The sequence below is a fragment of the Microbispora oryzae genome (genome assembly GCF_017896165.1).
GTDB classification, from domain to species: Bacteria; Actinomycetota; Actinomycetes; order Streptosporangiales; family Streptosporangiaceae; genus Microbispora; species Microbispora oryzae.
In genome coordinates this window covers 342381-399213 of sequence record NZ_JAFCNB010000003.1, presented here as the reverse complement: position 1 = coordinate 399213, position 56833 = coordinate 342381, and the positions used below count along the sequence as shown (strand labels likewise).

Genomic DNA, 56833 nt, shown 5'->3' with positions numbered 1-56833 from the left:
CGAAGGCCACCAGGTCTTCCACGCCCTTGTCCTCGGCGATCGCCATCGCCTCGCGGACGAATCCGCGCAACCTGGCCGCACCCTCGTCTGACAGCCGGTCGCCGTCGAGGTGCTCGGCGAGGCGCATCTCCTCCTTGTGGGAGAACGCCGGGAGGGGTCGTGCCCCCTGGTGCGCGTCCACCACGAGGAGGTGCACCGTGTTGGATCCCACGTCCAGGACTCCGAGTCGCATGTCCCAGACGCTACAGCCTGCGACGGATCGGCCGCCGGGGGCACCGGCCGCGACGATCATCACTTTTGCGCCTCACCGTCGCCGATCGGCGACGGTGAGCGATGTAATAATTACGCACCGTCATGCGCACTCCTCTTGCCCGGCTTTCCCCTGGTGCACACACTCGAAAACGGGATGTGTCATACCGGGGGGTGGTTGGGGTGCAGGACGAGTTCGGCACCTGCGAGACGTGGCCGTTCGAGTGCCTGCACTGCCTGCGGGCCTGGGAGCAGGACTATCTGGTCCAGCGGCGGCCGGACGGGCAGGGCCACGACGTCACCCTCTGGACCCGGGACGGCGTCGCCGTTCCGCCGCCCTGGTCGGGAGCGTTCTGCCCGGAGTGCGGCAGCGGCAGCGTGACCACCTTCCCCACCGGGCTCCTCGAACGCCACGGGCGGACGGCCCCGGCCGGCCCGGGAGCCTGCGGCGCCGGCGGCCGGGCCTGCCCGAGCCGGATCCCCCGCTGAGATCAGCGGCCGCGACACGGCGGCCGCCGGCTTCACAATCCGGGGCGGATCCCCAGACACGGGATATTGACGGCGCGCTCGACCGCGGGTAAGTTGACTTCAAACTAAAAGGAAACCTTACTAATAGTTTCGGCCGTATGGCCAGGCAGGAGGTTTCCGTGCCGCGTTCACCTCCCGATTCCGGTCTCCAGATCCTCGGCAACAGCACCAGGGGCGACCGGCCCGCGCCCTGTCGCCCACGCGTCCATCGCACCCCACCCCCACCAGCCCATTGGACGTGGAGCACACATGAAACGACGGATCCTGCCCGCCCTCCTGGCGGCCCTGGGGGCGCTGCTCACCCCCCTCGTCGCCTTACCCGCCGGCGCGTACGCCGCCGCGGCCGTCCCCATCCGCGTCGACGCGGGCGGCCCGGCGCTCACCGACGGATCGGGGAACTCCTGGTCGGCCGACAAGGCGTACGCGAGCGGCGGCTGGGGCTACGACACCCTCTACGGATCGGGCTCGACGGCGGGCTCGATCGCCGGCACCTCGGACGACTCCCTCTACCAGAGATACGACCTGTTCAGCGGCTGGTCCGGGTACCGGTTCGACGTCGCCGACGGCACCTATCAGGTGACACTGAAGATGGTCGAGGACTGGGCCAACGGTCCGGGTCAGCGCAGGTTCGACGTGCGCGCGGAAGGCACGACGGTGCTGTCCGCGTTCGACGTCTACGCCTCGTGCGGCCCGATGACCGCCTGCGACCGGACCTTCACCACGACCGTCTCCGACGGCCAGCTCAACGTCCAGTTCAACATGAACGGCGGCGCCAACTACGCCACCGTCTCCGCGATCTCGGTCACCGCGGGCTCGGGCGGAGGCGGAGCGGACACCACCCCGCCGAGCGCGCCCGGCGGTCTCCGCGTCACCGGCACGACGACGTCCAGCGCCGGCCTCGCCTGGGATCCCGCCACCGACAATGTGGGCGTCACCGGCTACCGGGTCTACCGCGGCGGCGTCCTCGTGGCCACGGTGACCGGCACGTCCTTCACCGACGGCGGGCTGGCCTCCGGCACCGCCTACACCTACACCGTCAGGGCCGTGGACGCCGCGGGCAACCTGTCGGCCGCCGGCGGCTCCGTCACCGGCACCACCTCGACCGGCGGAGGCGGCGGGGACGGCGGCGGAGGCGGCAGGCTGCTCGGCTACTTCACCGAGTGGGGCGTCTACGGGCGCCAGTACTTCGTGAAGAACGTCGAGACGAGCGGCTCGGCCGCCAAGCTCGGCTACATCAACTACGCCTTCGGCAACGTGACCAACGGCAGGTGCGCGATCGGGGACGCCTACGCCGACTACGACATGGCGTACACGGCGGCCAACAGCGTCGACGGGAAGGCCGACACCTGGGACGCCGGTGTGCTGCGCGGCAGCTTCGGCCAGCTGCGCAAACTCAAGGCCCTGCACCCCGGGCTGAAGATCCTCTGGTCGTTCGGCGGCTGGACCTGGTCCGGCGGGTTCACCCAGGCCGCGGCCGACCCGGCCGCGTTCGCCGACTCCTGCTACGCCCTCGTCGAGGACCCCCGCTGGGCCGACGTGTTCGACGGCATCGACATCGACTGGGAGTACCCGAACGCCTGCGGCCTGTCCTGCGACGGCAGCGGCGCCGCCGCGTTCCGGAACCTGATGTCGGCGCTGCGCGCCCGGTTCGGCGCCAACTACCTGATCACGGCCGCCATCACCGCCGACGGCACCGCGGGCGGCAAGATCGACGCCGCCGACTACGCCGGCGCCGCGCAGTACGTGAACTGGTACAACGTCATGACGTACGACTACTTCGGCGCGTGGGCGGCCACCGGGCCGACCGCCCCGCACTCGCCGCTGACGTCCTACTCCGGCATCCCGGCCGCCGGCTTCTACGCGGACGCGGCGATCCAGAGGCTCAAGGGCAAGGGCGTGCCCGCGGGCAAGCTGCTGCTCGGCATCGGCTTCTACGGCCGCGGCTGGACCGGCGTCACACAGAGCGCGCCGGGCGGCACCGCCACCGGGCCGGCGCCCGGGACGTACGAGGCGGGCATCGAGGACTACAAGGTGCTGAAGAACTCGTGCCCCGCGACCGGCACCGTCGCGGGCACCGCCTACGCCAGGTGCGGCGCCAACTGGTGGAGCTACGACACCCCGGGCACGATCGCGGGGAAGATGAGCTACGCGAAGAACCAGGGCCTCGGCGGCTCGTTCTTCTGGGAGCTCAGCGGCGACACCGGCAACGGCGAACTGGTCACGGCCATGCGGAACGGACTGGGCTGACCGGGGACCAGCTGATCAGACGTGACCTGGCCTGACGTGGTTTCGGGCCGGGGCCGGCGGCGCCGGTCCCGGCCCTTGTCCACAGGTTTCCGCGGGCGGGGCGAGCCGGGGCCGGAGGTCCGGCAGAATGAGAGCCTCCCGGAAGAAGGCGGATCAAGGATCGTGACGACGTCCATTCAACAGCGGATCGCGGAGGAGCTCGGCGTCCGCGAGAGCCAGGTGACCGCGGCCGTCGACCTGCTCGACGGTGGGGCCACGGTGCCGTTCATCGCCCGTTACCGCAAGGAGGCCACGGGCGCGCTGGACGACGCGCAACTGCGCGCGTTGGAGGAACGGCTGCGCTACCTGCGCGAGCTCGAGGAACGGCGGAGCGCCATCCTCGAGTCGATCCGGTCCCAGGGCAAGCTCGACGACGCCCTGGAAGCGCGGATCATGGCGGCCGACAGCAAGGCCCGCCTGGAGGACATCTACCTCCCCTTCAAGCCGAAGCGGCGGACCAAGGCGCAGATCGCGCGGGAGGCGGGGCTGGAGCCGCTGGCCGACGCGCTGCTCGCCGACCCGGGGCTCGACCCGGCGGCCACCGCGGGCGCGTACGTCCGGGAGGGCGTGGCCGACGCGGCGGCGGCCCTGGAGGGCGCGCGGGCCATCCTGGTCGAGCGGTTCGCCGAGGACGCCGACCTGATCGGCGACCTGCGCGAGCGGATGTGGTCGAAGGGCCGCCTGGTCGCCCAGGTCCGGGACGACAAGCAGGAGGCCGGCGCGAAGTTCTCCGACTACTTCGACTTCTCCGAGCCCTTCACCCGGCTGCCCTCGCACCGGATCCTCGCCATGTTCCGCGGCGAGAAGGAGGAGATCCTCACCCTCACGCTCGACCCGGAGGCCGAGGAGCCGAACGACTACGAGCTGCGGGTCGCGCGCCGTTTCGGCGTGTCCGACCAGGGCCGCCCGGCGGATCGCTGGCTCGCGGACACGGTCCGCTGGGCCTGGCGGACCCGGATCCTCGTCCACCTCGGCATCGACCTGCGCACGCGGCTGTGGCAGGCGGCCGAGGAGGAGGCCGTCCGCGTCTTCGCCGCCAACCTGCGCGACCTGCTGCTCGCCGCCCCGGCGGGAGCCCGGTCGACGATGGGCCTCGACCCCGGGCTGCGCACCGGCGTGAAGGTGGCGATCGTCGACGGCACCGGCAAGGTCGTCGCCACCGACACGATCTACCCGCACGAGCCCAGGAGACAGTGGGATCAGTCGCTGGCGACGCTCGCGCGCCTCGCCACGGAGCACGGGGTGGATCTCGTCGCCATCGGCAACGGCACGGCGTCCCGCGAGACCGACAAGCTCGCCGGAGAGCTGGTCAAGCGCCTCCCCCACCTGACCAAGGTGATGGTGTCCGAGGCCGGGGCGTCGGTCTACTCGGCCTCCGCGTACGCCTCGCAGGAGCTGCCCGGCCTCGACGTGTCGCTGCGCGGCGCCGTATCGATCGCGCGGCGGCTGCAGGACCCGCTCGCCGAGCTGGTGAAGATCGATCCGAAGTCGATCGGAGTCGGTCAGTACCAGCACGACCTGTCCGAGGTGAAGCTCTCCCGCTCGCTCGACGCCGTCGTGGAGGACTGCGTGAACGGCGTGGGCGTCGACGTCAACACCGCGTCGGCCCCGCTGCTCAACCGGGTCTCCGGCATCGGCACCGGCCTCGCGGAGAGCATCGTGGCCCATCGCGACGCGAACGGCCCGTTCCGCTCCCGCCGGGCACTGAAGGACGTTCCCCGGCTCGGCCCGAAGGCGTTCGAGCAGTGCGCGGGCTTCCTGCGCATCCCCGGTGGCGACGACCCGCTCGACGCCTCCAGCGTGCATCCGGAGGCCTATCCGGTGGTGCGCCGCATCCTGGAATCGACCGGGAGCGACCTGCGGAGCGTCATCGGGAACACCTCCGTGCTGCGGAAGCTGCGGCCGGCCGACTTCGTCGACGGCACCTTCGGCCTGCCGACCGTCACCGACATCCTGAAGGAGCTGGAGAAGCCGGGGCGCGATCCCCGGCCCGCCTTCAAGACGGCGGCGTTCAAGGAGGGCGTCGAGAAGATCTCCGACCTCGATCCCGGCATGATCCTCGAGGGCGTGGTGACGAACGTCGCGGCGTTCGGAGCGTTCGTCGACGTGGGCGTGCACCAGGACGGCCTGGTGCACGTCTCGGCCATGTCGAACTCGTTCGTCCGCGATCCTCGCGAGGTCGTCAAGCCCGGTGACATCGTGCGGGTGAAGGTGCTCGACGTCGACATCCCCCGCAAGCGGATCTCGCTCACCTTGCGGCTCGACGACGAGGTGACCCGCGGCGACGCGCGGCCCGCCGACGGCGGTGACGGCGCCGGCAGGGGCCGCCGCGGCGGCCAGGCACGGCAGGGCGGCCAGGCACGGCAGGGCGGCCAGGCACGGCAGGGCGATCAGCGAGACCAGCCTCGCCAGGGGCAGGGCGGCGCCGGCCGGGGCGGCCGAGGCGGGGACCGGGGTGGCGAGCGGGGTGGCGAGCGGGGCGGAGGCGGCCGGGGAGCGGCCGCCGCCGGCGGCGCCATGGCCGAGGCCCTGCGGCGGGCCGGTCTCACCGGCCAGGACCCCACCCGCTGATCAGGGGCCTGCGCCGGACGGCCGGCCCCACCGGCCCGGCCCGGCCCGGCGCAGGCCGGCCGCCGTCCGTCAGCAGGCTCAGGTCAGCCGGCGCGGGTCAGCAGGCTCAGGTCAGCCGGCGCGGGTCAGCAGGCTCAGGTCAGCTGCCGCCGGGCGGGCCGGGCTCACACTGCGCGGGTTCGGACGGGTCGTCGGCCAGCAGGTCCGTGAGGACCCGGGTGAGGGCGGAGACGCCCGCCAGGCAGTCGGCCTCCTCGGCGTGCTCGTGCGGTGAGTGGGAGACGCCGGTCGGGTTGCGGACGAACAGCATGGCCGTGGGAACGGCGGAGGCCAGGACGCCCGCGTCGTGGCCCGCACCCGTGGGCAGTGGTGGGGCCCCGCCGAGGATCCTGGCGAGCCGCACGCGGAGGGGGCGGTCGAAGGTCACCAGCGGGGTACCGGACTCGGCGGTGATCTCCGCCCCCGCCGCCTCGGCCACGGCCGCGATCCCGGCGACGAGATCCTCAAGGGTGTCCGCGTCCGGCGCCCGGCAGTCGAGCCAGGCGGTGACCAGCGACGCGATGGCGTTGGTCCCGTTGGGCGCGACCCGCAGCCGGCCGAAGGTGGCCAGGCCGCCCATCCTGGTCGCGCTCTCCCGGGCGGCCAGCACCGTGGCCGCGTAGCCGGGCATGGGGTCGCGGCGGTCCTCCATGAGAGTGGTGCCCGCGTGGTCGGCCACGCCGGGGAAGTCGAGCCGCCAGCGGCCGTGCGGCCAGATGGCCGATCCCACCCCCACCGGGTGAGGCGTGCCGGCCAGCCGGCGTCCCTGCTCGACGTGGAGCTCGACGAACACCCCGACGCGCGCCAGCCGCTCGTCGTCCCGGCCGAGCGCCGAAGGATCGTGCCCGGCGCGCTCCATGGCCTCGGCCAGGGTGACACCGCCGGAGTCGGTCAGGGCCCGGGCGGCCGCGGGGTCGGCGACGCCCGTCATCAGCCGCGACCCGAGGCAGGCGACGCCGAACCGGGCGCCCTCCTCCTCGGTGAAGTTCACCACGGCCAGGGGCCGTCCGGCCACCGCCCCCCGCCGCCGGAGGGCGTCGACCGCCGCGAAGGCGCTCACCACACCCAGCGGGCCGTCGTAGGCTCCGCCGTCCGGCACCGAGTCGAGGTGTGAGCCGGTGACCACGGCGTTCCCGTCGGCCGGGTCGCCGAGCCAGGCCCACTGGTTGCCGTTGCGGTCGGCCTCGTACCACAGGCCGCGGTCGCGGGCCTCCCGTTCGAACCAGGCCCGGCAGTCGGCGTCGGCCGGGGTCCAGGCGTGCCGGCGGTAGCCGCCGGTCGCCGCGTTCCTGCCGACCGGGAGGAGATCCCGCCACATCCGCCGGAAGTCGTCCGCGGCCTCCGCCGCGACCTCATCCGCCGCCTGCTTCGCCGCCTGGGCCGCGGCCTCGGCCGGCCCGGGGCCCGCGTCGCCGGGCCGGGCGCCCGTCACCCGCCCGCCTCGCGCATGGGTATCCGCACGTCCCGCTCGGCGGCGACCTCGGCCGCCCGCTCGTAGCCCGCGTCGACGTGCCTGATCACCCCCATGCCGGGGTCGTTGGTCAGCACGCGGCGGATCTTCTCCCCGGCCAGGGCCGTGCCGTCCGCCACCGTCACCTGCCCCGCGTGGATGGAACGGCCCATGCCCACACCGCCGCCGTGGTGGATCGACACCCAGGAGGCGCCGGAGGCGACGTTGACCATCGCGTTGAGCAGCGGCCAGTCGGCGATGGCGTCGGAGCCGTCCAGCATCCCCTCGGTCTCCCGGTAGGGCGAGGCGACCGATCCGCAGTCGAGATGGTCGCGGCCGATCACGATGGGCGCCGCCAGCTCGCCGGACGCCACGAGATCGTTGAACCGCTCGCCCGCCCGGTCGCGCTCCCCGTACCCCAGCCAGCAGATACGGGCCGGCAGGCCCTGGAAGGCCACCTTCTCGCCCGCCATGCGGATCCACCGGGTGAGCGGCTCGTTCTCGGGGAAGAGCTCCAGGATCGCCCGGTCCGTACGAGCGATGTCGGCGGGGTCGCCCGACAGCGCCGCCCACCGGAACGGCCCCTTGCCCTCGCAGAACAGGGGACGGATGTAGGCGGGCACGAAACCGGGGAAGTCGAAGGCCCGCGCGTAACCGGCGAGCCGCGCCTCACCCCTGATCGAGTTGCCGTAGTCGAAGACCTCCGCCCCGGCGTCCTGGAAGCCGACCATCGCCTCGACGTGCCGCGCCATGGACTCGCGCGCCCGCCGGGTGAAGCCGTCGGGGTCCTTGCGCGCCTCGCCGGCCATGTCCTCGAAGGCCACGCCGAGCGGCAGGTACGCCAGGGGGTCGTGGGCGCTGGTCTGGTCGGTCACGACGTCGATCTCGGCGCCGCGCGCCAGCAGCTCGGGCACGGCCTGAGCGGCGTTGGCCTCGACGCCGACGGACAGCGGGCGGCGGGCGTCCCTCGCCTCGTACGCGAGGCGGAGCGCCTCGTCGAGGCCGGCGGCCCGGACGTCGAGGTAGCGGTGGGCGATCCGCCGCTCGATGCTGCGCGGATCGCAGTCGACGCAGATGGCGACGCCCCCGTTCATGGTCACCGCGAGGGGCTGCGCGCCGCCCATGCCGCCCAGCCCGGCGGTGAGCGTGACGGTGCCGGCCAGCGTGCCGCCGAACCGCTTGGCCGCGACCGCGCCGAACGTCTCATAGGTGCCCTGCAGGATCCCCTGGGTGCCGATGTAGATCCACGAACCCGCGGTCATCTGGCCGTACATGGTGAGGCCGAGCCGTTCGAGCCGGCGGAACTCCGGCCAGGTGGCCCAGTCGCCGACCAGGTTGGAGTTGGCGATCAGCACCCGGGGGGCCCACTCGTGCGTGGTCATCACGCCGACCGGGCGGCCCGACTGCACGAGCAACGTCTCGTCGGCCCGCAACCCGGTGAGTGACCGGATGATCGCGTCGTAGGACGGCCAGTCGCGGGCGGCCTTGCCGGTGCCGCCGTAGACCACCAGCCGGTCCGGGTGTTCGGCCACCTCGGGGTCGAGATTGTTCATCAGCATCCGCAGGGCGGCCTCCTGCGGCCAGCCGCGCGCGGTGAGCGCGGATCCCCTCGGCGCCCGGATCGGGCCCCGGCCGTCGTCCATGTTGTCTCCTCGTTCCCTCATCGTCGAGCGAACCCCGGTCAGGAGCGGCGGCCGCGAACGGCCTCGTCCATCTGGCAGTCTGCATCCGCGTCCCCGCGAGCGGCAAGAGCGGACAAACCGGGCGGTATGCCGCCCACCGGCACCGCTCAGACCGGACTCAGGGTGGAGCCGGGCCGGAGAGCGCACCCCACCGGACAGGCGGAGGGCGCGGCCGTGCGCGGCGGCGCCCTCGCGACCTTAGTCTGATCGGCAGGATCCCCAGCGAGGAGAAACACCGTTGATCAGCACACACGGGCGCACGGCGCGACTGGCCGTGGGCGCCCTGGGGCTCGCCGCCCTGGCCTGGGCGGTGCGCGACGTTCCCGCGGCTCTCGGCCGCCGGCCGTCGGGAGACCGGGCCGGGCGCGTCCGGCGCTCGCCGCGGTTCCGCGACGGCGCGTTCCGCAACATCCAGTCCAGCCCCATCCTTCCCCCGGGCGCGCAGCGCCAGGTCCTGCGTGACCTGGTGTTCGGACGGCAGCCGCGCCGGCCGCGGCGGCCGGTGCCCCTCGGCGTCCCCGGGCCTTCGGGCGGTGACCTCGAAACCGTCTGGTACGGCCACTCGTCGGTCCTCGTCGAGATCGAGGGGCGGCGGGTGCTGCTCGATCCCGTGTGGAGCGAGCGCTGCTCCCCCGTGTCGTTCACCGGTCCCCGCCGGCTCCATCCGCCCCCGATCCCGCTGGCGGACCTGCCCAGGCTCGACGCGATCCTCATCTCCCACGACCACTACGACCACCTCGACATGCCCACCGTCAGAGAGCTGGTCCGGACCCAGTCGGCCCCGTTCCTCGTCCCCCTGGGCGTGGGCGCCCACCTGGAGCGCTGGCGGGTGCCCGCGTCCCGGATCGTGGAGCTCGACTGGGACGAGGAGGCCACGGTCGGCGGCGTCCGCTTCGTCGCCACGGCCGCGCGGCACTTCTCCGGCCGCGGCTTCCGCCGGAACGGCACCCTCTGGTCGTCCTGGGTCATCGCCGGTGAGCGCAGGCGGGTGTTCTACAGCGGCGACTCCGGCTATTTCGACGGTTACGCGGCCATCGGCGAGCGGCACGGGCCGTTCGACCTGTCGGTGATCCAGATCGGCGCGTACAGCGCGGGCTGGCCAGACATCCACATGACCCCCGAGGAGGCGATCCTCGCCCACCTCGACGTGCGGGCCGGGGTCCTGCTCCCCGTCCACTGGGGCACGTTCAACCTGTCGGCCCACGCCTGGGCCGACCCGGTCGACCGGCTGTGGCGCGAGGCGAAGGCGCGTGACGTGCGTCTCGTCGTGCCCCGGCCGGGTGAGCGGGTGACGGTCGACGATCCGCCGCCGGTCGACGGCTGGTGGCAGACGATCGCCTGAGCTCCGCGCCACACGGGCGGTCCGGACAGGGCCGAGATCAGCGCGCCCCCGCCGGTGAGAACCGCCCGCCGCCAGGGGGTAGCCCGCCCCGAATGGCGAAATCAGGCCGTGCTTGGCGGTATGTGAACATTGCGGATAGTTTGTCGCGTTCCTCCCTCTGGGTAGGCCAAGCGCAGTCGCGGGCCCAGGGGAAGGAGCAGCCGAGATGACGTTCAATCCACTGCAGGAGCGAGGTATCCCCCTGGACCGGCAGGTCCGCAACTGGCGCGAGCTGAACGTGCTGCCGATCGATCCCGACCGCACCGACCCCTACACCCGGTGCCGGATCATCACGATGAACGGCATCGAGATCGAGGCGATCCTCTTCAGCCACCACTTCGCCCGGCACTGCCGGGAGCCGGAGGTGCGGCAGCGCCTGGCCGAGACCCGCTACATCGAGGCGCAGCAGCAGAAGGCCGTCAACTGGCTGCTGCCCGGGGTCTCCTCGGTGCTGGAGACCACCATCGCGTACGAGCAGGTGGCGGTCGACCTGACCGCGTGGGTGGCGCGGATGGAGCCGGACGACTACCTGAGACAGGCCTACCAGTTCGGCGTGCTGGAGGACTTCGACCATCTGTACCGGTACGCCAACCTGTACGAGATGATCGAGCACCGCAAGGCCGAGAAGATCGTCGACCAGCTCACCGAGGTGATGCCGGGACGGCCGACGGCGATGCACCACCGCGATCCGGTCGACAACGTCAGGGAGCCGTACGACCGGGCGACGGCGGCGCCGATCTCCAAGCTGCACGCCCTGACGATCATGTCGGCCGAGCAGCAGACCATGAACTTCTACATGAACGTCGGGCCCAGCTACATGGAGCCGATCGCCCGCCAGCTCTACCAGGAGATCGGGCTGATCGAGGAGGAGCACGTCACGCACTACGAGTCCCTCGTGGACCCGGGCGAGACGTGGTGGGAGCAGCTCGTCAACCACGAGTACAACGAGTGCTACATGTACCACTCGTTCATGGAGACCGAGACCGATCCCAAGGTGAAGGCCATCTGGGAGCTGCACCTCAACATGGAGCTCGAACACCTGCACATCGCCGCCGACCTCATGCGGCGCCACGACGGCCGCGACCCGGGAGAGGTCGTGGCGCCCGCGCTTCCCCGGCCGGTCATGTTCGAGCCCAACAAGGAGTATCTGCGCGAGCTGATCGCCACCCAGATCGACTACACCACGCTGGGCACCGGCTACGTGCAGGAGGCCCACGAGCGCTTCCGGCGGTTCCAGGAGCGGATCCACGACGACGTCGAGCCGCCGAGCGAGCGGGTCATCGACGAGAACCGTGCCCGCTCGGGTGAGGAGTACCGGCTGGAGACCGAGGGCACGCACCCGCTCTACAGCCTGCGGACCCACTGACCCGCACCGGACGGCCCGGGCCCGGTGACATGCCGGGGCCCGGGCCGTCCGCCGTTCGGTTGACGCGCCCCGGGGGGCGGGGGGAGGACGGGGACGGCCGGGGGTCAGCGCTCCCCGCGCAACGCCCTGCGGAGCAGGTCGCGGGCCCGGTCGATGATCGCCGTGGGCGGCCCGAGCAGCAGGTTCTTGGTGGCGGACTCGACCCCCGGGTGCGGGCGGGTGGGCGCCATGGCCTCCGCGGCGCGCACGCCCAGCGCCATCGCCCGCCGCTCCGCCGCCGACGCCTGCGCCCGCAGCCGCGCGAACTCGTACCGCTCCTCCGCCCGGGCGTGTTCGAGCACGGCGACGCGCAGCAACGCGAGGCCGGACATGAAGTCGGGATGGTCGGTGCCCTGCCCGCAGAGGAGCGCGAGCAGCCGCTTGGCCTCGTTCTCCTCCTTCAGCCGGTCGTCGACGATCCCCGCGCCGCCGTCGATCCGCCTGCGGGCGTACGGGTGGACGACCTCCTCCTCCGCCGTCTCGTGCACGGCGAGCATCCGGGTCAGCCGCCGGAAGCACTCGGGCCGCTCCTCGGGCGCCGCCGCCTCCACGTCGTCGAACATATCCCTGATCATGGCGTGCTGGTGGATGAGCAGGTCGACGACGTCGGCCTCCTTCATCGCCTCGGGAACCGGGTGACGCGTCTCGGTCATGTCCCTCCCCCTTCGGATGCGGCGCCCGGCTCCGTCCCGTCCGCGGACGGGGCCGGACTCGGGCCCCATTCGACCAGGACGACGGTGGTGTCGTCCCGCAGCCGGCCATGCTGGTGTTCGGCGAGCGCGCGGACGAAGCGGCGCAGTCCCTCCGCCACCGGCAGACCGGGAGTCCTGGTCCGCACGACGAGGTCGCAGACCCGGTCGATACCCAGCAGCTCGCCCTCGGGCGACCGGGCCTCGCTCACACCGTCGGTGAAGAGCAGCACCTGGTCGCCCCGCTGGAGGCGCTCCTCGTACACGGCGGCGGGCTGCGTGTCGCCGAGCCCCAGCGGCAGCCGCGGCGGCTGGTCCAGCCTCTTGACGACCTTCCCCTGCCGGACGAGCAGCGGGGGCGGATGCCCGCAGTTGATCCACCGCATCACGCCCGTGCGGATGTCGATGTCCGCGAGGACCGCGGTGATGAACCGCTCGCCGCCGAAGTGCTCGGCGACCGCCTCCTCGGCCAGTTCCGCCAGATCGGGCAGATCGCCGCCGTTCCGCCGCGCGTTGCGGCAGCTGGCCAGGGCGACGGCGGCCAGCAGCCCGGCGTCCAGGTCGTGCCCCATCGCGTCGTAGATCGACACGTGCAGGTGGTCTCCGGACAGCGAGTAGTCGAAGGCGTCGCCGCCCAGCTCGTAGGCCGGCTCCAGCAGCGCGCCGACCTGCACGTCCTCGGTGGAGAACGTGAGAGGCGGCATGAACACCCACTCCATCTCCGCCGACAGCGTCATGAGCTGGGTCCTGCGGGTGCGGGGCACGGTGTCGCTGTAGGCGCGCTTGGTGGCCAGCAGGAGCCCGACCAGCGACGCGAGCAGCATGAGCCGCGCGCGATCCGGGACGATCTCTGGCAGGCTCAGCTCGAGCACGCCGAGCCGGTCGGCTCCGTCCACGAGGGGCAGCCAGAGGGTGCGGCCGCCCTCCCGGTCGCTCTGGTACGGAGTCAGCGTGCGGTAGACGCGACCGGCCGGAGTGCCGTCGATGGACAGCGGGACCGACCCCGGCGTCCACGCCTGGTCCCCGTGGAGCGGCACCAGCGACTCCTGGCCGAGGTCGGCCATGTAGATGACCGCCTGCCGCACCCCCAGCGGCGCGGCGGCGTGCACGACGGCGTCGGCGAGTAGCTCCGCCGCGCTGCAGCGGGCCCTTTCCAGCAGGTCGCGCACCATGCGCTCGCCGACATCGGGGCGGCCGGAACCGCCCGGCCCGTCCGGGCCGCCCCGGTCGCCCGAGCCGCCCGGGCCGGACTGGCTGTTCGTCTGCCGGCACGACTCTTCCACGCTGGCATCACCGCTGCTCGCGACGGGGTGAAGACGGACACCACGGCCCTCACATGCTCAAATCACTACCCGTTCGTGGGAGCGCTAACTCCAGGGGACTCCCCTCCTCCGGCCCGGAAGGGGCGCGCGGCCCGGCGTGGGCCGGGTCCGCGCGCCCCCGGGGACGCCGGGGTCAGCAGCCGATGGGCGCGGAGCCCACCGCCACGTCGTCGTACCAGAGCGTGTCCTGGTCACCGGCGTAGCTCTCCCAGCCCAGCCGCAGGGTGGTCGGCCGGGGTGCGGTGCCGCGGCGCAGCCACTGGGAGTCCACGTCCTGCGTCGGGACGCCGTCGACCCGGAGGCCGGTGATCTCGTTGTTGTCCAGGTAGGTGCGCATGGCCTGCTGGGTGGTGTCGATCTGGAAGCGCAGGCAGACCCATCGGCCGGTCGGCAGCGGCGCGCTCTGCGCGACGCCGTTGGGGCTCTGCTCGGGGAGGGTGGCGTCGTCGGACTCCCGGTTCCACTGCAGGGCACTGTTCTGCCCGCCGATGCGCAGGTCCTTGCCGCCGTCCCTGGAGTCGGCCATCGTGATCATGGCGACGTGGTTCACGGGGAGCGCGGTCGTGTGGCGCACCCACATCCGTCCGTACACCACCGGCGACACCGACGAGATGTCCCGCGTGGTGGCCGCGAAGATGTGGTTGCAGTAGCCGCCGCCGCCGTTCACCCGCAGCGACTTCGCGCCGCTGTGCGCGATGGACCCGTCGATGACGGCGGTGCCGGTGCCCTGGCAGTTGGGCGCGGTGACCTGCCACTCCCCGGAGGGGCTGGGGCCCGCCTGGTCCTCGAAGCCGGAGCACACCACCGCGCCGGAGCAGCCGCCGCCCTGGGTCGGGCTCGGTGTGGGCGACGGCGTGGGGCTGGGGGTGGGGCTGGGCGACGGGGAGGCCGACCAGCTCGGCGACGGGCTGATCGACGGCGTCGGGGAGGGCGTGGGAGACACCGTGGGAGACACCGTGGGAGACACCGTGGGGCCGTCGCCGCACGAGACGCCGTTGAGGGTGAAGCCGGTCGGCGGCGTCAGGGTCCCGGTGCCCTGGAAGCCGAAGTCGGCCGTGCCGCCCGTGGCCAGAGCGCCGTTCCAGGCGACGTTGACCGCCGTCACGGTGGTGCCCGACTGCGTGACCTGGGCGTTCCAGGCGTTGGTGATCTGCTGTCCGGTGCCGGCCGCCCAGGTCAGCGTCCAGCCGTTGACGGCGGCGCCCAGGTTGGTGAGCCGCATCTGGGCGGTGAACCCGCCCTGCCACTGGTTGGGCGTGTAGTCGACCCGGCAGATCGGGTTCGCGGCGGAGGCGGTCCCGGGAGCCAGGACGGCGGCGACGGCCGCGAGCGCGGCCAGGACCGCCAGGACCGGCCGCGACCAGGCCGGACCGGCCGGGCGGCCACGGGGCGGCCCGGTGCGGCGGGCGCGCGCCCCGGGCCGCGACCCGCGCGGGCCGGGTTCGGGAGAAAGATACGGACCGTTCATGACGTCCCCTCGCTTCCTGCGCGTCTGCTCGTGCCGGGCCGGCCCGCTCACGGAACAGCCCGCCGGGGCCGGCCCGTGTGGGCACGCCGGCATGTCGATCGGCGGGCGGCCCTGCCCTGCTCGCGCCGGACGCGCCTGAGAGCCGTCCCGGACGCAGATGGTTCGCCGGGCCCCGCCCCCGGTCAACGGCGACCCCTCGCCGCCGCCGCGGCCCGGCCCTCCGCCGGGGGCGGGCGCCGCGGCGCCCACGCAGCTCACGGTGCCGCCGCCGGCCCGCCCGGCGCGCACGGCGGGCACTCGCGGAGCTGAACCTTTCACCTGCGGTTCCCCCGCCGGGGGGCGGAGGGCGGGGTGGCGGAGACCGGGTGCCGCGAGGCGGTGCCGGGGCCCGGAAACTCTCGTAGTCTCGCTCTGACAAGCGCGCACAGAAGGACACCCCATGGCAGACGCAGGGTCCTGGGTCGTCGTCGGTCTCGACAACGGCGGCACGAGCAACAACGCGACCGTCCTCGACGCCTCCGGCCGGTTCCTGGTGGACCGGATGGTCGAGACCCCGAGCCTGGTGCGGGAGGGCCCCGAGGTCGCCGTCGGGCAGCTGCTGCTGGCCCTCGACAACGTGCTGGAACTGACGGGTGTCCCGCGGCCGAAGGTGCGGGCCGTGGGACTCGACACCCCGGGGCCGGCCAGCGCCGACGGCGTCATCTCGTCCAAGGGCGCGACCAACTTCGTCGACCCCGGCTGGTACGGATTCGACTTCCGCGGGGCCCTGGAGGCGCGCACCGGCCTGCCCGTGATCTACAACAACGACGGCAACGCCGCCGCCCTCTACGCGCATCACGCCCATTTCGGGCCCGACTCCTGGCAGCGCTCCTCGGTCTCCGCGATCGTCGGCACCGGTCTCGGCGGAGGCGTGGTCGAGGCCGGGCACGTGGTGAAGGGCGCGGCCGGCATGGCCGGGGAGCTGGGCCACGTCCACATCCCGCTGCACGGCCTGCTGGAGGCCGACCAGCCGCCGCCGGGCTGCAACTGCGGATTCGCCGGCGACGCGGAGAGCGTGGCCTCGCTGACCGGGATCGAGCGGAACCTGCTGCCGTACTGGCTCACCCGTTTCCCGGGCCACGAGCTGGCCGAGATCGAGCCGGTGGGCAAGGCCGCGAAACTGCTGCGCGGGTACGGAGAGAAGGGCGATCCACTGGCCCTGCGGATCTTCGAGCAGCAGGCCATGGCCATCGGGCGGCTGTTCACGATCGCCGCCAATTTCACCGATCCGGACGCGTACTTCCTCGGCGGCGGGGTGGTGGAGGCGGCCCCGCACTTCCGTGAGTGGTTCCTGGAGAAGGTCCGCGAGCACACCCTGCTGCGCGAAGAGCAGCGGCGGGCCGCGAGCGTCGCCCTGGTCGAGCATCTCGACATGGCCGGCGCGCGGGGCGCGGCACTCGCCGCCCTGACCCGGATCGTCGGCCGCTGACCCGGCCCCCGACCGGCAAAACTCGGCAAATAACCGCTATCAGCACCAGAAACCCCACCAGACACGTTGGAGGATAGAAAGGTCATTTGGCAGTGGGCCTCACGGGTCGTCCGGCTGCGGCCCGTCCCAGGCGGCACGCATACCGGGGAGGAACCATGACCATGACCCAGACGACCGAGGAGCGCCGGGCGGCGACGCCGCGGGCCCCCGCGCGGACCTCGCGCACACGCACCACGACGCCCTCCACGGCCAAACCGTCCGGAATGGGGCAGGAGAAGGCGGCGATGCTCGCGTTGAACCTGCCGTTCCTGAAGATCCAGGTACGCCCGCCGGAGATGCACATGCCGCACATGCACATGCCGCGGGTGCACCGCCGCGACGTCGGCAACGCCGTCGACATCGCGCGCACGTTCCTGCCGCCGCCGGAGCGGATCATGTATTACGGCGGGCTGGGCGCGCTCGCCGCTCTCGGGCTGATCGAGTGGCCGGTGGCCGCGGCCATCGGGGCGGGCACCATGATCGCTCAGCGCGCCCGGTCGCAGAGCCAGCGCTGGTCGCCGCTGCGGGGACAGGCGCCGGGCAAGGCCGAGCGCCCGGGACGCGCGATGACCGCGGAGACGGCCGAGAAGGAGCCCGCGCCGCGGGCACAACGGGCGACCGCGAAGCGCGCCACCCGCACGACGAGGGCCACTCCGTCGCGCACGTCCAGGACCACGTCACGGGCCAGGACCGCCGGCGCGACGTGATCGCCAGGGGTATTCAGCGAGGGACCGGCCGGGGACGACGGGAACGACCGTCACCCGGCCGGCTTCGTGCCACGGACCGAACGGGAATCCGGGAACACGCTCGCAGGCCACGGGCGTGGACGCCCGCCGGGGACACACGCGGGGATGCGGTTCGCGACCCTCGCCGGGACCACCCGGCGTACATCGAGTGTTCACCGAACGGTAACCTTAGCTATGCCGTTTTGGGAGGTTTAGCGGCGACTATACCCGTACACCCGATTCCTCACAGAGGTCCAACTGTGTCTGATTTCCTTGCCGCGCTCCTCGCCAAGGCGGCCCTGATGGTCCTGGAGGCCCTGCTCGTGCGGCTCGTCCAGGCGTTCATGACGGCATCCTTCCCGATCACCGTGCCCCAGGCGGCCTGACCGGCCGCGGGCACACGAAGAGGGCGAGACGGGAAGCCGTCCGCCCCCTGCGTTCTCGCCCTCCATCACGCCGGCGCCCTTGACGGTGACGTCACAGCGGGCGTCCGATCAGCGTGATCACGGGCCGCGACGGCGCTCGCCGCCGCGCCCGCTCAGCTCTTGAAGGCGTCCTTGACCTTCCCCGCGGCGTCCTTCACTTTCTCACCGGCCTGCTTGGCGTGGCTCTTCGTCTGGTCAGCCCGCCCTTCGGCCTCAAGGCTCTCGTCGTCCGTGACCTTGCCGAGGCCCTCCTTGGCCTTGCCGGTGACCTCTTCGGTCTTGTTGCGGATCTTGTCCTCCGCTCCCATGACTGACACTCCTCTCCTCGTCGAGCCGACCCACCCCCTCTTTCCGCAGGTCGAGGGGCTAAACCCGGACGCTCCCCCAGAACTCCACAGATCCCCGCAGAGCACGTTAAAACCATCTAAACCGGGAAAATAGGACGTATCGGGCGTACGCTAGAAACACCGGATTCAGAAGGGTGGTGTGCCGGATGACCCACCACAGCACCGACATTGGGACACATCCCGACATCATGCAGATGCGTGCTCGCTACGAGGCGGCGGCGGCGAATCCCGTCGCGCAACTCGCCGACGGGCTCGCGCTCCTGAGCGGCCTCTACCTCGCTCTGTCGCCCTGGATCGTGGGCTTCCATCGGATGACCCCGCTGACCGTCAACAACCTGATCACCGGACTGGTGGTCGCGCTGCTGGCTCTGGGGTTCAGCTCGGCGTTCGGCCGCATGTACGGCCTGTCCTGGGTCCTGCCCGTGATCGGGATATGGACCATCGTCGCCCCCTGGGTCATCCGGGGCGGCATGGCGACCATGTCCACGATCATCAGTAACGTGGTCGTCGGCGCGATCATCTTGGTTCTCGGGCTGGCCACCATGCGGTTCGGGATGATGGAGCGGGGCGGCCGGGCCGCCGGCTTCCAGCGGCAGACGACCTGACGGCCGCCTGCCACGCGGCGGGCCCGGAGCCGGCAGGCCACGGGCCCGCCCCAGCCTGTTCCGGCCCGTTCCGACCTGCTTTCCGCGGCCCCGGGCCGGAGGTCAGGCGGGCAGGGCGGCGCAGAGCCGGTCCAGCTCGTCCTCGGTGTTGTAGTAGTGGACGGAGGCCCGCACCATGGGCGGCAGCCCGCGGGCCTCGAAGTCCCACCGCGCGGAGCCGGGCCGCGACACCGACACGTTGATCCCCCGCTCGCGCAGCAGGGCGACCACGTCGGCGCTGTCGTGCCCGGCCACCGTGAACGTGACGATGCCGCACCGGCGGGTCCCCTGATCGTGCACGCTCACCCCGGGCACCGCCCGCAGCCGCTCCCGGAGTCCCTCGCCGAGGCCGGTGATCCGCTCCTCGATCGCGTCGAGGCCCAGGTCGCAGGCGTAGTCGGCCGCCACCGCGAGCCCGATCTTCCCGGCCCGGTAGCCCTCCCAGGATTCGAACCGCCGCGCGTCGTCCCTGACCGTGTACGAGCCGGCCGAGGTCCACGGCGCGGCGTGCAGGTCGAGGAACGGGGGCTCCAGGGAGTCGAGGATCCGGCGGGAGCAGTACAGGAAGCCGGTGCCGCGCGGCCCGCGCAGGAACTTACGGCCGGTCGCGGAGAGCAGGTCGCAGCCGATCTCCCGCACGTCCACCCGTAACTGGCCCACCGACTGGCAGGCGTCGAGCAGATACGTGATACCGGCCCGCCTGGCCACCCGTCCGATCTCGGCGGCCGGGCTCACCAGCCCGCCCTGGGTCGGCACGTGGGTGAGGGCGATCAGCTTGACCCGGTCGTCGATCATCGACTCCAGCGCCTCGACCGACGGCGCCCCGCTCGCGTCGGCGGGCACGACGTCGACCCGTACTCCGTGGCGGCGGGCGATCTGCAGGAACGGGATGACGTTGCTGGCGTACTCGGCGGCCGTCGTGAGGACGCGGTCGCCCTCCTTCCAGCGGAGCGAGTAGAAGGCCATGTCCCAGGCACGCGTCGCGTTCTCCACGACGGCGATCTCGTCCGGGCCCGCGCCCACGAGACGGGCCAGCGCCTCGTAGGCGTGCTCCAGGCGGCCCCACTCGGCGGCCTCCACCTCGTAGCCGCCGAGCCGTTCCTCCATCCGCAGGTAGCGGACCACGGCGTCCATCACCGGCCGTGGCGGCAGCGACGCACCTGCGTTGTTGAAGTGGACGACCTGCTCACAACCGGCCGTGTCGGCCCGCGCCTTCTCGACGTCGATTCCCACACCCGTCTCCCCGGATCGATTTCGCGGTATAGATCGCCTATACAGGGTCACGCTCCCTTTGCCGGTTGCGCAACCGCCCCGTCAGGTTCACGCCCGTTTCTCGCCGCAGGGACGCCCCATCTCGTCGTCGACCAGGTCGAGGAGCGCCCGTACGGCCGCGCTCTGCCGCCGGGCCGCGGGCACGGCCACCGACATCGACCAGCACAGGGAGGCGTCCGCCACCGGCAGCAGGCACAGGTCCGGCTCGGCGGAGGCGACGAACTCCGGCAGGAAGGCCACGCCGAGGCCGTGCCGGACGAAGGCCGAGGCGGTGACCATGTCCGCGACCTCCAAGGTGACCCGCCGCTCCACCGCCGCGGCCGCGAACGCCCGGTCGACCACGGCGCGATTGCCGTAGCCGGGCGGGAAGTCGATGAACTCCTCGTCGGCCAGCCGGGCCAGCGGAACGCTCCGCTCTCCCGCCAGCGGATGACAGGCCGGCACCACGAGCCTGAGCGGGACCGACGCGAGGTCGCGCAGCACGAGCCCCGGCGGCCGGCCGGGCAGCGACAGGAAGGCCACGTCGAGCTCGCCCTCGGCCAGCGCCTGCGCCAGCCCCGCCGAGCCGCTCCTGGCGATCCGCAGCCGCACGGTGATGCCGGGATGCTCCCGGTGGAACCGCCCCAGTAGCGCCGGGACGTCGAGGCCGGGCACCGCGGTCATCGTGCCGATGTCGACGGTGCCCCGCACTCCCGCGCCGACGGCCTGCACGGTCTCGCGCGCCGTCCGGGCCGCGTCGAGCACGGCACGGGCCTCGGGCAGCAGCGCCGCCCCGGCCTCCGACAGCGCCACCCGCTGCGACGTGCGCTCGAACAGCGTCACTCCGAGGTCGCGTTCGAGCGTCCGGATGGCCGCCGACACGCCGGACTGCACGACGTGCAGCCTCCGGGACGCCCGGGTGAAGTTGAGTTCCTCGGCGACGGCGAGGAAGTACTCCAGGTGACGCAGTTCCATCGCACCATCATCACATTTCCTGATAGTTCCGAGCATCAACGGTCGTTGGACGTGATCGCCTGTCCGCGGCCAGTCTGGGGGCATGCCCGTCGTCACGTCCTCACGTGCCGGAGAGCGGAGGTCCCGCGAGCGCGGGGGCCGCCTCTCCCTACGCGGCCTCTCCCAGCATCGCCTCTTCCCCCGCGGTCTCTCCCCACGCGCCGCCTTCTGGTTCACGGCCGCCGCGTTCGCGGCGCAGATGGGGTTCGGCACCGCGCCCACCCCGTTGTGGCCCCTGTACGAGGCGCGGGACGGCTTCGGGCCGACCACCGTGACCATCGCCTTCGCCCTCCTCGTGGTGGGCGCCGCGGTGAGTTTCCTGGTCCTCGGCCACCTGTCCGACCGGTACGGGCGGCGCCGTGTGATCATCCCGGCGCTGCTGGTCGCCATCGCGTCCGCACTGGTCCTGCTCCTGTGGCCGGCGCTGCCCGGCCTGCTGATCGGACGCCTGATGACCGGCCTGGCCCTCGGACTGATGGCGTCCACCGCGACCACGTACATCACGGACCTGCACGCCCTCGCGTACCCGGACCGGCGTGGCTCCGCCGTACCGGCCCTGGTGGCGACCGTCGCGAACCTCGGCGGGCTGGCCCTCGGCCCGCTCGTCGCCGGGGTCGTCGCCCAGTGGGCTCCTCGACCCCTCGTCTCCGTACAGGGCGCCTTCGCCGTCGCGCTGGCGGTCCTGCTCGCGCTGGTCGCGGGCGGCCCCGAGACGGTCGGGACGCGCGCGCCGGCCCGGGAGCGGCCGGCCCGCTTCGCCCTGCGGCCCGAGGGCGGGTGGGGCTTCGCCGCCGCGGGCGGCCTGGGGGCCGCGGCCTTCGCGACGTTCGGGCTGTTCTCCTCGCTGGGCGCCGTCATGATCCACGATCGGCTGGGCATCTCGTCTCCGTTCGCGGGCGCCCTGCCGGGCTTCGTGACGTTCCTGGCCTCGGCCGTCGCCCAGCTCGGGGCGGGCCGCGTCACCGCCCGGCGCCCACCGGTCACGGGCGTCGTGCTGCTTCCCGTGGGCCTGGCCCTGGTCGCCGTCTCGCTGGGTCACCCGATGCTGTGGCTCTATCTCGTCGCGTCGGCGATCGCCGGGGCCGCCGCCGGCCTGCTGTTCAAGGCAGGTGTCGGCGAGGCCGGGCGGGTGGCCGCGCCGGCGTCCCGGGCCGGTGTGCTGGCCGTGTTCTTCGTGGTCTCCTATGTGGGCATGGGCCTGCCGGTCATCCTGTTCAGCGTCGCCGCCGAGTACGCCGGACCGCTGCCGGCCATGATCGGCTTCGCCGCCGCGCTGTCGGCCGGGGCCGCCCTGGCCACCGCCGCCCAACGGAGGCGGCCGGGCTGGGGTTCGTGAAATCAGCGCTCATTTCGTGAATACTGGGGAGTAGTTCGAGGGGGAGTACCCGCCACGCTCCAGCGTCGTCATCACGGCCGTCTCCGACGGCGGCCCGGCGCGGAGAGGCCGCCCGCCGTGCCGGCCCGGGGAGACCGTCGACCCGCCCAGACCCGCCCATGCGCGGGAACGGAGGTTGACGATGTCGAATGTCCCGCTGTGGGCTTGGGCCGCGGTCCTCGCGGTCATCCTGCTCATGCTCGCGATCGACCTGTTCGCCCATCGCCGGGCGCATGTCGTCGGCTTCCGCGAGGCGCTGATGTGGTCGGGAGTGTGGGTCACCCTCGGGCTCGGTTTCGGCGGCGTGGTCTGGTGGACGCTGGGCCCCGACGCCGGCGGGCAGTACCTGGCCGGTTATCTGATCGAGAAGTCCCTCGCGGTCGACAACGTCTTCGTGTTCGCCCTGCTGTTCGGCTTCTTCGCCGTGCCCCGGGAGCTCCAGCACCGGGTGCTGTTCTACGGCGTGCTCGGCGCCCTGGTCTTCCGCGCCGTGTTCATCGGGGCAGGCGCCGTGCTGATCCAGAACTTCCACTGGGTGCTCTACATCTTCGGGGCGTTCCTCCTCTACACCGGCGTCAAGATGGCCCGGCACTCCGCCGTCGAGGTCCACCCCGACCGCAACCCGCTGCTGCGGGGGATGCGCCGGGTGATCCCGATCGCCGGCCGCTTCCACGGCACGCGATTCTTCATCAGGGAGAACGGCCGGCTGACCGCCACTCCCCTGCTGGCGGTGCTCCTGGCCGTCGAGACCACCGACATCGTCTTCGCGGTCGACTCCATTCCGGCGATCTTCGCCGTGACCACCGACGTCTTCCTGGTCTTCACCTCCAACGCGTTCGCCATCCTGGGCCTGCGCGCCATGTACTTCCTGCTGGCCGGCGCCATGCACCGGTTCGTCCACCTCCGGTACGGCCTGGCCGCGATCCTGGTGCTCGTCGGGGCGAAGATGCTGCTCACGGACGTGTACAAGGTCCCGATCTGGCTGTCGCTGACGGTGATCGCCGGCTGCCTGGCCGCGTCGATCGTCACCAGCCTGCTGTCCAGCCGTTCGCCGGCCGCCCGCCCCGCCGTGAAACGCTGACCCGGAGCGGGGCTTATGGTCGCGAGTGTGAAGCTGTCCGCTCCCCTCACGTGGCCGTCCGACGTCGAGGAGGCCGAGGCGGCCCAGGAGACGCTGCGCGCCCGCCTCGACCTGGACGGCCCCGGCCCGCGCCATCCGTCCACCATCGCCGGAGTCGACGTCGCCTACGCGGGCGATCGTCTCGCCGCGGCGGTGGTCGTGCTCGACGGCGCCACCCTCCAGGTGATCGAGCAGGTGGCCGTGCCGGGACGGCCGGCGTTCGCCTATGTGCCGGGGCTGCTCGCCTTCCGCGAACTGCCGAGCCTCGTCGAGGCTCTGGAACGGCTGCGGACGACGCCAGAGCTGATCGTCTGCGACGGATACGGTGTGGCCCACCCGCGCCGGTTCGGCCTCGCCTGTCATCTGGGCGTCCTCACCGATCTGCCAACGATAGGCGTGGGAAAGACGGCGTTCGTCGGGGCCTTCGCGGAGCCGGGGCCGTCCAGGGGGTCGTCGAGCGACCTCGTCCTCGACGGCGAGGTGGTCGGGCGGGTACTGCGGACGCGGGACGGCGTCAAGCCGGTCTTCGTCTCCTCCGGTCACCGGGTCGACCTGGGCACCGCCTGCGGCAACGTGCTGGCCCTCACTCCCCGGCACCGGCTGCCGGAGACGACCCGCGCCGCCGACCGGCTCTCCCGCGAGGCCCTCGCCTCAGGCCAGGAGGTGCGGTTCCCCTGACGGGCGCCTCCAAGGAGGACGTCACGCCGTATCCGGGCCGCCCACCTCGCCGCCCGTGGCGCCGAGGTGGGCGGCGGCCACCCGCTTCGGGACGGCCATCCGCCACGCCTCGACCACGATCTCCCGCAGTTCGGCCGCGCCGATCGCGCCCAGCCACACCCGGACCCAGTTGTAGCGCTCGTCGGACGGGCGGGGCATGAAGAACGTGTCCGGCTCCGCCGCGACGAGCGCGGCCCGTTCCTCCTTCGGGAACGCGAAGCCCATCGACTTCTCGTCAGGCGCGACCGCGATGTAGACGATCCGGCCCACCCGGAACGTCACCCTGTCCCTGACCAGCTTCTCCTCGGTCCTGGGCAGGGCCATGGCGATCCGGCGCACGTCCTCGACAGTGATCACGAGGGGCCGCCGGCGAGGTGGCGCTCCACCGTGGCGACCTTCGTCTCCAGGCGGCCCTCCCCGGCCCGCGCGTCGCCCTTGATGACCACGCTGACGCGGGGCGCACGCGCCTCGACCGCGGCGACCGCGTCCCGCACCACGGCGAGCACCTCGTCCCACGTGCCGCCCTCGATGGTGGTGAACATCGCGTCCGTCCGGTTGGGCAGGCCCGACGCGCGGACCACCCGGACGGCCTCCGCCACGATCTCCCCGACGTCCTCACCCACGCCGATCGGTGTGACGCTGAAGGCCACGATCACGGACATGGCATCTCCTCCTCCGCCGCGCGACTCCTGGTGCCGTACCCGGCGGGAACGTTAGCAGCGGCGGGGCGGGATCAGGGCGCCGGGGAGCGGGCGGCGTGGGCGAGCGCCTCGGCGGCCACGGCCGAGCGGAGAGCGCGGATGCCGGGCCGGCCGCGCGACGGATGGACGTTGTTGGTCAGCAGCACCGCGGTCAGCCCGAGCCCGGGATCGACGACGAGCGACGTCCCGGTGAAGCCCGAGTGGCCGAAGGCGTCGCCGAGCGGCCCCACGATGGCCGGGTCGCCGATCCGGACACCGAGCCCCTGACGGTAGGCGGCGCCCGTCACGCCCTGGTCGCGCAGCATCTCGGCGACCGACGACGGCGCGAGCACGCCCTCGCCTCCGGCCCGCAGCATCTCCCCGAAGCGGAGCAGGTCGGCGGCCGTGGAGAAGATCCCGGCGTGACCCGTGACGCCGCCGAGCGCGTGGCAGGTCTCGTCGTGCACCTCACCCCGTACGCATCCAGGACCGGGCCGCTCGGGCTTGAACTCGGTCGCGACGATCCGCGACAGCGGAACGGGCTGGCCCGCGGCCGTGAGAGGGCGGTACCGGGTGTCGGCCAGGCCGAGCGGCGCCGTGATCCGCTCCCGCAGCAGCACGTCGAGGGGGGCGCCGCCGGCCAGTTCCGCGACCCGTCCGGCCGTGATCATCCCGACGTCGGAGTACACGTGCGTGCCGAGCGGGAACGCGGCGGGCGTGGACAGCACCAGCCGCCACCGGTCCTCCTCCGGTTCGCCGCCCACCCGGTTGCTCGCGGGCAGGCCGGAGGTGTGCGTCAGCAGGTGCCGTACGGTGATCTCCGGCCGGTCGCCGAACCGGCCGGGCAGCCAGACCGCGACCGGGGCGTCCAGGTCGATGCGGCCGTCCTCGGTCAGGGCCAGCAGGACGGCGGTCGTGAACACCTTGGTGATCGACGCGAGGTCGAAGACCGAGTCGAACGCGACCTGCGGCCGCCGGGGCAGCAACGTGTCCTCGCCGGGGCCGCCGTACCGCACCGCCTCGCCCACCGCGGCGCGGGCCGCCACCCGGCCGTCGAGGGCGATCACGGCGACGGCGGCGGACGCCACCCCGGGCACCGCCGCCCGCAGCACGTCCTCCAGCATCCCCGACGGCATCCCGGACATCATCCCCGGTCGTCCCGGAGCGCTCCGGCCAGGCGGTCGCCGTGGGCGGCGAGGAGCGCGCGGGCGTCGTCCGGCGCCAGGCCACGCTCGATCATGACGACGGCGGTCTTCACGTCGCGGCCCGCCTCCTCCAGCACCTCGCGGGCACGGGGCAGCGGCGCGCCGGTGATGTCGGCGACGATGCGGGCCGCCCGGTCGACGAGCTTGGAGTTGCTCGCCACCACGTCGACCATGTGGTTCCCGTACGTCCGGCCACTCTTGATCATGGTGATCGTGGAGATCATGTTGAGCACCAGCTTCTGGGCCGTCCCCGCCTTGAGCCGGGTCGAGCCGGTCACCACCTCCGGCCCCACGATCACCTCGACGGCCAGCTCGGCCGCCGCCGCCAGTGGGGTGCCCGTGTTGCAGGCGAGACCGACGGTCAGCGCGCCGCGCCGGCGGGCCTCCGTCACGGCGGCGACGACGTACGGCGCCCGGCCGCTCGCGGAGACGCCCACGACCGAGTCGAGCGGGCCCGTCTCCTTCTCTCGGATCACGGCGGCGCCCGCCTCGGCGTCGTCCTCGGCGCCCTCGACCGACCGGACCAGCGCGGTCTCGCCGCCGGCGATGATGCCCTGGACGAGTTCGGGGTCGGTGCCGTAGGTCGGGGGGCACTCGGAGGCGTCGAGCACGGCCAGCCGCCCGGACGTGCCGGCGCCCACGTAGAGGAGCCGCCCGCCCCTGGCCATGCGCTCGGCGACGCCGTCGACGGCGGCGGAGATCGCCGGGATCGCCCTGCCCACGGCCGCGGGCACGGTCGCGTCGGCCTCGTTCATGAGCCGCGCGATCTCCTCGGTGGAGAGCGTGTCGATCCGGCTGTAACGGGGATCGCTCTGTTCGGTGGCCAGAGCGGCGAGTGGTTGCGTCATGGTTCCTCATCGTGGAGTGAATCGTTGAGTGGTGCGCGGATTCACGGTTCGCGGGCTCGGCGTCGGCGGCTCCGGGTTCAGTCCAGACGGCGGCGGTAGAGCCAGAAGACGCGCCCGGCCCGCGCGGCGACCGCGCGCGAGTAGAAGCGCAGCGGGCCCACCCAGCCGATCTCGACCTGCCGGAGCCCGGCGGCGGCCTGCTCGGCCAGGCAGCGGCGCAGCAGCGTCCGGCCCACGCCCAGGCCCCGCGCGGCCGGTGCGGTGCCCATCGGGCCGAACCAGTTCGGCCGCGAGCCCCAGGCGGCGAACCCCAGGGGCTCCCCGTCCCGTACGGCCTGGTGGCAGCCGGTCGCCTGCTCGGCCTCCCAGGCCCAGCGCTCGTTCCATTCCCTGCGGGCGAACGCGCTCACCTCCGCCCGCTCCGTCCGCGGGATCGATCGGACGGACACGCCGGCCGCCGCCAGGCGCGCCAGCTCGCCCTCCTCGTCCCACGACGCCGGGTTCCAGCCGGAGACCAGGTCGGCCGTCATGTTCCAGGCCACGGAGTAGCGCTCGTAGCCCAGGCTCTCGGCGAGGCAGGCGGCGGGCGTGTAGCGGACGTCGATTCCGGGCCAGCCGTAGCAGGGCGGGTTCCCGGCGAAACGGGCCTCGGTCGCGCCCGCGGCGCGCAGCCAGTCCTGCGCCGCCAGCACCAGGGCCCGGCCGATCCCGCGGTCGCGGGCCGCCGGGTCGACCGCCAGCAGGTCGACGTGGCCGGCTCCGCCCGTGCCGAGCGACGCGAACACGACGCCGTCCAGGCCGGGCGTGCCCAGGGCCACCCACCGGCGCCCCTCCGGCGGCGTGGACAGCCTCCGCACGACCAGCGCGGCGTCGCCCGAGTCCGCCCACAACGCGGCCGTGGCGAGTTCCGCCACCCGCCCGGCCGAGCCGGTCGGCAGCGGGGCGACCCGTACGGCCGGCCGGGTCACTGGCCCGCACCCACCGGGATCACGCTGCGCGGCTGCGGATGGAAGCAGGCGTGCCGCTGCACCTCGCCGCCGCCGCGGCCCAGCACCGGCATCTCGTGCTCGCAGCGCTCGGTGACGAACGGGCACCTGCGGGCGAACAGGCAGCCCTCGTCGGCCCGGCCCTCGTCGAGCGCCTCGGTGGGCACCACCTGCTCCTCGCCCGGCCGTTCCAGGCCGTGCAGCACCGGGATCGCCGACAGCAGCGACTGCGTGTACGGGTGCACGGGCTCCGCGATGATCGTCTCGGTGGGCCCGCGTTCGACCACCTGACCCCGGTAGATCACGTAGAGCTCGCTGTCGTCGCCGATGTAGCGGGCCGTCGCGATGTCGTGGGTGATGAACAGCACCCCCACCCCGAGCCGCACCCGCAGGTCCTTCAGCAGGGACAGGATTCCCAGCCGCAGGGACACGTCGATCATGGAGACGGCCTCGTCGGCGACGAGCACGTCGGGATCCATCGTCAGCGCACGGGCGATCACGACGCGCTGCCGCATGCCGCCCGACAGCTGGTGGGGGTAACGCGGCAGCACGTAACCGGGATCGATGCCCACGAGGGACAGCAGCTCCTCGGCCCGCTCGTCGGTCCACGAGCGGCTCCGGCCGGTCTGCCTGGCCCGCAGCGCCAGCGGCGCCGACAGCGTCTGGTGGATGGTCCTGGTCGGGTTGAGCGCCGAGTAGGGGTCCTGATGGATGAGCTGGACGCGGCGGAAGAACGGCTGCCGCGCGCGGTGGCCGAGCCCCGACATGGAGGTGCCGTCGATGACGATGTCGCCGTCGTCGTAGGTCTCCAGCCCGGCGATGATGCGGCCGAGGGTGGTCTTGCCGCAGCCCGACTCCCCGATGAACGAGACCGCGCCGCCTCTGGGGACGGCGAAGTCGACCCCGCGCAGGGCCGGCACCTGCCGGGCCCCCAGGATGCTCCCCCGCTGGCGGTAGGTCTTCGTGACGCCGGTTCCGGTGATCACGCGTACTCCTTCCGCATGGCCACGGCGGCGGCCCGTTCGACCGCGTGGCAGGCGACCGACCGGCCGTTGCGGGTGATCACCACGGGGTCGTCGGTGTCGCAGACCGCCAGGCGCCGCTCGCAGCGCTCCCTGAAGACGCAGCCCTGGGCCGGCAGCGTGCCGAGCGTGGGCGGCCGGCCGGGCAGCGCCCGGGCCAGCGAGATGTCCCCCGACAGGCGCGGAATGGCGCGGATCAGGCCCTGCGTGTACGGATGGCGCGGCGTGGCGAGGACCTTGCGGACCGGGCCGTGCTCGACGATCCGGCCGCCGTACATGACGGCGAGGCCGTCGGCCACCTCGGCGATCGCGCCGACGTCGTGGGTGATGACGAGTGTGGTGAGCTCGCGCTCCTCGTGCACCTCGCGGATGATCCGCAGGATGGTCGCCTGGGTGATCATGTCGAGCGCGGTGGTGGGCTCGTCGAGGACGACGACCTTGGCGTTGAGGACGAGCGCGAGCATGATCCCGACCCGCTGCCGCATGCCGCCCGACAGCTCGTGCTGGTAGGAGTCCAGCACCCGGCCGCCGTCCAGGCCCATCCGGGCGAGCAGCACCTTGGCGTCGCGGACCAGGGCGCGGGGGTCGGCCACGTCGTGGGAGCGGCCCAGGTCGAGGAGCTGCTTGCCGATCGTCTTCAGGGGGTTCAGCGAGTTCTGCGCGGCCTGGAAGACGTAGCCGACCTGGCGTCCGCGCGTGCGCCGCAGGTCTTCGCCGCCAAGCGTCAGCACGTCGCCGAGCCCGTCGATCTCCACGGCGCCGGCGGCGATCCGGCCCGGCGGCTGAACGGCGTTGAGCAGCGACAGCGCGAGCGTCGACTTGCCCGAGCCGGACTCCCCGACGACGCCGGTGATCGTGCCGGGCACGAGTTCGAGGTCGACGCCGCGGACGGCGGGCAGTTCCCCGGCCGGCGTCCGGTAGACGACGGTCAGGTCGCGAATGCGTACCCCGGGGGCGTGGGTGGTGGAGGTCATGTCGGGCTACTCCTCCCGCAGCCGGGGATTGAAGATCTCGTCCATGGCGTCGACGATCAGAACGATGCCGAGCGTGAGCAGCAGGATGGCCATCAGCGGCGCGAGCAGGTAGGGCAGCGCCGCCGGAGTGGTGAGCGCGCCTCCGTTGAAGACCGCGAGGTTCAGCATCACACCCCAGTTGTTGGACTCGAACGGCAGGACGCCGAGGAAGAACAGCCCCACCTGGGCGTAGACGGCCCCGGTGACGGCGATCAGCATGTTCATGGCGATGTAGGGCGCCATGCCCGGCAGCAGTTCGCGGCCGATGATGTGGGTGGTGGGCAGGCCGAGCCCGCGGGCCGCCTCGATGAAGCCCCGCTCGCGCAGTGAGAGTGTCTGCGAGCGGACGGCGCGGGCGATGCCGCCCCAGCCGAGCAGGCCGAGCACCAGGCCCATCTGCAGGGGCCCGGTGAACTTCCAGACCGTCGAGAGCACCAGCAGCAGCGGCAGCCCGGGAATGGCGAGGTTGACGTCGGTGATCCGCATGAGCAGGGTGTCCCACCGGCCGCGGCGGAACCCGGCGAACAGCCCGATCGCCGTCCCCACCGTGACCGTGATGACCGCGGTGGCGAAGCCGGTCAGCAGGACGTACCTGGCGCCGGTGACGATCAGCGCGAGCACGTCGGTGCCCTCGAAGTCGGTGCCGAGCGGGTGGGCCAGGCTCGGTGGCGCGTAGAGCGCGTTGTCGTCCCTGGGCAGGTTCGCCGGGTAGAGCAGCGGCCCCACGATCCCCATGAGGACGAACACCGCGATGATGGCGACGCCGGCCATCCGGCTCGGCTTGCGGCGCAGCACGCGCCACACTCCGCGCCAGAAGTTGCGCCGGAGGGTCGCCCGTGTCCCGGCCGGGGACGCCTTCGGATCGGCGACGCCCTCCGGGTTGATGATCACCGTCATGCGGCGCCTCCGCTCCTGACCCGCGGGTCGATCACCGTGTAGAGCAGGTCGGCCACGATGTTCGCGACGACGATGCCGATCGTGATCACCAGGAAGGTGCCGCCCATCAGCGCGTAGTCGCGGCTGCTGATGCTGTTGACCAGCAGCAGCCCCAGGCCCGGATAGTTGAAGATCTCCTCGATGAAGATCGAGCCGCCGAACAGCATGCCGATCGACAGGGCGAGGATGGTGAACAGCGGCAGGATCGCGTTGCGCGCGAGATAGCGGAACACGATGCCGCGGGTCATTCCGCGCAGCTCCGCGGCGAGGATGAAGTCGTCGCCGAGCACGGCCACCACGTTGGACTTCATCGCGAGGATCCACCCGCCGTAGCTGGCCAGGGTGTAGGTCACGACCGGCAGCACGGCGTGCTGGAGCAGCGATCCGACGTAGCCCGGGTTGAGCCCCGGCGTGAACTCCACGTCGACCGGGCCGCCGGAGGGCAGGATCGGCCACAGCGTGGCGAAGATCGCGGTGAGCAGGAGCCCGATGACGTACACCGGCACGCCGTGCAGCAGCGAGCCCGACAGCGCGAGCATGTCGCCGAGCTTCCCCGACCGCTTGATCGCCGCGTACACGCCCATCGTGACGCCGAGAAGGAAGCTCAGCAGCGTGCCGGCCAGCACGGGCAGCACCGTCCAGCGGGCCGCCGAGCCGATCAGGGTGGTCACCTCGACGCCGGGGGTGCTGAGCGAACGGCCGAGGTCGAGGTGGAGGAGCGAGCCCATGTATCCGAGGTACTGCTGCCACAGGCTGCCGGTCGGCAGGAAGCCGTAGAGCACGGCCGTGGCGCGCTCGGCCTGGTCGGGCGACATGCCCTTCTGGATGAGGCTCTCGTACTGCCCGAGCACGGGGTTTCCGGGGATCTCCCGGATGATGAAGAAGCTGATCGTGGCGACCACCCAGATCATCACCAGGCCGCGGACCACGTGGCCGGCGACCTTCCGGGCGATCGCGCCAATCCGGGGACGCCCCCGGGTCGTCTGCGTCATGACTGCCTCTTCTTGATCATCCCGAGTTGCATCCACACGCCGGACGACAGCCGCAGCGACTGGTCGTCGTCGGGCGGGAACGCGGTGTACCGGGAGGTGTTCACGAACTGGGTGTTGACGTAGTCCCAGAGCTGGATGACCGGAACCTGCCGGTTGGCGATGCCGGCGAGCACGCCGACGATGCGCTTCTGCTCCTGGGGTGACACGAAGTTGAGCTTGGCCGTGAGCGCGCCGGGGTCGACCCTGCCGTCCGGACCGGCGTCGACGTACTGCGGGCCGCCCATCCAGTTGCCGTCCTTCCCCGGGGGCACGTGGGTCAACCGGCCGCCGAACATCTGCCAGCCGTTGGCCTGGCCGAACAGCCGCTGGAAGATGTTGTACGGCGAGGGCCCCAGGCCGACCAGCCAGAACCCGATGTCGTACTTGCCGGCCGCGAGCTCGCTCAGATAGAGCGTGTAGTCGGCGGCGGTGACCACCGAGGCGTCGATGCCGTGGTCGACGAGCTGGCTGCTGATCGACTTGGCCGCGGCGACCCAGTCGGAGAACGACGCCGGCACGCTGATCCGCACCTTCCACGGGCTGCCGTCAGGCATGGCCCACCTGCCGCCGCGCCACGTCATGCCCGCGGCTCTGAGCTCGGCCGCGGCCTTCGCCGGGTCGACCTTGTACGGCTCCAGGGCGTCGAAGGAGGAGCCGAGCCAGGCCCGGGCCGCCTTCGCGTGGATTCCGGAGATCGTGGCGGCGGGGGTGCCGCCCTCGGGGGAGGCGATCCTGGTGACCTGGCTCCGGTCGATGAGATAGGCGAGGGCCCGGCGCACGTGCACGTTGTCGTAGGGCTTGCGCGCCTGGTCGAAGGCCATCGCGGTGGACACCGGCGAGTATCCCTTGACCACGTGGTTGCCGCTCGCGTGCTCGATGCGGTCCATCACCGCGGTGGGCACCGAGGTGAACGGCGCGTTGTCGAGCTGGCCCGAGATCAGGTAGTTCCAGATCTGCTCGTTGCCCGTGTAGTTGAGGAGCTTCACCTTGTCGGGCGCGATCGCCCTGCCGTTGAAGAAGTACGGGTTGCGGCGCAGCAGCGCGGCCCCGGGGTTGACCCGCTCCAGCACGAACGGCCCGGCCGACACGTCGTGCGCGGGCGCGAAGGCGATGACCTTCTCGGCCAGCCCGGTGATCCGCGACTTGGCCTGGTCGGCGGCGGCCCCGGTCCCCGTCTGGGCGGTCTTCAGGGTCCGCCAGAAGTCGGCGGGCAGCAGGCGCCCGTAGACGTGGGCAGGCACGACGACCGTCTGCAGCAGGTTGCTGAGGAACGTCGCGCTCCGGTTGGCTCCCTGGGTGACCTTGATGGTCTTGGCGTCGACGACCTGGACGTCCGCGGCCGCGCCGGCCGCCTTGGGGTCGAGCGCGAACGCCGTGCCGCCCTGCGTGTAGGCGAGACCGATCGACACCCGCACGTCGTCGCTGGTGACCGGCTCCCCGTCGGACCACCGCGCGCCGGGCTGCAGGTGGATGACGACCGCCGACCGGTCCGGCGCGACGGTCCACGAGCTCGCCAGCGCCGGATAGAACTGGTTCGGATCGATCGGGTCGTTCTTCGGCCAGGCCAGCGCCATCCCGTTGTAGCCCGAGAAGACAGAGCCCACGGGGTTGAACGGGTTGATCGGCGCGCTCGCGTTGATCTGCTTGCTGCCGTCGATCGTGGTGTAGACGCCCCCTCCCGCAGAGTCCGACGTTCCGGCCCCGCCGCATGCGGTCGCGGTGGCGATCGACGCCAGAGCCGCTATCGCTGCGAGTCGCTTCATGCACCGCTCCTCGTTCCCGATATTGCCTGGACACTACGGGTCGTGGAGCGAGTCCGTCAATTTTTTCCGCGTTGGCAGGCAGCTATGGAGTTAATTTTTACCCAGGCCGTCTAGCTGCGAAGACATCGATCCCGAGCCTCTCCGGACGCCGGTCAGATAGCGGTCAAGGGCGTCCTTTGTGGCGGTAAGGGCGCCCTCCGAGGCGTCGAACGTCCGGTGCGCCAGGGCGACGAACACGCAGTCGACGATCATCAGCTGGCTGATGCGGCTCGCGAGCGCGCCCGGGCGGAAGTCCGTCTCCCGGCCGGCCGAGATCAGCACGTGGGCGGCCGTCGCGGCGAGCGTCGACCGCGGGTGGTTGGTGACCGCGACGGTGACCGCGCCCGCCCTCGCGGCCGTGGCCACGGGCTCCACCACGTCCGGCGTCTCGCCGGAGCAGCTGATCCCCACCGCCACGTCTCCCGGCCCCGCCAGGGCCGCCCCGGTCAGCGCCAGATGCACGTCGGTGAAGGCGTGCGCCGCCACACCGATGCGCAGCAGCTTCTGGGCCATGTCGGCGGCCACCAGCCCCGACGCGCCCACGCCGTACACACCGACCCTGCGGGCCGCGGCCAGGGCGCCGACGACCGCGCCGAGGCGGTCGGGGTCGAGCTGCGCCGCGGTGTCGGCCAGCGCGTCGGTCTCGGCCCTCGCCACCTTCGCGATCACCTCGGCCAGCGGATCTTCGGGACCGAGGTCGCCCGGCACCAGCCGGTCCCGCCGCTCCCCCGCCGCGGCGGCCGCCAGGGCGAGGCGGAGCTCGGAGTATCCGGAGAAGCCGAGGGCCCGCGCGGTGCGGACGATGGTCGCCTGGCTCGTCCCGGAGGCCGCGCTGAGCTCGGTGATGGTGTGGCGGGCCGCGGTCGCCGGATCGTCGAGGATCAGCCGGGCGATCGTGCGCCCGGCCGGGGTGAGCGAGGGGAGCACGGCGCGGACGGTGGCGACCAGGGTCTCCGTGGAAGGGCGGCCGGACGGCGCGGACGGCTGGCTCATGGGGCTCCTGTCAGAGGGTCGGGGAGGGGACGGGGGACGGGGCACGGACGGTGAGGGGCGGTGAGGGGCGGTGGGGGACGGCCGGGCTCGGGGATCGGGCGCGGGCCGGGGACGGTTCAGCCGCCGTCCCGGCCGGTCAGCCAGCGCGCGGCGGCCCGGGCGGACGCCGTCGAACCGCCATGCGTGGCGAGATAGACCCGGCCGGCCGGCGGCCCGGGGATCCCGGTCTCCACCACGACCGCGTCGGGCCGGGCCGCCAGGGCCTCGGCGAGCAGCCGCCGCATCCAGTCGTGCCGCACGGCGTCCTGTACGGCGATCACCACCGGCCGCGATGGGTCGGCCAGGCCGGGCAGCCGGTGCAGGCCGGGCTGTCCGGGCTGTCCGGGCGGCCCCGCCAGCTCGTCCTCGGCGTGGATCTCGATCCCGGTCGTGCCGGGGACGATCTCCGCGAGCGCTCCGGCGAGTCCGAGCCGCCTCGCCCGGCCCACCGCCTGGGTCTGCCCGGCCACCAGCTCGACGACGAAGGGCGCGGCGCGGATCACCGGGGGAACGGCCGATCCCGTGGCCCGCAGCGCCGCGCCCGCCGCGACCTGGCCGAGTCCCTCGTGCGGCGCCTCGCCCGGCTCGGCGAGCGCCTCCGCGCGGGCGGCGGCGTGATCGGCGTACCAGGTGGCGAGGCTCCGGACCCGTCCGGCGGCCTCCGCCAGCCGTTCCTCGGGCAGGACGCCGGCGCGGACGGCCCCCGCGATCGCGTCGCGCAGCGCGTAGACGCTCTCTCCCCGCTCGGACGACCTGCCGACGCAGACCGCGTCGACCCCCGCGGCGAGGGCCCGCACGGCGATCTCGCCCGCCGGCGCGAGGGCCGCGACCGCCCTCATCTCGATCGCGTCGGTCACCACGAGGCCGTCGAAGCCCAGCTCCTCGCGCAGCAGTCCGGTCACCACGGCCCGGCTGAGCGTGGCGGGCACGTCGTCGAGGTGGGGCACCAGCAGGTGACCGCACATCACGGCGCGGACCCCGGCGGCGACCGCCGCCCGGAACGGCGGGAGGTCTCGCCGTTCCAGCAACTCGCGGGGCGCGGACACCGTGGGCAGCGCGAGGTGGGAGTCGGTGACGGTGTCGCCGTGGCCGGGGAAGTGCTTGGCGCACGCGGCCACCCCGGCGCTCTGCAGGCCCTCGATCCAGGCCGCGGAGTGCCGGGCGACGAGCCCCGGGTCGGAGCCGAAGGACCGGACGCCGATGACCGGGTTGCGGGGGTCGGCGTTGACGTCGACCACGGGGGCGTAGTCGAGGGTGATCCCGGCGGCGGCGACCAGCCTGCCGATCCGCCGGGCGACCCCCCTGGTCAGCGACTCGTCGTCCGCGACGCCGAGGGCGAGGTTGCCGGGCCACGAGCTGCCGGTCGCGGCCTCCATCCGGGTGACCACGCCGCCCTCCTCGTCGACGGCGACGACCACGTCCGGCTTCTCCGCGCGCAGCCCGGCCACCAGCGCGGCCGTCCCCTCGGGCCCGGTGACGTTGCGGGCGAACAGCACCACGCCGCCCAGCCCGCCGGCCAGCGCGTGTCTGAGCCAGTCCGGCGGCGCGGTGCCGTCGAAGCCGGGCTGAAGCACCGTCATGGCCATGCGGTCGAGCTCGGCGCCGCTCACCCGGCCTCCCCGGCGAGTCTGCGGTGCGCGCGTTCGGCGCGCGGATCACCCGGGGGCAGCGCCGCGCGGACGGCGAGGGCCACGGCGCCCGCCGCGCCGTCGCGAGCGGAGACCCAGGCCGTGTCGTCGCCCCGCCCACCGCTGAGCCCGGCCCCCACGGGACGGGACCGGACGAGATGGGCCTGGACGAGACGGGCCAGTTCGGTCGGCTCCGTCAGCAGCGAACCGGCCAGCACCAGGGGTCCTCCGCGCCCGTCCGCGCCGGTCACGGCTCCGGCCGTACGGGAGAGCCGGCCCGCCGCGTCGCCGACGATGGCGGCGGCCACCGGATCGCCCGCGCGGGCCGCGGCGTCCACGACGGGGGCGAGGGTGCCGAGCCAGGCCGGGCCGTCCGCGGCCACCCGGCGGTACACGGCGGCCGTCAGGGCCGCCGCCAGGTTCTCCGGTCCGCCCGCCCCCGCGGAGTCCGGCCCAGGGGTCGACATGGCGTCCGGCCCAGAGCTCGGCACAGGGCTCGGCATGGCGTCCGGCACGACGGCGGCGGCGATCAGGGCGACGAGGGCCGTCGGATCGGACCGCCCGTCGAGCGCGGTCAGCGCCGCGGTGAGGCCCTGCCTGCCGAGCCAGACCCCGGAACCCTCGTCGCCGAGCAGCCAGCCGAGCCCGTCGGCCCGCCGCACGACGCGCCGATCACGGATCCGCGCCCCGACGGCCCCCGTGCCGGCCACCAGGACCGCGCCGTCGGGCGCCGCGGTGGTGCCCGTGAAGGCGACGAGCATGTCGGGGACGACGACGGGCCTGCCCATCAGCCCCGCCGCCCGCCAGGCCCGCCCGGCCGGTTCGGTCGCGGAGGCCACCCCGGCCAGCCCGAAGACCCCGCCCGCGACGCGCGCGGGGTCGACTCCGTCGAGCGCCGCGCGGAGCGCGGCCAGCAGGTTGACCGAGGGATCGGGGACGGAGACGGCGTTGGCGCCACCCGCCCGTCCCCTCGCGACGATCTCCCCCGTCTCGTCGGCGACGACGCAGCGCGTGCTGGTGCCCCCGCCGTCGATCCCGACGAACAGCGCCCTCACTACCGCCCCCAGCAGCGTAGATACCCTCCAACAACGTACAAGTGCGTGGAGAATATTTACAACGAGCGGTGCCGCCGCGGCTACTTCTTACTCTCGGACAGGTCCACCAGAGCGGTGGCGGCCCGGAAGAACTTGTTGCGGCCCAGGTCGCCGACGGTCTTGATGTTGAAGGCCTTTCTGAGCAACTCCGCGTCGCCCTCGCTGACCCCCGCGAGCGCCTGTACCGGGGCCTTGACGAGCTCGTCGAGGCTCATCCCCTCGTAGTCGCGGTCGAGCAGCTTGGCCATGTCCATCGTTACAGCCATGAGTCCCCCCGAAGCAGATGAACCCCCGATACCTTGGGAGTTCCCAGGCGGAACCGGTCCGAAGCATCCGCCACGACGGCGTCCGGACCGGAACCACCACAAAGGGGAGCATCAGCCGCGAGAGCGGCGCATTCCTCCGATTCCGATGCCCGCGCCGACGACGCCGACGGCGATGCCGATCCCGGCCAGGAGGCGGGCGGTGCCGTCGGAGCCGTTCTCCGCCTCGTTCGCCACCGCCACGGCGGGAGCGGCCGGGGCGGCCGAGGGCGAGGCGGACGCGTCGGCGTGACCACCGGCCGCGTCACCCTCACCGGCGGGGACGAGCTTGAGGGTGGGCACCGGGTGCTCGGCCTCCGACCCGTCGCTCTTGGGGGCGTCGGACCAGTTCACGACCTCGCCGTTCGAGTACGTCTGGACCGTGGGGAACTGCAGGGAGCCGACGCTCTTCGGCAGCGGCCCGACCGACGCCTCGAACTCCTGGAACTGCCCCGGATCGATCTTGCCTCCGGACCAGGTGATCTTGAGCACGGCCTCGGTGATCTTGTCGCCGGCGTCGTCGACGACCGGCGCGGGCAGCTTGCCCCGCGTGAGCTTCACGTCCCAGCCCGGGACCGGCCGGACCGAGACGAACGGCAGCGGATGGTCGGTGGGGAAGGTCACCTCGACCTTGGTGGTCGAGTCCTTGTCGCGCTCGTTGGGGACACGGAACGCGATCTTCGTCCAGCCGCCCTGCTCCGCGGTGCCGGGGTTGATCGTCACGTGCGCGAGCGCGGGCAGGGCCAAGCCGATGGTCAGCGCGAGGGCGCCGGCCGTGACGGCCGCGGCGCGGCGGGTGATGGCGGAAAGTGCCATGGGGGTTCTCCAGTTGTCATTTTCGAATGCCGGAATCACGCGCGCGGCGGCGCGCCGGGACCGCTCCTGCCGGTGAACGGGCAGGCAGGGACACGGCGCGGACGGCGTCCCGGTCAGGGACGCGCGAAACCCGCGCGCGGGGGATCAGAAAACGAGGAGAACCGGAGGCCCGCGCCGGACGATCGCGTGCCGCAGGGTGAGCCACCGCCGCGGACGGGCGGAGCGCCGCCGCCGGGGCGACGGCCGGACGGGCGCCTGCACCGGGGTGCCGAGCAGGGCGAACATCGGCGCGAGACGGCGCAGCGCGCTCGCGCCGATCCGGCGCAGGATCGACCAGACCGCCGCCTCGCCGCGCGCCAGCCACCAGCCGGTGATCAGCGCCGCCGTGAGGTGGGCGACCAGCATCATGGTCTGGACGCCCAGGCCGTGTCCGTGGGCCTGGGCGAGCGTGACCTGGACGCCCGGACCCCGATGGTGGACGTGGGCGCTCTCCGTCAGGGAGCCGTACCCCGATGGAGGACCGACCGGGCCGAGCAGCCGGTGCAGGAAGAGCTGAGCGGCGCCGAGCAGCCCCATGACCACCACGGGAGACCGCTCCCGGCCGGCCAGCGCCGTCGCGCCCGCCAGGACGGTCAGCCCGCCCACCAGGAGGACACGCGGAGTGGGGCCGGCGCCCCCGGCGAAACGGTGCGCGCCCACGGCGAGGAGCACGCAGACGACCGAGAACACGACCGACCGCGCGATCCGTAAGGAAAGGTCGGCGCGCATGACGCCCGGATTATGACACACAACCGCGATCTGCGGAGGAGGGGCGGCGCATGGCTGTGGGCCGGCCGAGGTGAGACGTTCACGCCGGTTCAGACGCTTTCAAGCCGGCCCTCGCCGGGTGTGGTGCCGTGAACAGACGTGTCGGCATACTCGTCTGGCACAGAGATCGCCGAGGCGAGGTAGCCGACGATGACATCCCCCCAGCGGACCGACCCTCCCCGTCGTGGGATCGGAGCCGTGTCCGCCGCGTCGCTCGCCACCGCGGCCGGCGTGCTTCTGATCGCCCTGTGGTTCGGCGGAGGCAGGCCGCGGCCCGACATCCCCGGTCTGCCCTCCCCGGGCCCGCTCACCACATGGGGCCTGCCGGTGGTCCGCCTGGTCCACGACGTGTGCGCGGTCGTCACCGTGGGCATCCTGCTCGCGGCCGTGCTGCTGGCTGGGGACGGCGCCGCCCGTACGGCGCGGATCGTCCGTGCGGCCGGGCCCTGGGCACTGGCCTGGGCGGCGAGCGCGGCGGCCACCGTGCTGCTGACACTGTCGGACTTCCTCGGGCTTCCCGTCGCCGACGCGCTGCGTTCGGGCGTGCTGCCGACGTTCCTGTTCCACATTCCCCAGGGCCAGGCGTTCCTGCTCGTCACCGTGGTCGCGCTGGAGGTCTGCTGCGGGGCGTTCCTCCCGCTGCCTCCCTGGAGCCGGGTGCCGCTCGCGGCGCTCGCCGTGTTCGCGGTGCTGCCGCCCGCGTACGCCGGCCACTCGGCCTCCGCCGCCGACCACAACCTGGCGATCTCCAGCCTGATGGTGCACGTGGTGGCGGTGACCCTCTGGGTGGGCGGGCTCGCCGGGCTCGCGGCGTTCCTGCGCCACGCCGCCGAGCCCGCCGCGGCGGTCCGGCGGTTCAGCACGCTGGCGCTGTGCTGCTTCGTCGCCGCGGGCTTCTCCGGCCTGATCAACGCCTGGATCCGGCTCGGCACCCCCAGCCAGCTCTGGGAGTCGCGCTACGGCCTGCTCGTGCTGGCCAAGGTGGCCGCGCTGGCCGCACTCGGCTGGTTCGGCCTGCGGCACCGCCGCACCACGATCACGGCTCTCGACGCGGGCGGATCGACGGGGCCCTTCCTCCGGCTGGCGGCCGGTGAGATCGCGGTGATGCTCGGCACGATCGGTCTCGCCGTCGGCCTGTCGCGCACCCCTCCCCCGCCCTCCGCGGGCGCGGGGGAGCACCAGCACGACGCGCTGGGATACGCCCTGCCCCCGTTCGACGCCGGGCGCCTGTTCGCGGAGATCCGGCTGGACCCGATCCCCCTGCTGGCCCTCGCCGGTCTCGCGGCCGTCTATCTCACCGGGGTGCGCCGCCTCGCCGGGCGGGGGGATGCGTGGCCGCTCCCGCGGACGGCGTCGTGGTTCGGCGGGCTCGTCGTGCTCGGCTACGCCACGCTGGGAGGGCCGGCCGTCTACGGGCCGGCGATCCTCTCCGTCCACGCGGCGCAGTACGCGCTGCTGGGCACGGCCGGGCCGGCTCTGCTCGCGCTGGGCGCCCCGCTCACCCTGCTCCGGCGGGCCGCGCCCGGCGCGACCTGGACGGAGAGCCCAGTGGCGCGCGCGCTCACCCGCCCGTGGGTCCCGCCGGTGCTGTACGTGGCGCCCTACCTGGCGCTCTACGCCACCGGCCTGTTCGAGGCGGCGCAGGCCGGGCTCGCCGTGCGGCTGGCCCTCCAGGCCGTGGCCGTCGCGACGGGCGCGCTCCTGTTCTGCGTGGCGGCCGGCGTCGACCCGCTGCCCCGGGCGATCCATCCCTCGGTCAGGGCCGCGATGCTCGCGGGCGCCGTCGCCGGGCAGGCCGCGACCGCGCTGATCCTGCTGACCGGGCCGTCGCCGGCGCCGGGCTGGTACGCGACGCTGGCGCTGCCCTGGGCGCCCGATCGCGCGGCCGACCAGCGCCTGGCCGCGCTGCTCGGCCCCGGCCTCGCCCTGGTGACGCTCCTGCTCCTGCTCGTGTCGCTCATGGCCAGGTGGCGGAGCGCCCGCCGCCGGTTGGGCGCGACCGGCCGGGACGACGGCGGGCCCGGCGGCGAGGGGGTCAGCGGCGGCGGGGAGCCTCGTCCCGATCCAGGCGCACCATCGGCTTCTTCCCCTTGATCGTGGTCTTCCGCAGCGCGTAGATGACCTCCTGCGCCGCGTCCTCGGGGATCTCCACCAGGGAGAACCGGTCGGCGATCTCGATCGAGCCGATGTCGCGGCCCCCGACCGTGGTCTCCCCGGTGATGGCGCCGACGATGTCCTGCGGGCGGACGCCCGCGCTGCGTCCGGCGCCGACGAAGATCCTGGTCATGCCGCCCGCGTGCCGCCGGGCACGGCGCTCCTCCCGGCCGGGCCCGTCACGGCGGGCCCGGTCACGCCGCTCCGGCCGCGGCTCGACGTCGGGGATCTCCTCCTCGTCGGCTGCGGCCCCGGTCGACTCGTGGGCCAGCTTCACCGCCGCGAGCGCGATGTCCATGAGGTCGAACTCGTCGGTGAGCGTCTCGACCACCACGCGGAAGCGGTCGAGATCGCCGTCTTCCATCATGCTCTCCTCGAGAGCGGCCCGCGTCAGCTCCAGCCGCCTGGCCCGCAGGTCGGCGACCGTCGGCACCTTCTCGACGGTGATGCGGCTGCGCGTCACCCGCTCGATCGTCTTCAGCATCCGGTGCTCACGCGGCTCGGCGAGGGTGATGGCCACGCCCTCGCGGCCGGCCCGGCCCACCCGCCCGATCCGGTGCACGTACGACTCCGGAGCCGAGGGCACGTCGTAGTTGATGACGTGGCTGAGCTGCTCGATGTCGAGACCGCGGGCCGCGACGTCGGTGGCGACCAGCAGGTCGGCCGTGCCCGCGCGCAGCCGGTTCATCACGCGGTCGCGCTGCTCCTGGCCCATCCCGCCGTGCAGGGCCTCCGCCCGGTAGCCGCGGCCGTTCATGGTCTCGGTGAGCTGATCGACCTCCTCCCGGGTGCGGCAGAAGACGATCGCGGCGGTGGGCGCCTCGACGTCGAGCACCCGGCCGAGGGCGGCGGGCTTGTGCGACCGGGAGACGATGTACGCGCTCTGCCGCACCCGGGGGGCCTCCCCGGCCGCCGGGGCCTCCCGCTCGATCCTGATGCGGACGGGCTCGCGCAGGTGGCTGCGGGCCATGCCGTCGATGCGCGGCGGCATGGTGGCGGAGAACAGGACGGTCTGCCGCTCCTCCGGGGTGTCCTGGAGGATCGCGTCGATGTCGTCGGCGAAGCCCATGTCGAGCATCTCGTCGGCCTCGTCGAGGACGACGATCCGGATGCCCTTCAGGGAGAGGGTGCCCCTGCCGATGTGGTCGAGGGCCCGGCCGGGGGTGGCCACGACGACGTCGACGCCACGCTCCAGCTCCCGCAACTGCCGCCCGATCGGCTGCCCGCCGTAGATCGGGAGCACCCGCGCGCCGAGGTCGCGGCCGTACTTGTGCATCGCCTCCGACACCTGGACGGCCAGCTCCCGGGTCGGCACCAGCACGAGCGCGAACGGCTCGTTGCCCCGCTCGCCGTCGTCAAGCCGCTGGAGCACCGGAAGGGCGAAGGCCGCGGTCTTCCCGGTGCCGGTCGCGGCCTGGCCAAGCAGGTCGCGGCCATCGAGCAGAGGCGGGATCGACTCACGCTGGATCGGGGTCGGTTCCTCGTATCCCAGGTCCGTCAGCGCCTTGAGCAGTTCGGGACGCAACCGGAGATCAGCGAAGCCGGGCATGTCATTGGTCTCGGCTGCGTCCATGTCAGAGCTCCTCAGGGGGCGGATGTGCACGGGATGACATTACGGTCTCCCGGGCGGTACCCCGAACTCGGCACGTGCCACCTGTGGACAACCGCCGTTCCCCGGCCCGGCCGGGAGACCCCCGTCCAGAGCGGTCCGGGGGCGTCTGTGACGTCCAGCCAACAGAGTAGCGTGAGGCGGTGGATCATCACGTGCCGCCGCGGGCCAGGACCGCCGTCGCCGCCACGTTCGCCCTGCACGGAGCGGTCGCCGGCAGCTTCGCCACGCGCATCCCCTGGATCCAGGATCATCTGGGCGTGGGCCCGGGAGGGCTCGGCCTGGCCCTGCTCGCCCCCGCCGTCGGATCTCTGCTGGCCATGCCGACGGCGGGCCGTATCACGCATCGTTTCGGCGGCCGGGTCGTCACCAGGTGGCTCATCGCGCTGTGGTGCGCGATGCTCGCCTTCCCCGCGCTCGCGCCGGGACTGCCCGCGCTGTTCGCCGTTCTGCTCCTGTACGGCGCGGTGGCCGGGATGTGCGACGTCGCGATGAACGCCCAGGGCGTCGTGGTGGAACAGCGGCTCGGCCGGTCGATCATGTCGGGTCTGCACGGCATGTGGAGCGTCGGCGGGCTGGCCGGCGGCACGGCCGGGATCGTCGCGGCCCACGCCGGCGTCGACGCGCGGCTCCACCTGGCGGCGATGGCGGTCGTGCTGCTCGGGGTGAGCCTGGCCGTCGGGCCGCTGCTGCTCGACGTGCGGCCCGAGGCCGGGCAGAGCGCTCCGGCCCACTTCGTCCTGCCGGCGCGCGGCGTCCTGCTCATCGGGTTCCTCGGCTTCTGCGGCATCTTCGGCGAAGCGGCCAGCCAGGACTGGAGCGCCGTCTATCTCGACCGGGTGACCGGCGCGTCCCCCGCCGTGGCCGCCGCCAGCTACACGGCGTTCGCATGCATGATGGCGGCCGGCCGCCTGTGCGGCGACGTGGTCGTCCGGCGGATCGGCCCTGTCGCTGCGGTGCGGTCCGGCGGTGCGCTGGCCTCGCTGGGCGGCGTGCTGGTGGTGGCCTCCCGCACTCCGGCGCCCGCCGTCACGGGATTCATGCTGATCGGGCTCGGCATCTCCGTGGTGATCCCGCTGGTCTTCGCCGCGGCGGGAAACGTGGGCCGGACCCCCAGCGAGGGAGTGGCCGGCGCCGCCACCGTCAGCTACGCCTCGGGCTTCGTCGCGCCCAGCCTGATCGGCTGGATCGGGGATGTCTTCACCCTGCCGTTCTCGTTCGGCCTGGTCACCGTGCTGATGGTGGCGGTGATGCTCGGCGCGGGCACGCTCGCGCCGCGCCTAGGCCGGGGATGAGCCGGCGGCGTCGCCCACTAGCAGTGCGTCGCGGCCGGCGGCGCCGGGCCGGGGCCCGTCCCAGCCCGCGCCGACTCCGGTGGTGCGGAACCGCGCGCGGTAGGCGGCCGGCGGCACGCCGAGCTCACGGAGGAACGCCCGCCGCAGCGTCTCCGGAGACCCGAAACCGGCACGTCTGGCCACCGCGTCCAGGGGGTCGTCCCCCGACTCCAGCATGGACCTGGCGGTCTCCACGCGGACCAGCTCTACGTACCGGGCCAGGGTCGTGCCCGTCTCCCGGCGGAACAACCGGGTCAGCTGGCGGACGCTCAGCCCGGCGCGGGCCGCCGCCGCGGCCAGCCCGTGGTCGGCGGCCGGGTCGACCGCCACCGCGTCGAGCACCGACCGCACGGTCCTGTCCCGCGTGCCGCCCGCGCTCAGCCGCGCGCTGAACTGCGACTGGCCCCCGGGCCGCTGCATGAAGACCACGAGGTGCCGGGCGACCGTGCGGGCCAGACCGGCGCCGTGATCCTCCTCGATCAGGCCGAGGGCGAGGTCGATCCCCGCGGTGACCCCGGCCGAGGTGATGATCCGGCCGTCCCGGACGAAGATGGCGTCCGGATCGACCGCCACGCGCGGATACGACCGCGCCAGCCGGTCGGCCAGGTGCCAGTGCGTGGCCGCGCGGTGCCCGTCGAGGATCCCGGCGGCGGCCAGGACGAAGGCGCCCGCGCAGACGGAGGCGGTGCACCCGGCCTGCCCCGACAGCCGGGCGACCTGGTCGAGCAGCGGACGGTTCCGCTCCGTGGCCGCCACGTCCGGGCTGCCCGGCACGAGGAGCACGTCCGGCGCCTCCGGGGCCGGTTCCCGCAGGGCCAGGTCCTCCAGGGCCAGGTCGGCGCCCATCCGGACGCCTCCACTTGTGGTGATGTCCCGGCCGCCGGGGGAGGCGGTGCGCAGCCGGTAGGCCGCGCCGTGCTCGTTGGCAACGGTGAACGCCTCAAGGGGGCCGGACACGTCAAGCAGGCGCACCCCGTCGTAAACGACGACGACCACGCAGCGACCGGGCCCCTTGAGGATGGTCATGCGTTCAGTCTGCGTCACTCCGGCCCCCTCCATGCGAGCGCCCCCGATCAGAGCACGAGCAGCAGCGAGGACGGCGTGTGCAGCGCGACCTCGTGGCTGACGCTGGATCCCAGCAGGGCTCCGATCCTGCCGTGATGACGGGGACCGAGCACGACGAGGTCGGCGCCGAACTCCCTGGCGCTGTCGAGCACGGCGTCCGGGACTCCCTCGTGGAGCACCTCGACGACCTCGCCGTCCGCCTTGATCCCCTCCTCCCGCAGCCGGGCGAGGGCCCGGTCGACGACCGCCTGCGCGGTCTCGTGGTCCTCCAGCGCGACCACCTGGTCGTACACGACCCCGGACTCCTCGGCGTGGAGCACGTGGACGGCCGCCCCGGTGAGCCGGGCGAGATCGGTGACGGTCTCGATGACGCGCCCGGCCCGGTCGGACCGGTCGATCGCGGCGAGAATACGGGTGTACATACGAACTCCTCCAGCTTGGCCGACATTCACCTCAGCGCGTCCGCGCCGGGATCCATCGCGACCGTTCGGGACATCCGTCCCTCGATTCCGGCCATACCCGCAGAGCGGACGGCGCCCAGTCTCCGTCATCGGCCCGGCCCGCAGGTGACCGGCCCGGCCCGTCAGCCGCCGGCGGCGGCGATGACCCCGGAGATCAGCCCGGGCGACGTGACCCGGCGGACGAACTCCGACTGGCGCAGCTCGCCGCCCATGTACGGATGAGGGTTGCGGTGCACCGCCGGGCTTGGCTCGTCGACGAGGGCCGCGAAGTGGATCTCCTTCGCGCCGGTGGCCTCGACCACCCTGGCGACGTTCCTGGGGGTGATGCCGCCGCCCGGCATGATCACGAGGCGGTCTCCGGCCCGCTCGACCAGCGAGGCGATCAGCGGCGCCCCCTCCAGGGCGGTGCTGTCCTGCCCGGAGGTGAGCACCCGGTCCACGCCGAGGCCGGCCAGCGTCTCCAGCGCGCCGAACGGGTCGGCGGCCATGTCGAAGGCGCGGTGGAAGGTGACCGGCAGCCCCTCGGCGGCGCCGATGAGCCGCTTGGCGACCTCCTCGTCCACCTCTCCCCCGGAGGTCAGGGCGCCGATCACCACGCCGTGCGCGCCGGCCTCGCGGACCGCCGCGACGTCGCGCTCCATGGCGGCGATCTCGTGCCGGTCGAAGACGAAGTCGCCACCCCTGGGCCTGATGATGACGTGCACCCGGATCGACGAGACCGCCTCCAGCGTCGCCTCGACCGTGCCGAGCGTGGGCGTCAGGCCGCCCTCGAACAGCGCGGCGCACAGCTCGACCCGGTGCGCTCCCGCCTGTTCGGCGGCCAGGGCCCCGGCCGTGCTGTCGATGCAGATCTCATAGGTCAGGCTCATCGCTCCCCCAATGCGTGGATCTCCCCGACGGGGACTCCCCCGCCGAGCACAGGTACCGTCAGGAACTCCTCGGCGCCCGTGACGTCTCCCCCGGCCGCGCGGAGCGCGGCGAGCGCCACGGCGGTGGTCGCCCGCGGGCTGCCGTCGATCACCTTCACCGCGGCGGCGTGTCCCGAGGCGAGTGCGACCACGAGCACGCCCTCGGCGCCTCCCTTGACCACGGCCCCCGGCAACGCCCGCATGAGCCGGGTGTTGACGTGGCCGGTCCCGCCGACGTACTCGGGATGCGCCCGCATGGCGTCGGCCACGGCGCGCTCCGCCGATCCGGGCGGCGCGACGACGAGGGCCCGTACGGCGCGGGCCAGGCCCGCGAGGGACACGCCGAACAGGGGCGCGCCGCAGCCGTCGACGGCGACGTGGGCGGCCTTCTCGCCCGCCAGGTCCTCCACCGCGGCCCGGACCCGCCGCTGCACCGGGTGGGCGGGGTCGAGGTAGGTGCCGGTGGGCAGGCCGGACGCCACGGCGGCGGCGAGCATGGCGGCGTGCTTGCCGGAGCAGTTCATCCGCTCACGGGACGGGCCCAGGCCGGCCCGGATCATGGCGTGCCTGGCCGCCTCGTCTTCCGGCCAGTCGGGCGGGCAGCCGAGCGCGCCGGCGCCCAGACCGGCGGCCGCGAGCATGTCGTTCACCAGCCGGACGTGGACGTCCTCGCCGGTGTGGCTCCCGGCGGCGATGGCAAGGCTCGGGCCCTCCAGCGGCGCGCCGGCGAGCAGGCAGGCGAGCGCCTGGAACGGCTTCGCCGAAGAACGGGGCAGCACGGGCGCGGAGACGGGGCCCCGGGCCACGGCGACGCGTCCGTCCGGCGCGAGCGCGACCGCGCTGCCGAAGTGGACGCTCTCCACGAAGCCCGATCGAACGACTTCGGCGAGCGGGACGAGATCAGCCGGCACCGGGGATCCTCCTGCGGGGCTGGCGCGCCTCAAGGGCGCGGGCGAGCTTGGACAGCGACGCGTTGACCACGAGGTAGATCAGCGCCACGACGATGTAGGTCTGGATGAGCAGGCCGTTGTAGTTGGCCAGGACCTTGCCGCTGTAGAGCAGCTCGGCGTAGCTGACGACGAACCCGAGCGAGGTGTCCTTCAGCAGGCCCACCGACTGGCTGACGATCGACGGCAGCACCCGGCGCGCGGCCTGCGGCAGCACGACCAGGCGCAGCGACTGGCCGTGGGTCAGCCCGAGCGCGACGGCGGCCTCTCCCTGGCCCCGTTCGACCGACAGCACGCCGGCCCGGAAGATCTCCGCGAAGCCGGCGGCGTTCGACACGGCCAGCGGCACCACGAGCTTCCACAGCAGCGGCAGGTCGAGGCCGTACCGCGGCAGCGCGAACAGCACGATGTAGACAAGCAGGAGCGCGGGGATCGTCCGGACCACCTCGACGTACGCCGCGGCGGGCAGGCGGAGCGGGCGGCGGCGCGACAGCCGTCCGAGCGCGAGCGCGAGGCCGGCCGCCATGGCCAGCGCGGCGGAGACGACGGCGGCGAGCGCGGTCGACCGGAGCCCGCCGAGCAGGTAACGCCACATCGGCCAGGTCGCGTACGGCTGCCAGCGGGCGGCGGCGAGCTGTCCGTTGGCCGCGAACTGGCGGACGGCGAGCGCCAGCAGGGCGAGCGCCACGACGGTCCCGGCCACGGTCGCCACCGTGATCCTGCGGCGGGCCCGGGGGCCGGGCTCGTCGAACAGCAGCGTGCTCGCCGGGCCGGAGGACCGGCGGCGAGCCGGCGGGGCGGTCACCGCGCCACCGCCAGACGCCGCTCCAGCCTGCCGGTGACGAGGCCCGCGACGGCCGCGACGGCGGCGTACGCCAGCCCGGCCCCCACGAAGATCGGGATGGGCTGGGCCTCCACCAGGTTGACCCGGTTCGCCGCGGCGGTGAGGTCGACGACGCCGACGGCCGCGACGAGCGAGGTGTTCATGGTCAGCGCGATGAAGATGTTGCCGATCGGCTGGACGACGGTGCGCAGCGCCTGCGGGAGCACGACGTGGCGCAGCGACTGGCCGAACGTCAGGCCGAGCGCCCGGGCCGCCTCGCCCTGCCCCTTGGCGATGGCGTTCACCCCGGAGCGCAGCGCCTCGGCGATGTACGCGCCCTCGTAGAGCGCGATCACCACCATGGACGTGGCCAGCAGGCCCGCCTTGATCCCGATCTCGGGCAGCCCGAAGACGGCCAGCACCAGCAGCACCAGCAGCGGCAGGTTCTGGAACGTCTCCACATAGCCCGTGCCGATCGCGCGCAGGACGGGCACCGGGCCCACCCTCATCGCGGTGATCGCGAGCCCGACGACCACGGCGCCGGCGAACGACGCCGCGGTCAGCTCCAGCGTGACGAGGAGCCCCTGCCAGAACTCGGGCAGGTGATCGAGGATCGGGGACATCAGGAGCCCGGCACCGACCCGATCGCCGGCGGGGTCGGAGCGGCGCCCTGGACGACCGTGCCGAGGGAGTTCTGCCAGATCTTCTGCCACACGCCCTGGCTCTGGATCTTGGTCAGCCAGTCATTCACGAACTTCTTGAACTGGTCGTCCCCGTGCGGGAGCCCGATGCCGTACGGGTCGGTGGTGAACGGGCTGCCCACGACCTGGATGGACGGGTCCTTCTTCGCGTCGGCCACCAGCAGCGTCTCGTCCTGCACGTACGCGACGCCGCGGTCCTGCTTGAGCGCCTGGACGCACTCGGGGTCGCCGCCGAACGTGATGATCTTCGCCTGCGGCGCGAGCTTCTGGATCTCCGGGATCGCGGGGGTGTTGGCCCCGGCGATGACGGTCTTGCCGTTCAGGTCCTGGGGCGACGAGATGCCCGTCGTCCCCTTCTTCACCGCGATGGTCAGGCCCGAGGAGTAGTACGGCCCGGCGAAGGCGACCTGCTTCGCCCGCTCCGGAGTGATCGTGTAGGTCTGGAAGACCACGTCGACCGTGCCGTTGCTCAGCAGCGCCTCACGGGTCTCCGAGGCCGAGTTGACGATCTTCACCTTCGGCTTCCCGATGATGTACGTGGCCAGGGCCTTGCCGAGATCGGCGTCGAAGCCCTCCACCTCGCCGGTCGCCGGGTTCTGCTGCGAGAGCAGCGGCGCGTCGAGCGAGCCGCCGACGATCAGCTCCCCACGCTTCTTGATCTTCTCCATCGTCGAGCCGGGCAGGATGTCGGCGGCCGTCGCCACCGGCGCCGAGGCGAGCACATCACCGCCGCCGCCGCTCGCCGCGCCGGGGACGGCGGAGGAGCCCGCCGAGTCGGTGCCGGAACAGGCCGAAAGGCCCAACACAGACATGGCGGCGACAGCGGCCACCCGCTTCATGGACACCATCGTGCCCACCATCCTTTGCGATCAGTGCGTGAGTACCTTGGCCAGGAAGTCCCTGGCCCGATCGGTCGAGGGTGCGTCGAAGAACGCGTTCGGCTCGCCGGCCTCGACGATCCGGCCGCCGTCCATGAAGACCACACGGTCGGCGACCCTGCGGGCGAAACCCATCTCGTGGGTGACCACGACCATGGTCATGCCGTCGGCCGCGAGCCCGGCCATCACGTCGAGGACCTCGCCGACCATCTCCGGGTCGAGCGCCGAGGTGGGCTCGTCGAACAGCATCACCTTGGGCCGCATGGCCAGGGCGCGGGCGATGGCGGCGCGCTGCTGCTGCCCGCCGGACAGCAGCGCGGGAAGCTTGTCCGCCTGCTCGGCGATGCCCACCCGCTCCAGCAGCCGGCGCGCCTCACGCGCCGCCTCGGCCCGGCTCACGCCGCGCACCCTGGTCGGGGCGAGCATCACGTTCTCCAGCACGGTCTTGTGCTGGAACAGGTTGAACGACTGGAAGACCATGCCCACGTCGGCCCGCAGCCGGGCCAGGGCGCGCCCCTCCGCGGGGACGGGCACGCCGTCGACGTGGATCTCGCCCACGTCCGCCGCCTCAAGCCGGTTGAGGCAGCGGCAGAGGGTGGACTTGCCCGAGCCCGACGGCCCGATGACCACGACGACCTCGCCCCGCGCCACGTCGAGGTCGACGCCGTGCAGCACCTGGTGGTCGCCGAACCACTTGCTCAGCCCTCGTACCCGAATCATCGCCATCTTCCTTCGAAATCGAAGACAAGGCGGAACGTAATGGATGATTCCGGCGCAAGTCAACGCGTTGCCGTATTAAGTTCATACGTGGTATTCCTCTCTCCATGTCAGGCAAAGAGAGGTTGCCGGTGCGGGGGACCCAGGGCGACCTCCTGAGGCTGATCGCCACCGGGCAGGCGGAGTCACGGGCCGAGCTCGCCCGCCTGTCCGGACTGGCCGCGTCGAGCGTCTCCCTGCGGGTCGAGGAGCTCATCGGCGCCGGGCTGCTCGTGGAGGAGGGGCCGGGAGCCTCACGCGGCGGCCGGCGCCCCCGCCGGCTGCGGCTCAGCCCCGGCGCGGGACTCCTGGCGGTCGCCGACCTCGGCGCCCAGCACGCCCGGCTGGGACTGCTCGACCTGAGCGGCGCCCCCCTCGTCGTGGAGGAGCGTCCCTGCGACATCAGCCTCGGGCCCGAGGCGACGATCGACTGGATCGCGGCGGCCTTCGACGACCTCATGGGCCGGCACGCGCCCCCGGGCGTCCCGCTGCGCGGCGTGGGCACCGGCATCCCCGGCCCCGTCGACCCGGCGACCGGGCGGGTGGTGGCGCCCTCCCGGATGCCCGGGTGGAACGGCTTCCCGGTCGCCGAGCGGCTGGGCGGTCACTTCGACCTGCCGGTCCTGGTGGAGAACGACGCCAACCTCATGGCCGTCGGCGAGGCCCGCTCGTGGCCGGGCCGCGACACCCTGATGGCGGTCAAGGCGGGCAGCGGCATCGGCTGCGGTGTGATCGTTAACGGCACGCTGCACCGCGGGCGGGGCGCTGCGGGCGACATCAGCCACGTCCGGGTCAGCAGCGACTCGTCGACGGCCTGCTCGTGCGGCCACCTCGACTGCCTGGAGGCCTACGCCAGCGGCGCCGCCCTGCGGCAGGTGCTGCGCGAGCAGGGCATCCCGGTGGAGCGGCCCGCCGACATCGTCGCCCTGGTGGAGGACGGCGTGCCCGAGGCCACCGCGCTCGTCCGGAACGCCGGCCGCCTCATCGGCGACGTCCTCACCGTCCTGGTGAACTTCCTCAACCCCGACGCGATCGTCGTGGGCGGCGGCCTGTCGTCGGCCGAACCGCTGATCTCCGCCATCAGGGCCGCCGTCTACGAGCGCTGCCTGCCCCTCGCGACCCGCGACCTGGAGATCGGCCACAGCCGGTCGGGACCCGACGCGGCCCTGCTCGGCGCGGGGTCCCTCCTGCTCGACGCGGTCGTCGGCTGAGGGATCGCCCGGCGGCCCCGGCCGGGACCGTGCCCGGCCGGGGGCCCGGGCTCAGGCGACCCGCTCCGAGTGCGGCCCGGCGAGCCGTACGGCGTTGGCGGCGTCGTCGTCCCACTCGCGCTGCGCCGCCAGGTCGGCCTCGACCTGCGCCCGGTAGTCCTCGACCTCCCTCCGCGCGGTCTCCTCGTCCCAGCCGAGGACGGGGGCGAGCAGCGCGGCCACCTCGGGGGCGGCGGCGATCCCCCGGTCCCGCTGCTCGATGAAGATCCGGGTCCGGCGGACGAGGACGTCCTCCAGGTGCAGCGCCCCCTCGTGGGTGGCCGCGTAGACGGCCTCGGCCTTGAGGTAGTCCTCGGCCCCGGGGATCGGCTCCCCCAGGGCCGGATCTCCGGCGACCAGCTCGAGCACCTCCTCCGCGCAGGATCCGTACCGGCCGAGCAGGTGATCGATCCGCGGGACCGGGAGGCCGGAGCTCCGCGCGAGCCTGCGGCGGTTGTTGCGCAGCGCCTCGAACCCGGCGGCCCCGAGGATGGGGACGCGGGCGGTCACCGACGCGGGGACGGCGTCGGGCAGCCCGGCGGCCGCGACGTCCACCGCGTCCCTGGCCATGACCCGGTACGTGGTGTACTTGCCGCCCGCCACGATCACCAGCCCCGGCTCCGGCCGGATGACCGCGTGCTCGCGCGACAGCTTCACCGTCTCCGAGCCCGCGCCCTCCTTGCCGGAACCGCCGAGCAGCGGGCGCAGCCCCGCGTAGACCCCCTCGATGTCGTCGTCCGTGAGCGGGCGGCGCAGCACCGCGTTGACGTGACCGAGGATGTAGTCGATGTCGGCCCTGGTGGGGGCGGGCTCGACCTTGTCCAGGTCCCACGGCGTGTCGGTGGTGCCCACGATCCAGTGCGGCCCCCACGGGATGACGAACAGGACGCTCTTCTCGGTGCGCAGGATCAGCCCGGTGTCGAGCGGGATCCGGTCCCTCGGCACGACCAGGTGCACGCCCTTCGACGCCCGGACCGACACGGAGGAGCCGGCGCCCCCGGCGAGCCGCTGGACGTCGTCCGTCCACACGCCCGTCGCGTTGATCACCTGGCGGGCCCGCACCCTGATCTCGCCCGCGCCCTCCAGGTCGCGCACGACCGCGCCGGTCACCCGCTCGTCGTCGTCGCGCAGGAACCCCGTCATCCGGGTGCGGGTGGTGACGACCGCGCCGTACTGTGCCGCCGTGCGGGCGACCATCATGGTGAAACGGGCGTCGTCCACCTGGGCGTCGTAGTACTGGATCGCGCCCACCAGGGCGTCGCCGCGCAGGCCGGGGGCCTCCCGCAGCGCCCGCGCGTGGCTGAGCTGGCGGTGCCGGGGCAGCGCCCGGGCCCCGCCGAGCGTGTCGTAGAGCAGCACGCCCGCGCCGATGTAGCCGCGCTCCCAGACACGGTGGCGCAGCGGGAGCAGGAAGGGGACGGGCCTGACCAGGTGCGGGGCCAGCCGCGTCACCAGCAGGCCCCGCTCCCTGAGCGCCTCGCGGACCAGCTTGAAGTCGAGCTGCTCCAGATAACGCAGTCCGCCGTGGATGAGCTTGCTGGAGCGGCTCGACGTTCCGGCCGCGAGGTCGCGGGCCTCCACGAGCGCGACCGAGAGGCCGCGGGAGACCGCGTCGAGCGCGACCCCCGCGCCGACCACGCCCCCGCCGACGACGAGCACGTCGAACTCGTCCTCCGCCAGCCGCCGCAGCGCCGCCGCCCGGGCGCGCGGATCCAATGGTGCAGACATCAGGTGTGAACTCCTCCGTAGATCGGCCTGGGGACGCCGCGCTCAGTCGACGTCGACCCAGTCCAGGGTCCGGGTGACGGCCTTTCGCCAGCCCGCGTAGCCGCGCTCGCGCTGCTCGTCATTCCACTGGGGCTCCCAGCGGCGGTCCTCGTGCCAGTTGCGCTTCAGGTCGTCGGTGGACTTCCAGAAGCCGACCGCCAGGCCCGCGGCGTACGCGGCGCCGAGTGCCGTGGTCTCGGCCACGACCGGCCGGGACACCGGGACGCCGAGGATGTCGGCCTGAAGCTGCATGCACAGCTCGTTGGCCGTGACGCCGCCGTCCACCCGCAGCACGTCGAGGACGACGCCGGAGTCCTGCTCCATCGCGCCAACGACGTCCTTGGTCTGGTAGCAGATCGATTCCAGGGTGGCCCGGGCCAGGTGGGCGTTGGTGTTGTAGCGGGACAGGCCGACGATCGCGCCGCGGGCGTCCGACCGCCAGTAGGGCGCGAAGAGGCCGGAGAACGCCGGCACGAAGTAGACGCCGCCGTTGTCCTCGACCTGCCGGGCCAGGGCCTCGCTCTGCGCCGCTCCGGAGATGATGCCGAGCTGGTCGCGCAGCCACTGCACGGCCGACCCGGTCACCGCGATCGACCCCTCCAGGGCGTAGACCGGCTTGTTCGCGCCGAACTGGTAGCAGACCGTGGTCAGCAGGCCGTTGCGCGACCGCACCAGCTCGGTGCCGGTGTTGAGCAGCAGGAAGTTGCCGGTGCCGTAGGTGTTCTTGGCCGTGCCGGGCTCGAAGCACACCTGGCCGACGGTGGCGGCCTGCTGGTCGCCGAGGTCGCCCGCGAGCGGCACCTCCCCGGCGAGCGGCCCCGAGGCCCGGGTGACGCCGTAGAAATCCGGGTTGGAGGACGGGCGGATCTCCGGCAGCATCCGCCGCGGGATGCCGAAGAACGACAGCAGCTCGTCGTCCCAGCCGAGGGTCTCCAGGTCCATCAGCATGGTCCTGCTGGCGTTGGTGGGGTCGGTCACGTGCACGCCGCCGTCGACGCCGCCGGTGAGGTTCCACAGCAGCCAGGTGTCGGTGTTGCCGAAGACCGCGTCGCCGCGCTCGGCCGCCTCCCGCACCCCGTCGACGTTCTCCAGGATCCACTGGATCTTGCCGGCGGAGAAGTAGGTGGCCGGTGGCAGGCCCGCCTTGCGCCGGATCACGTCGCCCTTGCCCTCCCGCTCCAGGGCGGAGGCGATGCGGTCGGTGCGGGTGTCCTGCCAGACGATCGCGTTGTAGTACGGGTGACCGGTGCGGCGGTCCCACACCACGGCCGTCTCCCGCTGGTTGGTGACGCCGAGGGCGGCGAGGTCGCCCGCCCCGAGGCCGGCCGTCCGCAGGGCGGTCTGGATCACGGCCCGGGTGCGCTCCCAGATCTCCGTGGGGTTGTGCTCGACCCAGCCCGCCTGGGGCAGGATCTGCTGGTGCTCCAGCTGGTGGCGGGCGACCTCGTTGCCACCGTGATCGAAGATCATGAATCGCGTGCTGGTCGTCCCCTGGTCGACCGCGCCGACGTAGTCAGCCATCAGGTGTGCCTCTCGTGTCGTAGGAATCCGGTGGCCGCCCTCACCGGGCGGGCTGGTAGTCCGCGGGCTCGGGCGTCCGGCCGGGCTCGGGGGCGTCCCCCCTCGGCAGGAAGCGGGCGATCAGTCCCTGGTACAGCCCGGCGCCGACGAGGCCGCCGATGAGCGGGCCGACGATCGGAACCCAGAAGTACAGCCCGCCGTACTGGTCGCGGAAGGCCGTGCCGTACCCGGTGATGAAGGACGCCAGACGGGGGCCGAAGTCGCGGGCGGGGTTGATGGCGTAACCGGCGTCGGTGCCCCACGCCATGCCGATGGCCACGACGAGCAGGCCGACGACGAACGGCGCGAGGTTGGCGAGGGGAGCGGAGTTGCGCTCGTCGGAGATGGCGAGGATGAGGAAGAGCAGGATGGCGGTGCCGATGATCTGGTCGCGCAGGGCGCCCCACTGGGTGACGGGCAGGGTGCCGTTGCCGGGGAGCGTGGAGAAGACGCCCTGGGTCTTGATGGTGTGGCCGGGGTCGATCTTGGCGAGGACCTCGCCGTAGTTCCAGCGGACCAGCAGCGCGGCGACGAACGCGCCCGCCGTCTGGGCCAGGCTGTAGGGGATCACCTTCCGCCAGGAGAATCCCTTGAAGGCCGCGAGAGCCACGGTGACCGCCGGATTGAGATGGGCGCCGCTCACGCGGGCCGCCGTGTAGACGCCCAGGGTCACCCCCAATCCCCAGGCCCACGCGATGCTGTCATGGTCGCCGATGCCGCCGGCGGCGACCTGCGCCACCACTCCGACACCGAACAGGATCAGGACCAGGGTCCCGGCGAACTCCGCCGCGAGTTCGCCGGCCAGTTCCCGGCCCACACGCTGCTGCGCCATCTCTCCTCCTTGGACAAGCCCGCCGCATCCGCACAGAGGGGTAGCGGTCGGTGTGAACTGTCCGGGCTGTGCGGACGCTAACTCCGCGGATGGAGGCGGTCAATGAATGCCTGTCGGCATTGTCGAACGCTAGCCAGCCCGACGGCGCCGTATTAGGCTCGCTGGGGTGAGCCGGGCCACAGCCTTTCACGTACTTCGGGTGGTTTTCGGAAGATCAATCCACAGTGTTCTCCGAGGCGGCGGCCCGGCTGTCGACATTGTCGAACGCGTTACGACGGCGCTAGGATCCGTGCGTGCCCGGTCCCGTCCAGTCCATCGAACGCGCCGCCGCCATCCTCCGGCTGCTCGCGCAGGGATCCGGCCGCCTCGGGCTCAGCGAGATCGCCAACTC

53 protein-coding genes (2 of these 53 only partly in view) are annotated in these 56833 nt (G+C 73.0%); 16 read left to right on the top strand and 37 right to left on the bottom strand.

The annotated features are described in order from the left end of the window. On the bottom strand, window positions 1-232 hold the 5' portion of the coding sequence (locus JOL79_RS08340; RefSeq protein WP_210155089.1) for a Ppx/GppA family phosphatase. 719 nt of this gene lie to the left of the window's left edge; the window shows 232 of its 951 coding nt (coding positions 1-232); it begins with the start codon at window positions 230-232; its stop codon lies beyond the left edge, outside the window. A gap of 191 nt (window positions 233-423) precedes the next feature. On the opposite strand from JOL79_RS08340, the gene JOL79_RS08335 reads away from it, so the two are divergent. The 3 genes from JOL79_RS08335 (at window position 424) to JOL79_RS08325 (ending at window position 5634) form a co-directional block, all read left to right on the top strand. Beyond that, the gene (locus JOL79_RS08335; protein ID WP_210155088.1) at window positions 424-738 is read left to right on the top strand and encodes a hypothetical protein; all 315 of its coding nucleotides are present in this window, start codon (window positions 424-426) and stop codon (window positions 736-738) included. Window positions 739-1026: 288 nt separating this feature from the next. After that, the gene (locus JOL79_RS34940) at window positions 1027-3024 is read left to right on the top strand and encodes a glycosyl hydrolase family 18 protein (protein WP_210155087.1); all 1998 of its coding nucleotides are present in this window, start codon (window positions 1027-1029) and stop codon (window positions 3022-3024) included. Between the two features lie 162 nt (window positions 3025-3186). Next, window positions 3187-5634: a Tex family protein gene (locus tag JOL79_RS08325; RefSeq protein ID WP_210155086.1), complete on the top strand. Its 2448-nt coding sequence runs from the start codon at window positions 3187-3189 to the stop codon at window positions 5632-5634. A 139-nt stretch (window positions 5635-5773) separates the two neighbouring features. Here the strand turns inward: JOL79_RS08325 and JOL79_RS08320 are convergent, their stop codons facing one another. Beyond that, window positions 5774-7105: an allantoate amidohydrolase gene (locus JOL79_RS08320; protein WP_307848404.1), complete on the bottom strand. Its 1332-nt coding sequence runs from the start codon at window positions 7103-7105 to the stop codon at window positions 5774-5776. Then, window positions 7102-8766 (bottom strand): urocanate hydratase, encoded by a 1665-nt coding sequence (hutU, locus tag JOL79_RS08315; protein ID WP_210155085.1) that lies wholly within the window; start codon window positions 8764-8766, stop codon window positions 7102-7104. The genes JOL79_RS08320 and hutU overlap by 4 nt, the downstream gene beginning before the upstream one ends. Before the next feature lie 277 nt (window positions 8767-9043). Between hutU and JOL79_RS08310 the strand changes: the two genes are divergently transcribed. Together JOL79_RS08310 and JOL79_RS08305 are read left to right on the top strand one after the other, a co-directional pair. Further along, the gene (locus JOL79_RS08310; protein WP_230984416.1) at window positions 9044-10147 is read left to right on the top strand and encodes an MBL fold metallo-hydrolase; all 1104 of its coding nucleotides are present in this window, start codon (window positions 9044-9046) and stop codon (window positions 10145-10147) included. A gap of 205 nt (window positions 10148-10352) precedes the next feature. Continuing rightward, window positions 10353-11552, top strand: a complete 1200-nt coding sequence (locus JOL79_RS08305; protein WP_210155084.1) for a hypothetical protein — start codon at window positions 10353-10355, stop codon at window positions 11550-11552. Between the two features lie 104 nt (window positions 11553-11656). Here JOL79_RS08305 and JOL79_RS08300 read toward each other — a convergent pair whose 3' ends face one another. From JOL79_RS08300 to JOL79_RS08290, 3 genes are all read right to left on the bottom strand, one after another. Next, window positions 11657-12244, bottom strand: coding sequence for a hemerythrin domain-containing protein (locus tag JOL79_RS08300; protein ID WP_230984415.1), 588 nt, complete (start codon window positions 12242-12244; stop codon window positions 11657-11659). Beyond that, window positions 12241-13563 (bottom strand): PP2C family protein-serine/threonine phosphatase, encoded by a 1323-nt coding sequence (locus JOL79_RS35365; protein WP_210155083.1) that lies wholly within the window; start codon window positions 13561-13563, stop codon window positions 12241-12243. Before JOL79_RS35365 ends, JOL79_RS08300 begins: the two co-directional genes overlap by 4 nt. Window positions 13564-13735: 172 nt before the next feature. Further along, a complete protein-coding gene (locus tag JOL79_RS08290) occupies window positions 13736-15070 on the bottom strand; it encodes a cellulose-binding domain-containing protein (protein WP_210155082.1) in 1335 nt (444 codons plus the stop codon). Window positions 15071-15509: 439 nt separating this feature from the next. Here JOL79_RS08290 and JOL79_RS08285 point away from each other — a divergent pair, with 439 nt between their 5' ends. From JOL79_RS08285 to JOL79_RS34935, 3 genes are all read left to right on the top strand, one after another. Continuing rightward, entirely contained in the window at window positions 15510-16538 is a 1029-nt protein-coding gene (locus tag JOL79_RS08285) for an ROK family protein (protein WP_210155081.1), read from the top strand. Window positions 16539-16693: 155 nt separating this feature from the next. Then, a complete protein-coding gene (locus JOL79_RS08280) occupies window positions 16694-17284 on the top strand; it encodes a hypothetical protein (RefSeq protein ID WP_210155080.1) in 591 nt (196 codons plus the stop codon). A gap of 278 nt (window positions 17285-17562) precedes the next feature. Further along, window positions 17563-17688, top strand: coding sequence for a hypothetical protein (locus JOL79_RS34935; RefSeq protein WP_269143750.1), 126 nt, complete (start codon window positions 17563-17565; stop codon window positions 17686-17688). Between the two features lie 152 nt (window positions 17689-17840). Here the strand turns inward: JOL79_RS34935 and JOL79_RS08275 are convergent, their stop codons facing one another. Beyond that, on the bottom strand, window positions 17841-18035 hold the full coding sequence (locus tag JOL79_RS08275; RefSeq protein ID WP_210155079.1) for a CsbD family protein: 195 nt from the start codon (window positions 18033-18035) through the stop codon (window positions 17841-17843). Between the two features lie 227 nt (window positions 18036-18262). Between JOL79_RS08275 and JOL79_RS08270 the strand changes: the two genes are divergently transcribed. Beyond that, complete coding sequence (locus JOL79_RS08270) at window positions 18263-18679, top strand: SPW repeat protein (protein ID WP_230984414.1); 417 nt, start codon at window positions 18263-18265, stop codon at window positions 18677-18679. Window positions 18680-18781: 102 nt separating this feature from the next. Here JOL79_RS08270 and JOL79_RS08265 read toward each other — a convergent pair whose 3' ends face one another. Beyond that, a complete protein-coding gene (locus JOL79_RS08265; protein ID WP_210155077.1) occupies window positions 18782-19951 on the bottom strand; it encodes an aminotransferase class V-fold PLP-dependent enzyme in 1170 nt (389 codons plus the stop codon). A gap of 87 nt (window positions 19952-20038) precedes the next feature. Further along, entirely contained in the window at window positions 20039-20944 is a 906-nt protein-coding gene (locus JOL79_RS08260) for a LysR family transcriptional regulator (RefSeq protein ID WP_210155076.1), read from the bottom strand. An 82-nt stretch (window positions 20945-21026) separates the two neighbouring features. On the opposite strand from JOL79_RS08260, the gene JOL79_RS08255 reads away from it, so the two are divergent. The 3 genes from JOL79_RS08255 (at window position 21027) to JOL79_RS08245 (ending at window position 24156) form a co-directional block, all read left to right on the top strand. After that, the gene (locus JOL79_RS08255; RefSeq protein WP_210155075.1) at window positions 21027-22319 is read left to right on the top strand and encodes an MFS transporter; all 1293 of its coding nucleotides are present in this window, start codon (window positions 21027-21029) and stop codon (window positions 22317-22319) included. A 181-nt stretch (window positions 22320-22500) separates the two neighbouring features. After that, entirely contained in the window at window positions 22501-23439 is a 939-nt protein-coding gene (locus JOL79_RS08250) for a TerC family protein (protein ID WP_210155074.1), read from the top strand. 15 nt (window positions 23440-23454) lie between these two features. Continuing rightward, window positions 23455-24156, top strand: coding sequence for an endonuclease V (locus JOL79_RS08245; protein ID WP_210155073.1), 702 nt, complete (start codon window positions 23455-23457; stop codon window positions 24154-24156). 21 nt (window positions 24157-24177) lie between these two features. Here JOL79_RS08245 and JOL79_RS08240 read toward each other — a convergent pair whose 3' ends face one another. The 16 genes from JOL79_RS08240 to JOL79_RS08165 all read right to left on the bottom strand — a co-directional run bounded on the left by JOL79_RS08240 (window position 24178) and on the right by JOL79_RS08165 (window position 39358). Continuing rightward, window positions 24178-24552: an MmcQ/YjbR family DNA-binding protein gene (locus JOL79_RS08240; RefSeq protein ID WP_210155072.1), complete on the bottom strand. Its 375-nt coding sequence runs from the start codon at window positions 24550-24552 to the stop codon at window positions 24178-24180. Further along, window positions 24549-24857: an MTH1187 family thiamine-binding protein gene (locus JOL79_RS08235; RefSeq protein ID WP_230984413.1), complete on the bottom strand. Its 309-nt coding sequence runs from the start codon at window positions 24855-24857 to the stop codon at window positions 24549-24551. Before JOL79_RS08235 ends, JOL79_RS08240 begins: the two co-directional genes overlap by 4 nt. A 71-nt stretch (window positions 24858-24928) precedes the next feature. Then, complete coding sequence (locus JOL79_RS08230) at window positions 24929-26011, bottom strand: serine hydrolase domain-containing protein (protein WP_230984412.1); 1083 nt, start codon at window positions 26009-26011, stop codon at window positions 24929-24931. Window positions 26012-26019: 8 nt separating this feature from the next. Further along, entirely contained in the window at window positions 26020-26928 is a 909-nt protein-coding gene (gene murQ / locus JOL79_RS08225) for an N-acetylmuramic acid 6-phosphate etherase (protein WP_210155071.1), read from the bottom strand. 77 nt (window positions 26929-27005) lie between these two features. Next, window positions 27006-27896 (bottom strand): GNAT family N-acetyltransferase, encoded by an 891-nt coding sequence (locus tag JOL79_RS08220; protein ID WP_307848403.1) that lies wholly within the window; start codon window positions 27894-27896, stop codon window positions 27006-27008. Next, window positions 27893-28900 (bottom strand): ABC transporter ATP-binding protein, encoded by a 1008-nt coding sequence (locus tag JOL79_RS08215; protein WP_210155070.1) that lies wholly within the window; start codon window positions 28898-28900, stop codon window positions 27893-27895. The genes JOL79_RS08220 and JOL79_RS08215 overlap by 4 nt, the downstream gene beginning before the upstream one ends. Continuing rightward, entirely contained in the window at window positions 28897-29910 is a 1014-nt protein-coding gene (locus tag JOL79_RS08210; RefSeq protein WP_210155069.1) for an ABC transporter ATP-binding protein, read from the bottom strand. Before JOL79_RS08210 ends, JOL79_RS08215 begins: the two co-directional genes overlap by 4 nt. A gap of 6 nt (window positions 29911-29916) precedes the next feature. Next, on the bottom strand, window positions 29917-30846 hold the full coding sequence (locus tag JOL79_RS08205; protein ID WP_210155068.1) for an ABC transporter permease: 930 nt from the start codon (window positions 30844-30846) through the stop codon (window positions 29917-29919). Continuing rightward, window positions 30843-31877 (bottom strand): ABC transporter permease, encoded by a 1035-nt coding sequence (locus tag JOL79_RS08200; protein WP_210155067.1) that lies wholly within the window; start codon window positions 31875-31877, stop codon window positions 30843-30845. The genes JOL79_RS08205 and JOL79_RS08200 overlap by 4 nt, the downstream gene beginning before the upstream one ends. Beyond that, the gene (locus JOL79_RS08195) at window positions 31874-33679 is read right to left on the bottom strand and encodes an ABC transporter substrate-binding protein (RefSeq protein ID WP_210155066.1); all 1806 of its coding nucleotides are present in this window, start codon (window positions 33677-33679) and stop codon (window positions 31874-31876) included. The genes JOL79_RS08200 and JOL79_RS08195 overlap by 4 nt, the downstream gene beginning before the upstream one ends. 90 nt (window positions 33680-33769) lie before the next feature. Continuing rightward, on the bottom strand, window positions 33770-34711 hold the full coding sequence (locus JOL79_RS08190) for a MurR/RpiR family transcriptional regulator (RefSeq protein ID WP_210155065.1): 942 nt from the start codon (window positions 34709-34711) through the stop codon (window positions 33770-33772). Between the two features lie 116 nt (window positions 34712-34827). Continuing rightward, the gene (locus tag JOL79_RS08185) at window positions 34828-36360 is read right to left on the bottom strand and encodes a glycoside hydrolase family 3 protein (protein ID WP_307848402.1); all 1533 of its coding nucleotides are present in this window, start codon (window positions 36358-36360) and stop codon (window positions 34828-34830) included. Next, window positions 36357-37433 (bottom strand): N-acetylglucosamine kinase, encoded by a 1077-nt coding sequence (locus tag JOL79_RS08180; RefSeq protein ID WP_307848401.1) that lies wholly within the window; start codon window positions 37431-37433, stop codon window positions 36357-36359. The genes JOL79_RS08185 and JOL79_RS08180 overlap by 4 nt, the downstream gene beginning before the upstream one ends. A gap of 80 nt (window positions 37434-37513) precedes the next feature. Further along, complete coding sequence (locus JOL79_RS08175; protein ID WP_210155064.1) at window positions 37514-37738, bottom strand: hypothetical protein; 225 nt, start codon at window positions 37736-37738, stop codon at window positions 37514-37516. Between the two features lie 111 nt (window positions 37739-37849). After that, the gene (locus JOL79_RS08170) at window positions 37850-38590 is read right to left on the bottom strand and encodes a YcnI family copper-binding membrane protein (RefSeq protein WP_210155063.1); all 741 of its coding nucleotides are present in this window, start codon (window positions 38588-38590) and stop codon (window positions 37850-37852) included. A 144-nt stretch (window positions 38591-38734) separates the two neighbouring features. After that, complete coding sequence (locus JOL79_RS08165) at window positions 38735-39358, bottom strand: MFS transporter (RefSeq protein ID WP_210155062.1); 624 nt, start codon at window positions 39356-39358, stop codon at window positions 38735-38737. A gap of 237 nt (window positions 39359-39595) precedes the next feature. Between JOL79_RS08165 and JOL79_RS08160 the strand changes: the two genes are divergently transcribed. Next, the gene (locus tag JOL79_RS08160; RefSeq protein WP_210155061.1) at window positions 39596-41491 is read left to right on the top strand and encodes a bifunctional copper resistance protein CopD/cytochrome c oxidase assembly protein; all 1896 of its coding nucleotides are present in this window, start codon (window positions 39596-39598) and stop codon (window positions 41489-41491) included. On the opposite strand, the gene JOL79_RS08155 is transcribed toward JOL79_RS08160, so the two are convergent. After that, window positions 41433-43124 (bottom strand): DEAD/DEAH box helicase, encoded by a 1692-nt coding sequence (locus JOL79_RS08155; RefSeq protein WP_210155060.1) that lies wholly within the window; start codon window positions 43122-43124, stop codon window positions 41433-41435. The two genes, JOL79_RS08160 and JOL79_RS08155, sit on opposite strands and share 59 nt — an antisense overlap. Window positions 43125-43303: 179 nt before the next feature. On the opposite strand from JOL79_RS08155, the gene JOL79_RS08150 reads away from it, so the two are divergent. Beyond that, window positions 43304-44455: an MFS transporter gene (locus JOL79_RS08150; RefSeq protein ID WP_307848399.1), complete on the top strand. Its 1152-nt coding sequence runs from the start codon at window positions 43304-43306 to the stop codon at window positions 44453-44455. On the opposite strand, the gene JOL79_RS08145 is transcribed toward JOL79_RS08150, so the two are convergent. From JOL79_RS08145 to JOL79_RS08110, 8 genes are all read right to left on the bottom strand, one after another. Beyond that, window positions 44441-45520: a GlxA family transcriptional regulator gene (locus JOL79_RS08145; protein ID WP_210155059.1), complete on the bottom strand. Its 1080-nt coding sequence runs from the start codon at window positions 45518-45520 to the stop codon at window positions 44441-44443. The genes JOL79_RS08150 and JOL79_RS08145 overlap by 15 nt on opposite strands. 47 nt (window positions 45521-45567) lie before the next feature. Next, entirely contained in the window at window positions 45568-45981 is a 414-nt protein-coding gene (locus JOL79_RS08140) for a universal stress protein (protein ID WP_210155058.1), read from the bottom strand. Between the two features lie 161 nt (window positions 45982-46142). Further along, window positions 46143-46889: a copper homeostasis protein CutC gene (locus JOL79_RS08135; protein WP_210155057.1), complete on the bottom strand. Its 747-nt coding sequence runs from the start codon at window positions 46887-46889 to the stop codon at window positions 46143-46145. Further along, window positions 46886-47839: an asparaginase gene (locus JOL79_RS08130; RefSeq protein WP_307848397.1), complete on the bottom strand. Its 954-nt coding sequence runs from the start codon at window positions 47837-47839 to the stop codon at window positions 46886-46888. The genes JOL79_RS08135 and JOL79_RS08130 overlap by 4 nt, the downstream gene beginning before the upstream one ends. Then, the gene (locus JOL79_RS08125) at window positions 47829-48680 is read right to left on the bottom strand and encodes an amino acid ABC transporter permease (RefSeq protein WP_210155055.1); all 852 of its coding nucleotides are present in this window, start codon (window positions 48678-48680) and stop codon (window positions 47829-47831) included. Before JOL79_RS08125 ends, JOL79_RS08130 begins: the two co-directional genes overlap by 11 nt. Beyond that, window positions 48677-49321: an amino acid ABC transporter permease gene (locus tag JOL79_RS08120; protein ID WP_210155054.1), complete on the bottom strand. Its 645-nt coding sequence runs from the start codon at window positions 49319-49321 to the stop codon at window positions 48677-48679. The genes JOL79_RS08125 and JOL79_RS08120 overlap by 4 nt, the downstream gene beginning before the upstream one ends. After that, window positions 49321-50238, bottom strand: a complete 918-nt coding sequence (locus JOL79_RS08115) for a glutamate ABC transporter substrate-binding protein (protein WP_230984411.1) — start codon at window positions 50236-50238, stop codon at window positions 49321-49323. The genes JOL79_RS08120 and JOL79_RS08115 overlap by 1 nt, the downstream gene beginning before the upstream one ends. 30 nt (window positions 50239-50268) lie before the next feature. Continuing rightward, on the bottom strand, window positions 50269-50997 hold the full coding sequence (locus JOL79_RS08110) for an amino acid ABC transporter ATP-binding protein (RefSeq protein ID WP_210155052.1): 729 nt from the start codon (window positions 50995-50997) through the stop codon (window positions 50269-50271). Between the two features lie 104 nt (window positions 50998-51101). On the opposite strand from JOL79_RS08110, the gene JOL79_RS08105 reads away from it, so the two are divergent. Then, complete coding sequence (locus JOL79_RS08105) at window positions 51102-52244, top strand: ROK family transcriptional regulator (protein WP_230984410.1); 1143 nt, start codon at window positions 51102-51104, stop codon at window positions 52242-52244. A 51-nt stretch (window positions 52245-52295) separates the two neighbouring features. Here the strand turns inward: JOL79_RS08105 and JOL79_RS08100 are convergent, their stop codons facing one another. From JOL79_RS08100 to JOL79_RS08090, 3 genes are read right to left on the bottom strand one after another with little or no spacing between them, the layout of a single operon-like run. After that, entirely contained in the window at window positions 52296-54011 is a 1716-nt protein-coding gene (locus JOL79_RS08100) for a glycerol-3-phosphate dehydrogenase/oxidase (RefSeq protein ID WP_307848396.1), read from the bottom strand. A gap of 42 nt (window positions 54012-54053) precedes the next feature. Continuing rightward, complete coding sequence (glpK, locus tag JOL79_RS08095; RefSeq protein ID WP_210155051.1) at window positions 54054-55571, bottom strand: glycerol kinase GlpK; 1518 nt, start codon at window positions 55569-55571, stop codon at window positions 54054-54056. Window positions 55572-55611: 40 nt separating this feature from the next. Then, entirely contained in the window at window positions 55612-56442 is an 831-nt protein-coding gene (locus JOL79_RS08090) for an MIP/aquaporin family protein (protein WP_210155050.1), read from the bottom strand. A 293-nt stretch (window positions 56443-56735) separates the two neighbouring features. Between JOL79_RS08090 and JOL79_RS08085 the strand changes: the two genes are divergently transcribed. Then, window positions 56736-56833, top strand: partial view of an IclR family transcriptional regulator gene (locus JOL79_RS08085; RefSeq protein ID WP_210155049.1) — the 5' end (the start) only. 670 nt of this gene lie beyond the right edge of the window; 98 of the gene's 768 nt are visible here — the first part of the coding sequence; its start codon is at window positions 56736-56738; the stop codon falls past the right edge of the window.

Bases quoted from the DNA above. Each gene is read 5' to 3' on its own strand.
- JOL79_RS08290 (WP_210155082.1), bottom strand. From the start codon at position 15,070: ATGAACGGTCCGTATCTTTCTCCCGAACCCGGCCCGCGCGGGTCGCGG.
- JOL79_RS08300 (WP_230984415.1), bottom strand. From the start codon at position 12,244: ATGACCGAGACGCGTCACCCGGTTCCCGAGGCGATGAAGGAGGCCGAC.
- JOL79_RS08270 (WP_230984414.1), top strand. From the start codon at position 18,263: ATGCAGATGCGTGCTCGCTACGAGGCGGCGGCGGCGAATCCCGTCGCG.
- JOL79_RS08100 (WP_307848396.1), bottom strand. From the start codon at position 54,011: ATGTCTGCACCATTGGATCCGCGCGCCCGGGCGGCGGCGCTGCGGCGG.
- JOL79_RS08210 (WP_210155069.1), bottom strand. From the start codon at position 29,910: ATGACCTCCACCACCCACGCCCCCGGGGTACGCATTCGCGACCTGACC.
- JOL79_RS08145 (WP_210155059.1), bottom strand. From the start codon at position 45,520: ATGACCATCCTCAAGGGGCCCGGTCGCTGCGTGGTCGTCGTCGTTTAC.
- JOL79_RS08110 (WP_210155052.1), bottom strand. From the start codon at position 50,997: ATGATTCGGGTACGAGGGCTGAGCAAGTGGTTCGGCGACCACCAGGTG.
- murQ (WP_210155071.1), bottom strand. From the start codon at position 26,928: ATGACGCAACCACTCGCCGCTCTGGCCACCGAACAGAGCGATCCCCGT.
- JOL79_RS08090 (WP_210155050.1), bottom strand. From the start codon at position 56,442: ATGGCGCAGCAGCGTGTGGGCCGGGAACTGGCCGGCGAACTCGCGGCG.
- JOL79_RS08155 (WP_210155060.1), bottom strand. From the start codon at position 43,124: ATGGACGCAGCCGAGACCAATGACATGCCCGGCTTCGCTGATCTCCGG.
- JOL79_RS08105 (WP_230984410.1), top strand. From the start codon at position 51,102: ATGTCAGGCAAAGAGAGGTTGCCGGTGCGGGGGACCCAGGGCGACCTC.
- JOL79_RS08140 (WP_210155058.1), bottom strand. From the start codon at position 45,981: ATGTACACCCGTATTCTCGCCGCGATCGACCGGTCCGACCGGGCCGGG.
- JOL79_RS08175 (WP_210155064.1), bottom strand. From the start codon at position 37,738: ATGGCTGTAACGATGGACATGGCCAAGCTGCTCGACCGCGACTACGAG.
- JOL79_RS08165 (WP_210155062.1), bottom strand. From the start codon at position 39,358: ATGCGCGCCGACCTTTCCTTACGGATCGCGCGGTCGGTCGTGTTCTCG.
- hutU (WP_210155085.1), bottom strand. From the start codon at position 8,766: ATGGACGACGGCCGGGGCCCGATCCGGGCGCCGAGGGGATCCGCGCTC.
- JOL79_RS08250 (WP_210155074.1), top strand. From the start codon at position 22,501: ATGTCGAATGTCCCGCTGTGGGCTTGGGCCGCGGTCCTCGCGGTCATC.
- JOL79_RS08280 (WP_210155080.1), top strand. From the start codon at position 16,694: ATGACCATGACCCAGACGACCGAGGAGCGCCGGGCGGCGACGCCGCGG.
- JOL79_RS08170 (WP_210155063.1), bottom strand. From the start codon at position 38,590: ATGGCACTTTCCGCCATCACCCGCCGCGCCGCGGCCGTCACGGCCGGC.
- JOL79_RS08255 (WP_210155075.1), top strand. From the start codon at position 21,027: ATGCCCGTCGTCACGTCCTCACGTGCCGGAGAGCGGAGGTCCCGCGAG.
- JOL79_RS08195 (WP_210155066.1), bottom strand. From the start codon at position 33,679: ATGAAGCGACTCGCAGCGATAGCGGCTCTGGCGTCGATCGCCACCGCG.
- JOL79_RS08235 (WP_230984413.1), bottom strand. From the start codon at position 24,857: ATGTCCGTGATCGTGGCCTTCAGCGTCACACCGATCGGCGTGGGTGAG.
- glpK (WP_210155051.1), bottom strand. From the start codon at position 55,571: ATGGCTGACTACGTCGGCGCGGTCGACCAGGGGACGACCAGCACGCGA.
- JOL79_RS08190 (WP_210155065.1), bottom strand. From the start codon at position 34,711: ATGAGCCAGCCGTCCGCGCCGTCCGGCCGCCCTTCCACGGAGACCCTG.
- JOL79_RS08200 (WP_210155067.1), bottom strand. From the start codon at position 31,877: ATGACGCAGACGACCCGGGGGCGTCCCCGGATTGGCGCGATCGCCCGG.
- JOL79_RS08115 (WP_230984411.1), bottom strand. From the start codon at position 50,238: ATGAAGCGGGTGGCCGCTGTCGCCGCCATGTCTGTGTTGGGCCTTTCG.
- JOL79_RS08135 (WP_210155057.1), bottom strand. From the start codon at position 46,889: ATGAGCCTGACCTATGAGATCTGCATCGACAGCACGGCCGGGGCCCTG.
- JOL79_RS08245 (WP_210155073.1), top strand. From the start codon at position 23,455: ATGGTCGCGAGTGTGAAGCTGTCCGCTCCCCTCACGTGGCCGTCCGAC.
- JOL79_RS08230 (WP_230984412.1), bottom strand. From the start codon at position 26,011: ATGCCGTCGGGGATGCTGGAGGACGTGCTGCGGGCGGCGGTGCCCGGG.
- JOL79_RS08120 (WP_210155054.1), bottom strand. From the start codon at position 49,321: ATGTCCCCGATCCTCGATCACCTGCCCGAGTTCTGGCAGGGGCTCCTC.
- JOL79_RS08275 (WP_210155079.1), bottom strand. From the start codon at position 18,035: ATGGGAGCGGAGGACAAGATCCGCAACAAGACCGAAGAGGTCACCGGC.
- JOL79_RS34940 (WP_210155087.1), top strand. From the start codon at position 1,027: ATGAAACGACGGATCCTGCCCGCCCTCCTGGCGGCCCTGGGGGCGCTG.
- JOL79_RS08260 (WP_210155076.1), bottom strand. From the start codon at position 20,944: ATGGAACTGCGTCACCTGGAGTACTTCCTCGCCGTCGCCGAGGAACTC.
- JOL79_RS08305 (WP_210155084.1), top strand. From the start codon at position 10,353: ATGACGTTCAATCCACTGCAGGAGCGAGGTATCCCCCTGGACCGGCAG.
- JOL79_RS08285 (WP_210155081.1), top strand. From the start codon at position 15,510: ATGGCAGACGCAGGGTCCTGGGTCGTCGTCGGTCTCGACAACGGCGGC.
- JOL79_RS08205 (WP_210155068.1), bottom strand. From the start codon at position 30,846: ATGACGGTGATCATCAACCCGGAGGGCGTCGCCGATCCGAAGGCGTCC.